The sequence below is a fragment of the Diaphorobacter oryzae DSM 22780 genome (genome assembly GCF_059568935.1).
Window position 1 is genome coordinate 1 of sequence record NZ_JCANUL010000004.1, and the last position, 56,327, is coordinate 56,327.

The following is a 56,327-nucleotide window of genomic DNA, read 5'->3' on the forward strand; positions in this document are numbered from 1 at the left end:
CCCCCCCCCGCAGGTCCGAGCCCCGGTTCCACCGGGGCTTGTTTTATCTCTCAAAGCGAGAGAACTTCACAAAAAAAAGCCGCAATGACTGCGGCTTTTTCATGCGGGATCTTCGACCCGGTCGCCGCCTGCACGGCGGCCGGGTGCACTGCGGGGCAGTGTTTAGATCTTCACGCTGTTCATGTACTGGTTGAACGGGAACTCGGAGAAGCGGTTCCACAGGATCTGGTCGCGCTGGAAGGCGCGCATGTCCTGGTGGATCTTCTTGAATTCAGGCGACTTGGCCTCGTGCTCGGCAAAGACTTCCATGGAGGCCTTGAAGCCGGCGTCCATGATGGCCTTGGGGAATGCCTTCAGCTGCGTCTTGTTGGCCACCAGGTTCTTGATGGCGCGCGGGTTGAAGACCTGGTACTTGCCCGTCATGTCGGCGGCGGCCACGCGGGTCGCTGCGTCCAGAATGGCCTTGTTCTCGGGCGACAGGGCGTTGTACTTCTTGACGTTGATGAAGAACTCCAGGTCTGCGGAGCCTTCCCACCAGCCGGGGTAGTAGTAGTACGGCGCCACCTTGTTGAAGCCCAGCTTCTCGTCGTCGTAGGGGCCCACGAACTCCACGGCGTCAAGCGTGCCCTTCTCAAGCGCCTGGTACACGTCACCTGCGGGCATGTTCTGCGCCACCACGCCCAGCTTGGCCATGGCTTCGCCGAACACGCCGCCGCCCAGGCGCATCTTCAGGCCCTTGAGGTCCGCCACGGTCTTGATTTCCTTGCGGTACCAGCCGCCCATCTGAGTGGTGGTGTTGCCGGCGCTGGCGGTCTTGAAGTTGTACTTCTCGAAGAACGCGTCCAGGTACTTGCGGCCGTTGCCGTGGTCCTTCCAGGCGTTCATCTGCAGCGTGGTCAGGCCGAAGGGAACGGCGCAGCTGAAGGCGAAGATGGGATCCTTGCCGGTGAAGTAATAGGCCGCCGTCTGGGCCATGTCGATGGTGTCGGCCTGCAGCGCGTCCACCACGCCGAAGGCGGGCATCAGCTCACCGGCGGGGTGCACCGAAATCTCGAACTTGCCGCCCGACATGGCCTTGACGGCCTGGGACAGTTTTTCTGCGCTGCCAAAGATCGTGTCAAGCGACTTGGGGAAGCTGGAGGCAAGACGCCAGCGGACTGCGGCCTGGGCATGCACCGCGGGTGCGACGCCGGCTGCGAGCACACCAGCCAAGCCGGCCTGCTTGATGATTGAACGACGATCCATGGACATATTTCTCCGAAGTAATAAGCAAAAAAAACGGCAACGCGTTCGAGTGTACGGCTGCTTGTCTCCACTTTATGGGTGGACGTAAATTGTAAAAACCCGGATTGGCAAGCCCGTTGCGGGTTTCCCCTGAAATGGGGACCCCAAAGAGCTCGGTCCATACTTTCGCGCCGACCGTGCGGGTGCAGCCAAGCCGGCCGCGGCGTGCACGGCCAGCCAAAGGATGGGAGGGTGGCAGGGCTTTCAGCCCGAGGATCAGGCCGCCGCCAGCGCCTGCGCGCCCGGCAGTGCGCCAAAGCGCTCGGCAATGGAGCGCCGCATGCCGGCGGCGTCCAGCCCCTGCAGCGCCAGCAGCTTGGCGGGGTCGCCATGCTCGATGAAGACGTCGGGCAGCCCCAGTTGCAGCAGCGGACGCTGCACGCCTGCGGCGTTCAAGGCCTCGCCCACCGCACTACCCGCGCCGCCCATGATGCAGCCTTCTTCCACGGTGACCAGGGCCTCGTGCTCGGCGGCGACGCGCAGCAACAGCTCGGTGTCGAGCGGCTTGGCCCAGCGCATGTTGACCACGGTAGCGTCCAGCGCCTCGGCCGCTTCGAGCGCCGGGTAGAGCAGCGTGCCGAACGCAAGGATGGCAATGCGCCGCCCCTTGCGGCGCACCTCGCCCTTGCCGAAGGGCAATCCCTCCAGGCCTTCCAGCGGCTGCACGCCCACGCCCGCACCGCGCGGGTAGCGCACGGCCACCGGGTTGTCCTGCTCGTAGGCTGTGCTCAGCAGCTGGCGGCACTCGCGCTCGTCGGCGGGGCAGGCCATGCTCATGTTGGGAATGCAGCGCACGAAGGCGATGTCGTAGGCCCCCGCGTGCGTGGCACCGTCGGCACCCACCAGGCCCGCGCGGTCCAGCGCGAAGACCATGGGCAGGTTCTGCAGCGCCACGTCGTGGATGAGCTGGTCGTAGGCGCGCTGCAGGAAGGTGGAGTAAATGGCCACCACGGGCTTCACGCCCTCGCAGGCCATGCCGGCGGCAAAGGTCACGGCATGCTGCTCGGCGATGCCCACGTCGTGGTAGCGGTCAGGAAAGCGCCGGTGGAACTCCACCATGCCCGAGCCCTCGCGCATCGCGGGCGTGATGCCCACCAGGCGCTCATCCTTCTCGGCCATGTCGCACAGCCACTGGCCGAAGACCTGGGTGAAGGTCTGCTTGGGCGGCGTGGCCGGCTTGACCAGGCCCACGCGCGGATCGAACTTGCCGGGGCCGTGGTAGGCCACGGGGTCGGCCTCGGCCAGCTTGTAGCCCTGGCCCTTCTTGGTGACCACGTGCAGGAACTGCGGGCCCTTGAGGCCCTTGATGTTCTCCAGCGTGGGGATCAGCGAATCGAGGTCGTGCCCGTCGATGGGCCCGATGTAGTTGAAGCCGAACTTCTCGAACAGCGTGGCCGGCACCACCATGCCCTTGGCCTGCTGCTCCAGGCGCTTGGCCAGTTCCAGCAGGGGCGGCGCGTTCTTGAGCACGCTCTTGCCCATGTCGCGCGCCTTGGCGTAGAACTGCCCGCTCATGAGCTGCGCCAGATAGCGGTTGAGCGCGCCCACGGGCGGGCTGATGCTCATGTCGTTGTCGTTGAGGATCACCAGCAGGTTGGCGTCGGCCACGCCCGCATTGTTCAGCGCCTCGAAGGCCATGCCGGCGGTCATCGCCCCGTCGCCAATGATGGCCACGCAGCGGCGGTCGTCGCCGCGCTGCTTGGCGGCCAGCGCCATGCCCAGCGCCGCGGAGATGCTGGTGGACGAGTGCGCGGTGCCAAAGGTGTCGTACTCGCTCTCGGCCCGCTGCGGAAAGCCCGACAGCCCGCCGAACTGGCGCAGCGTGGACATGCGCTCGCGCCGGCCGGTCAATATCTTGTGCGGGTAGGTCTGGTGGCCCACGTCCCACACCAGCCGGTCGTGCGGGGTGTCGAACACGGCATGCAGCGCCACGGTCAGCTCCACCGTGCCCAGGTTGGACGACAGGTGCCCGCCCGTCTTGGAGACGCTCTCCAGCACAAAGGCGCGCAGCTCCGTGGCCAGGCTCTTGAGCTCGGCGCGCGGCAGCCGGCGCAGTTCGGCCGGGTCGTTCACACGCTCAAGCAGCGGATAGGTAGTCGTGGACATAAGCTATACTTTTAGTAGCATTTAGCGCTTACTGCATAAGCGCCAACTGCCGATTCGGCTTCAAAAAAACAGACATGGGCACCCGCTCCGTGCAGCAACGGCCATCCCCTCAGTGCGAGCGGCGCACCACCATGTCGGCCAGCGCCGCCAGCGCGCGCGTGTCGCCCAGGCCGCTGGCGGCCAGCGCGGCGTGCGCGTCGGTCCGCAGCGCCTCGGCATGGGCCCTGGCGGGCTCCAGCCCCATCAGCGACACATAGGTGGGCTTGTCGCTCGCCGCGTCCTTGCCGGCGGTCTTGCCCAGCGTGGCCGAGTCCTGCGTCACGTCCAGCACATCGTCCACCACCTGGAAGGCCAGGCCGATGGCCGCACCATACTGCGCCAGCGCCTGCCGCGCCGCCGCACCGGGCTGGCCGCAGGCCGCGCCCATCGCCACGCTGGCCTGCAGCAAGGCCCCGGTCTTGAGGCGGTGCATGTGGCGCAGCTGCGCCTCGTCCAGTTGCAGGCCCACGCTGGCCAGGTCGATGGCCTGGCCGCCGGCCATGCCGTCGGCCCCCGCGGCCTGCGCCAGCAGGCGGCACAGCAGCGCCTGCATGGCGGGCGGCACCTCCTCATCGGGCGTGAGCAGCTCGAAGGCCAGGGCCTGCAGCGCGTCGCCCGCCAGCAGCGCACGGGCCTCGCCAAAGCGCACATGCACCGTGGGCTTGCCACGGCGCATCACGTCGTTGTCCATGCAGGGCATGTCGTCATGCACCAGCGAATAGGCGTGGATCAGTTCCACCGCGCAGGCGGCGCGCAGGGCGGCCTGCGCATGGCCGCCCACGGCCTCGCAGGCTGCCAGCACCAGCAAGGGGCGCAGGCGCTTGCCGCCGTCGAGCACCGCGTAGCGCATGGCTTCGCCCAGGCCCGCGGGCGCGTCGTGCCGCACCCAGAGCGACAGGCCCTGCTCCACGCGCTCCAGCTGCTGGCGCATCCATTCGGCGAAGTCGAAGGTCGACGTTGCGGGCATGGTGGGCATCACTCCTGCGTCCATGGCTGCAACGCCCCCTCGTCGAGCACCTTGATCTGGTCCTGCACGGCCTCCAGGCGCGCGCGGCAAAAGCCCAGCAGCACGGCACCGCGCTGGTAGCCCGCCAGCATCTGGTCCAGCGGCAGCTGGCCCGATTCGATGCGGCCCACGAGTTGCTCCAGCTCCTCCAGCGCGGCTTCGTAGCTGGCAGGATCGGGCGACGGTGGTGGAGCGGCGGGTGCCTTGGGCATGGGTGGTGAGGCGCCTGGCGCACTAGTGTGGAAACGGGCAATTTTAGGCGCAGGGCCCGCAGGCCCGCTGCCACAGCGCCCTGCGCCCCTGCGCGGCGGCGGGCCGCATGGGCGCAAGCCGCGCGCAGGCCACGCGTGGCGGCGTTCGCGGCGCGTTCAGCACGTTCGGGCAATACACGCACGCCAATCGCGGAAATAACCCCACCACCTATAATCCCATTCTTTCGTCACGAACCGGCTATGGAGTCTTTCCCTGGGCCGGTTTCGTTTTTTCTAATGTCCGTGCGCACGCGCACCCTCCCTGTGGGGAGTCTTTAGGTCAGGTCATCCATGTCTGATTTAAGTCTTCAACTGCAGCAGGCCGCAAGCCAACTACCAGTTTCCAGCTATTTCGACGAGGCGCTGCTGCGGCGCGAACTGGAGACCATCTTCCAGCCGGGGCCCCGCTACGTGGGGCACACCCTGAGCGTCCCCGAGATCGGTGACTACTTTGCGCTGCCGCAGGAGAACGAGGGCCGCGCGCTGGTGCGCAACGCCCAGGGCCAGGTCGAGCTGATCTCCAACATCTGCCGCCACCGCCAGGCGGTGATGCTCAAGGGCCGCGGCTCGCTGCAAGGCCAGGGCAAGGGCCATGCGGGCGGCAACATCGTGTGCCCGCTGCACCGCTGGACCTATTCGCCCCAGGGCGAACTGCTGGGCGCGCCGCACTTCGCGCACGACCCCTGCCTGAACCTCAACAACTACAAGCTGCGCGAGTGGAACGGCCTGCTGTTCGAGGACAACGGCCGCGACATCCTGGCCGACCTGGCCGGCATGGGCCCGCAGGGCGAGCTGTCGTTCGAGGGCTACGCCCTCGACCATGTGGAGCTGCACGAGTGCAACTACAACTGGAAGACCTTCATCGAGGTCTATCTGGAGGACTACCACGTCGGCCCCTTCCACCCCGGCCTGGGCAACTTCGTCACCTGCGACGACCTGCGTTGGGAGTTTGAGAAAGAGTATTCCGTGCAGACCGTGGGCGTGGCCTCCACGTTCGGCAAGCCGGGCTCGGACGTCTACAAGAAGTGGCACGAGGTGCTGCTGAAGTACCGCGAGGGCAAGATGCCCGAGCGCGGTGCCATCTGGCTCACCTACTACCCGCACATCATGGTGGAGTGGTACCCGCATGTGCTGACGGTCTCCACGCTGCACCCGATCAGCGTGGACAAGACGCTGAACATGGTGGAGTTCTACTACCCCGAGGAAATCGTGGCCTTCGAGCGCGAGTTCGTCGAGGCGCAGCGCGCCGCCTACATGGAGACCTGCATCGAGGACGACGAGATCGCCGAGCGCATGGACGCCGGCCGCAAGGCCCTGCTGGCGCGCGGCGACAACGAGGTCGGCCCCTACCAGAGCCCCATGGAGGACGGCATGCAGCATTTCCACGAGTGGTACCGCGCCCGCCTGGGCGACGCCCTGCCGCGCGGCTGAGGCGCCAACGCACACCCGGCCGCACGCTATCATTACAATAGCTGCTAGCGCTTATCCATAAAGCGCTGGCAGCTATTTTTACTTAAAACCACAAGTCTTCCCATGCAAGCGCTCTGGATGGTGTTGGCGGCGTTCCTGTTCGCCAGCATGGGGGTCTGCGTCAAGCTGGCGTCGGCGCATTTCAATGCGGCCGAACTGGTCTGCTACCGCGGCATCATCGGCATGGCCGTGCTCTGGGCCCTGGCGCGGTCGCAGAAGGTGGCGCTGGCCACGCGCTACCCCTGCATGCACGCCTGGCGCAGCCTGATCGGCGTGGCATCGCTGGGCGCCTGGTTCTATGCCATCGCCCACCTGCCCCTGCCCACGGCCATGACGCTGAACTACATGAGCAGCGTCTGGATCGCGGCCTTCCTCATCGGCGGAGCGCTGCTGGCCTGGCGCCCCTCCGGCAGCCAGCCCCGCCCGCCGCTGCAGGTGCCGCTGGTGCTCACCGTGCTGGCGGGCTTTGGCGGCGTGCTGATGATGCTGCGCCCCAGCATCGGCGACGACCAGGGCTTTGCCGGCCTGGTGGGCCTGTGCTCCGGCCTGGCGGCCGCCTTCGCCTACATGCAGGTCGTGGCGCTGTCGCGCCTGGGCGAGCCCGAGACGCGCACCGTGTTCTATTTCGCCACCGGCTCTGCCGTGGCCGGCGGCGCGGCCATGCTGGTGACGGGCCTGTCCGACTGGCCCGGCTGGCCCGCGCTGTGGCTGCTGCCGCTGGGCCTGCTGGCCGCGGGCGGCCAGCTGTGCATGACACGCGCCTACGCCCGCGCGCTCACGGCGCGCAGCACGCTGGTGGTGGCCAACCTGCAGTACTCGGGCATCGTCTTCGCCAGCATCTACGGCGTGGCGCTGTTCGGCGACCTGCTGCCGCCAATCGCCTGGGCCGGCATGGCCCTCATCGTGGCCAGCGGCATCGCCGCCACCGTGCTGCGCACACGCGCCGCGCCCGATGCGCCGGGGGAAGAGCGCTGAGGCCCATGCGCCGTGGCCTGGCCCGCAACGCGGCCACAATGGGGCCTGGTTGTTCCTCCCTTGCCGCACCCTGAGTCCAACGATGCCCTTCACCACGCTGATCTCCGTTCCCGAACTGCAATCCCTCCTACGCAGCGACCAGCCGCTGATGGTGTTCGACTGCAGCTTCGACCTGACCCAGCCCGCGCTGGGTGCCGCGCTGTACCGCGAGGCCCATATCCCCGGCGCCCTGCATGCCGACCTGGACCACCACCTGAGCGCCGGGCATGGCGTGGCGGATACGCCGGCCTCCGGCGGGCGCCACCCGCTGCCCAGCCGCGAGCGCTTCGCCGCCTGGCTGTCGCACATCGGCTTGGCCAACGGCATGCAGGCCGTGGTCTATGACCGCAACGGCGCCAACTACTGCGGCCGCCTGTGGTGGATGCTCAAGTGGGCGGGCCACGACGCCGTGGCGGTGCTCGACGGTGGCTTGCAGGCCTGGCAGGCCGCGGGCGGCGAAACCGCCGGCGGCGAGGAACCCGCGCGCGCCCCCTCCCACTTCGCGCTGCACGCGCCGCTGCGCCGCCTGGCGAGCGCCCAGGACGTGCTCGCCGGCCTGGGCCAGCCCGGCCAGACGGTGATCGACGCCCGCGCCGCGCCACGCTACCGCGGCGAGACCGAGCCCCTGGACCCCGTGGCCGGCCACATCCCGGGTGCGCTGAATCGGCCCTTTGGCCAGAACCTGGGGCCCGACGGCCGCTTCAAGCCCGTGGAGCAGCTGCGCGCCGAATTCCAGGATTTGCTGGGCGAGCGCCCGGCCGCCAGCGTCGTGCACCAGTGCGGCAGCGGCGTGAGCGCCCTGCCCAACCTGCTGGCCATGGAGATCGCCGGCCTGGGGCCCTCGGCGCTCTTCGCCGGCAGCTGGAGCGAATGGTGCAGCGACCCCAGCCGGCCCGTGGAGCGCGGCTGAACCCCACGCCCCGGCCCCGCACCTCCATCCCTTCCCCGCGCGCCACGGGGCGCTGTGGCACCCCGCACCGCCGACCTGTCCGAGTGCGGGGTTTTTCTATATACTCAAATACGAATCATTATCATGCAATACTGCATTCAATAAGTAACCAACTCCGATCCCCAACACCATGCCGCGCCACCCGGTTCCTCAGCACACGTCTCCTCGCGGCTCCGGCCGTTTTCCGCCCCAGTCCGCCTGGGACGCGCATGGACCGGGGAGCACTCCATGAAGGCCACCCAACCCCTGTGGCGCTACCGGCTGGCGGTGGCGTCGCGTACGCTGGCCGCGGCCGTGGGCGGCTATGCGCTGGCCGCCGCGTTCACCGCCGCCGCTGCCCATGCCCTGGCGCAGGCCATGCCGCGCGTGGAGGCGGTGCTGACCGCCACCATGCTGGCCTGGCTGGTCTATGCCGCCGGGGTGGCCTGGGTCTTCTTTGCGCGCAGCGCCTGGCAGGCCTGGTGCGGCATGCTGCTGCCCGCGCTCGCCCTGGGCCTGGCGGCGCAGCTGCCGCAATGGCTGGCGGGGGCCGCATGAAGGGCGCACCGGCCATGCCCGCGGCACCTGTGCGCGAGGGTTTTCGCCAGGCCATGGCCTGGCTGCACACCTGGTCCGGCCTGGTGCTGGGGTGGCTGCTGTTCGCCATCTTCCTGACCGGCACGCTGGCGTTCTTCCGCAGCGAATTCAACCTCTGGATGCAGCCCGAGCTGCACGGCCTGCCCCCCGCACAGGCCGACGTGGCCGAGCGCGCCCAGGCCGCCCTGCACCGCACCGCGCCCGGCGTGACCCAGTGGATCATGCACCTGCCCGACGAGCGCATGCCCTGGGTGGAAGTGCTGTGGCGCGACCCGGCCCACAACCGCTTCCAGGCCCTGCATGTCGATCCCCGCAGCGGCGCCACGCTGCACCCGCGCGACACCATGGGCGGGGACTTTTTCTACCGCTTCCACTTCGAGCTGCGCACCGCCAAGACCGGGCGCTGGGCCCTGCAGGGCCGCTGGATCGTGGGCGTGGCCACCATGCTGATGTTCGTCGCCCTGCTGACGGGCGTGGTCACGCACCGGCGCATCTTCAAGGACTTCTTCACCTTCCGCCCCGCCAAGGGCGGCCAGCGCGCCTGGCTGGACGCGCACAACGTCTCGGGCGTGCTGGTGCTGCCGTTCTACCTGATGATCACCGTGAGCGGGCTGATGCTGCTGCACTCCATGTACCTGCCGGCAGGCATCGCCGCGCTGTACCCCGGCCCCCAGGGCACCGACGCCCAGGCCTACTTCGCCGAACTGTCGGGCGACCCGTCTCCGCGCCGCAGCACGCCCGCCGCGCCGGGCCAGGCCGTGCAGGCGCTGCCGCCCCTGGCCCTGGACGCCGCGCTGGAACAGGCCCGCGCCGAGTGGCCCGGCGGGCGCATCGGCAGCCTCAGCGCCCGGCGCGACCAGGGCGCGGTGGTGCTCGAGGCCGCGCGCCATGACGGCGACCGCCTGCAGTACCGGCCCGAGCGCCTGCGCTTCGACGGCACCACCGGCGCGCGCCTGGGCCTGGCCGACGTGCAAAGCCCCGCCGTCCAAACCTACGGCGTGCTCTCCGGCCTGCACCTGGCGCGCTTTGCCGGCCCCGGCATGCGCTGGGCGCTGTTCGGCTTCGGCCTGCTGGGCAGCCTGATGATCGCCACCGGACTGGTGCTGTGGGTCGTCAAACGCAGCAGCGCCCCGCAGCGCCAGCGCCAGGTGGCGGCCGATCCCACGGCCCGCCCCCCCCGCGGAGAACGCCTGGTGGCCACGCTCAACCTGGCCGCGCTGGCGGGCCTGCCGCTGGCCATCGGCGCCTACCTTGCCGCCAACCGGCTGCTGCCGCTCAACCTGCCGGGCCGGGCCGACGCCGAACTGCACTGCTTCTTCAGTGCCTGGGCCCTGTCGCTGGCCGCCGCCGCCCTGTGGCCCGACCGGCGCGGCTGGACGCTGCTGCTGGCCCTGGCCGGCGCCCTGTTTGCCGCCCTGCCCCTGCTCAATGCCGCCACCACCGGCGCGCACCTGGGCGTCACCCTGCCCGCGGGCGAATGGGCCTGGGCGGGCATGGATCTGGGCTTTCTCGCCAGCGGCGCGCTGCTGGGCGGCCTGGCCTGGCGCCTGCGCCCCGGCCGCACCGCCCCCGCCCGGCGCACGCACCGGCCCGTGCCCGGCGACGGCGCCGCCGCCCGCCAAGCCCGAGGGGCCTGAACACCATGTTCGAACTGCTGCTGTGCTACGCCGGCTGGTCCGCCCTCGCCCTGGGCATGGACCGCCACCACGACGACGCCTGGGGCCGCGAGGGCTCGGCCACGCGCCTGCGCCTGCTGCGCCGCGCGGGCGCCGCCCTGCTCACGCTGTCGCTGCTGCTGGCCATTGCCCGGCCCGGCGCCCCCACGGCCGCGCTGGGCGTGACCTGGTGGTCGGTGGCCTTGTCGGTGGCGGCGCTGGCCGCCACGGCCACCGCCACCTGGCTGCCGCGCCGCCTGCCCGCATTGGGCCTGCTCGGCCTGGCCGGTGCCGCCCTGACCGGCCTGGCGCGCGGGATCTTATGAGCCAAAACAGCCCCTGACGCTTATCCATCAAGCGCCAATAGCTACATATTTAATAGCAAACCTTCCATTACCACCAAGGAGTCCACATGCCCTCTGTCCACCGCACAGCCGCCGCCCTGCTGCTCGCCGCCCTGGCCGGCGGCGCCCAGGCGCACCAGGTCTGGCTTGAAGCCGCCGGCGGCCAGGCCCGCCTGCACTTTGGCGAATACGCCGACAACCTGCGCGAAACCTCGCCCGGCCTGCTCGACAAGTTCCAGGGCGTGCCCGCGCTGGAGCAGCGCGCCGGCGGCAAGGCCCAGGCCGTGCAGGGCCAGCGCACCGCCAGCGCCTTCACCTACGCCACGGCCGGCGGCGCCGACACGCTGTTCGCCGAGGCCGCCTACCCGCTCATCGACCGCGCCAAGGCCGGCCTGCAGCCCCTGCTGTGGCGCCCCGCCGCGCGCTGGGTAGCCGGCCTGGACAAGCCCGTGGCCGCCACCGCGCCGTTCGACCTGGTGCCCACCGGCCAGGCGGGCGAGCTGCGCGTGGTCTACCAGGGCCAGCCGCTGCCCAAGGCCGAGGTGACGCTGGTGTCCCCCGCGGGCTGGGCGCGCGAGGCCACCACGGGCGAGGACGGCACCGTGCGCTTCGCGCTGCCGTGGAAGGGCCAGTACGTGGCCGAGGTCAAGCACAGCGACAAGACGCCGGGCGAACACCGCGGCGAGAAATACGGCGAGGTGAGCTACCTGACCACGCTGACCTTCGTGCAGGCCAGCGGCGCCACATCGCCCGCCCTGCCCGCGCCACCGGCGCCGATCCCGGGCCAGTGAAGGCCCCGCCCACCGCCCCGTCGCATCCCCTGCCTCCTGTCACCGACTCCATGAACGTCCTGTCCTTCCCGCCCTCGGCCCGCACGGCCATCGCCCATGCGGCCCTGTGCCTGCTGTGCACCAGCGCATTCGCCCAAACCAGCCAGCCCCCACCACCGCCGCCCGAGGCAGACGCCACGCCCACGCTGGGCCAGATGGATGTGGTGGAGTCCACCCCGGGCACCGCCGCCGCGCCCGGGCAGCGCGCGCAAAGCGCATCGCGCCTGGGCCTGTCGGTGCTGGAGACGCCGCGCTCCGTGAGCGTGATCGACAACGCCCTGCTGGAGCAGCAGCAGGCCACCACCGAGCGCGACGTGCTGCGCAACGCCTCGGGCATCTCCGCGCGCAGCGAGTACAGCGGCTCGTACTCGCAGTTCGCCATTCGGGGGCTGTGGGCCAACAACACCTACAACTACCTGCGCGACGGAGCCAAGTTCATGCACCTGCTCGATCCGCCGCTGTTCAACATCGAGCGGGTGGAGGTCATCAAGGGCCCGGCGGCGCTCGAATTCGGCCAGGTCGCGCCCGGCGGCCTGGTCAACTACGTGAGCAAGCGCCCCCAGGCCGACCCGCTGCGCAGCGTGCGGATCGGCGCGGGCAGCCATGGCTGGCGCCATGCGCAGTTCGACTTCACGGGCGCGCTCAATGCCGACGGCACGCTGCGCTACCGGCTCGACGGCGACGCCAGCCGTGGCGGCAGCTTCGTGGACGGCAACACGCCCCGCAAGCAGGGCCTGGCAGGCAGCCTGGAATGGCAGCTCACGCCCGACACGCTGTGGCGCGCCCAGACCGAGTACCAGAGCAGCGATGGCGTCTCGACGGCCGGCCTGCCCACGCCCGACCCCCACAACCCGCGCAGCGCCGACGCGCTGGCCGTGGGCAGGTTCTACGGCGAGCCCTGGCTGAAGACCGACGGGCACCTGCGCTTTCACTCCACCGAGCTGCAGCACCGCTTCACGCCAGACATCGAGGGCCGCGTGCACCTCTCGCGCAACGAGACCTTCCGCAACGTGCGGCACATCTACGACCTGGGCCCCGTGACGGGCGGCCAGGTGGCGCGCAGCTACCGGCTCGCGCCAAGGCAGACCTTCACGTCCGACACGGCGCTGGCCGAACTGCGCGCCACGCTGCAGACCGGCCCCGTGCAGCACCAGCTGCTGGGCGGGATCGACTGGCGCACCGTGGAGAGCAAGCTTGGCCCACGCAGCCTGGGCGACCTGGGCGCGGTCGATTTGCACAACCCCGCCACCGGCCTAGAGCCGCCCCGGTCCATCGGCGGCAAGACGGCCGTGACCTCGGACGCGCGCAACACCGGCGTGTTCGTGCAGGACCGCCTCACCCTGGGCCACTTCAGCCTGCTGCTGGGCCTGCGCCATGACCGCTTCAAGGACGCCTACACCAAGCCCGTCACCGACCTGAGCCAGACCCAGCCCAGCGCCGCGCTGAGCTGGCAGCCCACGCCGGCCAGCCTGTTCTACGTGAGCCACGCGCGCTCGTTCCAGGCCAACTCGGGCACGCTGCTGTGGGGCGACCGCGCGGCCGATCCGTCCGAGGGCAAGCAGCTGGAAGTGGGCTGGAAGCAGGAATGGCTGGGCCAGCGCCTGCTCACCACCGTGTCGGCCTTCGAGCTGGAGCTCACCAACGCGCCCGCCAACGACCCGCAGCACCCGGGCTACTCCGTGCTCACCGCGCGCCAGCGCGTCAAGGGGCTGGAGCTGGAGGCGCAAGGCCGCATCACCCCCGGCTGGAGCGTCACGGCCCAGGCCACCTTCCTGGACCCCAAGGTGCTGGCCGACACCGCCGCCGGCGCCAACGTGGGCCACCGCGTGGCCCTGGCCGCCAAGCGCACGGCCTCGCTGTGGACGCAGTACCGCGTGGCCCGGCTGCCGGGCCTGTGGGTGGGCGGCGGCCTGGCGCACCAGGGCGACAAGTTCACCGCCAACGACAACCGGTGGCGCCTGCCCAGCTACACCGTGGTCGACCTGGCGGCGGGCTACCAGTTCGCGGGCGGCGTGCGGCTGCAGGCCAACCTGAAGAACGCCACCAACCGGCGCTACTACCTCGATGGCTCCAGCGACGCCGCGGGCTTCACATCGGTCATGCCGGGCGAGCCCCGTTCGCTGTACGTGACGCTGGACTACGCCTTCTGATGCCTGCATTCATCATCAAAAAGACCTGCAGCGCTTATCTATAAAGCGCCAACAGCTCCTATTTTAATAGCATTACCATGAAACAACGTACCACCCCGGCCGCCCGCACGGCCGCCGCCCAGGCCGTGCTGGCGCTGCTGTGCGGCAGCCCCATGGCCCAGGCCCAGACCGGCGAGGCCGCCCTGCCCTCTGTCACCATCAGCGCGGGCACCGAGCAGGAAGGCGCCACCGGCCCGGTGCAGGGCTTCGTGGCCCAGCGCGCGCTTTCGGCCACCAAGACCGACACGCCGCTGATCGAAACCCCGCAGGCCATCAGCGTGGTCACACGCGACCAGATGGAGGCCCAGGGCGTGCAGACGCTGCGCGAGTCCACGCGCTACAGCGCGGGCGTGGTGTCGAGCTACTTCGACAGCCGAACCGACAGCTTCAAGGCGCGCGGCGGCAACGTGACGCAGTACCAGGACGGGCTGCTGCGCACCTACGGCACCTACAACAGCACCAAGGTGGAGCCCTACACGCTGGAGCGCGTGGAGTTCCTGCGCGGCCCCTCGTCGGTGCTGTACGGCCAGGGCAGCGTGGGCGGCGTGCTCAACCTGACCTCCAAGCGCCCGCAGGCCGAGCGCCTGCGCGAGGTGCAGGTGCAGATCGGCAGCCACGCGCGCAAGCAGATCGCCGCCGACCTCACCGGCCCGCTGGATGCCAAGGGCCGGTGGCTGTACCGCCTGGTGGCCGTGGGGCGCGACAGCGGCACGCAGGTGGACCATGTGGGCGACGACCGCCTGGTGCTTGCGCCCTCGCTCACCTGGCGGCCCAGCGCCGACACCTCGCTCACGCTGCAGGCCCACTACCAGAAAGACGAGAGCGGCTCGCTGATCGGCTTCTTCCCCTGGCAGGGCACGCGCCTGCCCAGCGCCTACGGGCGGATTCCCACCCACACCTTCATCAGCGAACCCGGCTGGGACGCCTACGACTCCGACACCACCTCCTGGGGCTACCTGTTCAGCCACCGCCTGAACGGCGACTGGACGCTGCGCCAGAACCTGCGCCGCACCACCAGCGACGTGGACTACCGCACGCTGTACACGGGCTTCACGGCCGACCGGGCCACGGGCCGGCCCGCGCGCCCCGTGTTCAACCCCGACAACCGCACCGTGACGCGCGACGCCGCGTGGCAGCGCAACGGCGGGCGCATGCTGCTGATCGACACCCAGGTGGAGGGCCATCTGCGCTGGGGCGGCGTGCAGCACACGCTGCTGGCCGGGCTGGACGCGCAGCGCAACGAAACCACGCAGTCCACCTGGAGCGGCCAGGCACCGTCGATCGACGTCTACAACCCGGTGTACGGCCAGTTCACGCCGCCCTCGGCCTCGGCGCTCAAGCGCCAGCCCGACGTGACGCAAAAGCAGCTGGGCCTGTACCTGCAGGACCAGCTGCGCTGGGGCGCCTGGACGGCCACCCTGGGCCTGCGCCATGACCGCGCCCAGACCGACACCGAGGGCCGGCCCGCCGCCGCCGTCGACGACAAGGCCTGGACCAAGCGCCTGGGCGTAACCTACCAGGCCGGCGGCGGCTGGGCGCCCTACCTGGGCTATTCCGAATCGTTCCAGCCCCTGGGCGGCGTGGACGCCTACGGCACGCCCTACAAGCCCCAGCGCGGCGAGCAGTGGGAGGCCGGCGTGAAGTGGATGCCCGAGGGGCGCGGCATCTCGGCCTTCGCGGCCGTGTACCAGCTGCGCGAGAAGAACCGCAAGACCAGCGACCCGTCCAACCCGCTCAACAACCTGCAGACCGGCGAGGTGAAGATCCGCGGCTTCGAGGCCGAGATGACCGCCAGCCTGGCGCGCAACTGGGACTGGACGGTGGGCTACGCCTACACCGACGCCAAGATCACGCGCAGCAACACGAGCGACCAGGGCCAGCGCGTGGCGGGCGTGCCCGAGCACACCGCCTCGTCATGGCTGATGCACCGCTTCGCGGCCCAGGGGCGCGGCGGCTGGACGGTGGGCGCGGGCCTGCGCTACACGGGCTCGCAATGGACCGGCACCACGGCCATCGACACGCCCTCGGTGCTGCTGGCCGACGCCATGGTGGCCTACGACGCGGGCGACTGGCGCGTGGCCCTCAACCTCAACAACCTGACCGACAAGGTGAACATCACCCAATGCCTGGCGCGCGGCGACTGCTTCTACGGCGAGCGGCGCAACGTGGTGCTGACGGGCACCTACCGCTTCTGAGGCCCACGCACAAAAGCCCCGGTGCCGGGCGAGCACCGGGGCTTTTTTTCGGGTGCGCCCCGGCACGGGGCAGGTACGCGGGTCAGACGTGGGTGATGGAGATCGCGCGCGTGTTCAGGCAGGCCTCCACCGCCTCGGGCCCGCCCTCGGAGCCATAGCCCGAATCCTTGATGCCGCCGAACGGCAGCTCGGCCGAGGGCGTGGCCGGCTGGTTGATCCACAGCATGCCCACCTCCACGCGCTGGCTCAGCAGGTGCGCGTTCTTGAGCGAACGCGTGAACGCATAGCCCGCCAGGCCGTAGGGCAGGCGGTTGGATTCGGCGATGGCGTCCTCCAGTTGCGTGAAGCCGCGCACGGCCGCCACGGGGCCGAAGGGCTCCTCGTTGAAGATACGCGCGGACTGCGGCACGTTGTCGATCACCGTGGGCGCAAAGAAGTTGCCCACCGCGCCGATGCGCTCGCCGCCGGCATGCACCGTGGCGCCCTGCTGCAGCGCATCGCCCAGCAGCTCGGCCATGGCCGCCACGCGGCGCGGGTTGGCCAGCGGGCCCATCTGCGTACCCTCGGCCAGGCCGTCGCCCACCTTCAGGCCCTGGGCGTGGCGCGCCAGCGCCGCCACGAAGTCGGCGCGCACGCTCTCGTGCACCAGAAAGCGCGTGGGCGAGATGCAGACCTGGCCGGCGTTACGGAACTTGGCGCCGCCCGCGGCCTTGACGGCCAGCTCAATGTCAGCGTCCTCGCACACGATCACGGGCGCATGACCGCCCAGCTCCATGGTCACGCGCTTCATGTGCAGGCCGGCCAGCCCCGCCAGCTGCTTGCCCACCGGCGTGGAACCCGTGAACGTGACCTTGCGCACGATGGGGTGCGGGATCAGGTAGCCGGAGATTTCGGCCGGGTTGCCGTACACCAGCCCCACCACGCCGGCGGGCACGCCCGCATCGGCGAACGCACGGATCAGCTCGGCCGGGCTGGCGGGCGTCTCCTCGGGCGCCTTGACCAGCACCGAGCAGCCCGCCGCCAGCGCGGCGCCCAGCTTGCGCACCACCTGGTTGATGGGAAAGTTCCAGGGCGTGAATGCGGCCACCACGCCCACCGGGTCCTTCACCACCAGCTGGCGCACGGCCAGGTTGCGCGAGGGCACGATGCGGCCGTACACGCGCATGCCCTCGTCGGCGAACCACTCGATGATGTCGGCCGCGGCCATGGCCTCGACACGCGCCTCGGCCAGCGGCTTGCCCTGCTCCTGCGTGAGGATTGCGGCAATGGCGTCGGCACGCTCGCGCATCAGCGCGGCGGCGCGGCGCATGGTGCGTGCGCGCTCAATAGCGGGCATGTCGCGCCAGGTCTCAAAACCCTTTTGCGCGGCCTCCAGGGCCCGGTCCAGGTCGGCGATGCCCGCATGCGCCACCCGCCCGATCGGCTGGCCCGTGGCCGGGTTGTGCACGGCAATGGTCTTGCCGTCGGCGGCGTCCTGCCATTGGCCGGCGATGAAAAGGCGGGTGTCGGGATAGCTCATGCAAATGCTCCTGGTCGGTTTGTCTGGGAAGTTGCCGGCCGGCCATGCGCGCAGCGCACCGCACCTGCCCGGCACTGCAACGACTATAGGCCCGCCGCCCGCGGCACGCCGCCACGCGCCGGCTCTACCCGACCGCCGCAACGGGCATTGCCTGTGGCCATGCAGGGGCCGGCCGCCGCGCTTCACGCCACTGCAGCGCGGCTGCCGCTGGCCAGACCGCCATTCGTCGCACCGCGCTGGGCAAGCGCTGCGCGTGCGGCCACAGTGCGCGCTGGGTGGCGCCAGGCCTGCCCCTCACAACTTCCAACAATCCCTTGGCTTGCCGCTCCCTGTCAGGAGCCCCTCATGAACGACACACGACACATCCCCCGCACCCGCCTTGCCGCCCGCGCGGCGCAGGGCGCCCTCTTGGCCCTGGCCTGCGCCGCGGGCCTTGCCCACGCCCAGCCCGCCGCCGGCACCGCGCCACCTGTGCAGCCCGCACAGCAGACGGGGCAGAGCCAGCCGATGGTGGCCGCCACCGCCGAGCCCGCACCCGGCGCCAGCGGCCGCACGCGGGCCGAGGTGATTGCAGAGCTGCAATGCGCACGCGAATCGGGCGAGCTGGATGCCATCATGCTGCGCAGCCATGGCCTGCCGCCCGACCAGTGGCGGGGCACGCACGCGCCCTGCACGACGGCGGAAGGCCAGCGGCGGTAGAGGCCGCCGGCACGTCGCCGACGTCGCCGGTCAGTCCCCCCCGGGCACCAGGAAGTCGCGGCTGATGCAGCCGCCCAGTTCGTTCACGCGGTCGAGAAACTGCGTGAGATAGGCGTGCAGGCCGGTGGCCAGGATCTCGTCGATGCGGCCGTAGCGCAGGTCGGCCAGCAGGCGGCCGGCCTTGCGCTGGGTCTCGGCGGACTGGTCGTTGGCCACCACGGCCAGGTTGTCCACCACCTCGTGCAGGCTGGCGTGCAGCGAGCGCGGCATGTCCCGGCGCAGCATGAGCAGCTCGGCCACGCGCTCGGGCGTGATCACGTCGCGGTACACCTTGCGGTAGACCTCGAAGGCCGAAACGCTGCGCAGGATGGCGCTCCAGTGGTAGAAGTCGGCCTCCGGCGTGGAGCGCCGGGCATCGCCCGCCGTGCCGTGGAAGTCGCTCTGCACGGCGTGGAACTTCACGTCCAGCAGCCGGGCAGTGTTGTCGGCGCGCTCCAGAAAGGTGCCCAGCCGCAGGAAGTGGAAGGCCTCGTCCTGCAGCATGGTGCCCAGCGTGACGCCGCGCGACAGGTGCGAGCGGTACTTGACCCACTCGAAGAACTGGCCCGGATCGCGCTCGAAGTTGCCGTGGCGCAGTTGCCGGCTCAGTTCCAGCCAGGTCTGGTTCTGCGTCTCCCAGACCTCGGTGGTCAGCGCGCCGCGCACGGCGCGCGCGTTCTCGCGCGCGGCGCGCAGGCACGAAACGATGGACGAGGGGTTGTCCTCGTCGCATACCATGAACTGCAGCACGCCCCGGGCGGTGATCTCGCCATGGCGTGCCGTGTAGGCCGGAATCAGCTCGCTGATCGACAGCAGCCCGCGCCAGCCCTCCTGCGCCTGCGCGGCGGACTGCGGCAGCATCGAGGTGTCGTAGCTCACGTTGAGCATGCGGGCGGTGTTTTCCGCCCGCTCCGTGTATCGGGACATCCAGAACAGATGGTCGGCGGTGCGGCTCAGCATGCGGTCTCCTTGATCGTGCAGGGCGGAAAACCCCACGCGCGCTGCGCGCGCACGCGGCGCTTTGGCGAAAGTCCGCCTGCGGCGGCCTTTTCCGCCCGCTCCGTGTATCGGGACATCCAGAACAGATGGTCGGCAGTGCGGCTCTGCATGTCAGTTCCCCCCTTCCTCATCCCCCAGCACCCAGGTGTCTTTGGTGCCGCCGCCCTGCGACGAGTTGACCACCAGCGAGCCCCCCTTGAGCGCCACGCGCGTGAGGCCGCCGGCCACCATCTGCACCTTCTGGCCGCTGAGCACGAAGGGTCGCAGGTCGATGTGGCGCGGCGCGATGCCGGCGTCCACGAAGGTCGGGCAGCTCGACAGGGACAGTGTGGGCTGGGCGATGTAGCCCGCCGGGTTGGCCAGCAGCGCCGCGCGGAAGGCCTCGATCTCGGCGCGCGTGGCCGCCGGGCCGATGAGCATGCCGTAGCCACCCGCGCCGTGCACCTCCTTGACCACCAGCTCGTCCAGGTGGTCCAGCACGTACTTCAGGTCGTCGGGCTTGCGGCACATCCAGGTCGGCACGTTGGCCAGGATGGGCTCCTCGCCCAGGTAGAAACGGATCATCTCGGGCACGTAGGGGTACACGGACTTGTCGTCCGCGATGCCCGTGCCCACCGCGTTGCAGATGCTCACGTTGCCCGCGCGGTAGGCCTGCATGAGGCCCGCGCAGCCCAGCGTGGAGCCGGGGCGGAACACCTGCGGGTCGAGGAAATCGTCGTCCACCCGGCGGTAGATCACATGCACGCGCTGCAGGCCGCGCGTGGTGCGCTTGTAGACGAAGTTGTCCCGCACCACCAGGTCCTGCCCCTCGACCAGCTCCACGCCCATCTGCTGCGCGAGGAAGGCATGCTCGAAATAGGCGCTGTTGTGCATGCCCGGCGTGAGCACCACCACCGTGGGGTCGGCGCTGCTCCAGGCCGGCGCGCTGGCCCGCAGCGTGTCGAGCAGCAGGTCCGGGTAATGTGCCACGGGGGCCACCTTGTGCAGGGCGAACAGCTCGGGGAACAGCCGCATCATCATCTTGCGGTTTTCCAGCATGTACGACACGCCCGAGGGCACGCGCAGGTTGTCCTCCAGCACGTAGTAGATGCCCTGGCCGTCGTCGCCGGGCGCCCGCACGATGTCGATGCCCGCGATGTGCGCGTACACGCCCTGCGGCACGTCCACCCCCGCCATCTCGGGGCGGAACTGCGCGTTGGTCAGGATCAGGTCGGCCGGCACGATGCCCGCGCGCAGGATCTCCTGGCCGTGGTAGATGTCGTGGATGAAGCGGTTGAGCGCCGTCACGCGCTGCACCAGGCCCTGGCGCATGCGCCGCCATTCGTGCGCCGGGATGATGCGCGGGATCAGGTCGAACGGGATCAGCCGCTCGGTGCCCGCGCCCTCCTCGTCCTTGGCGCCGTAGACGGCAAAGGTGATGCCCACGCGGCGGAAGATCATTTCCGCCTGGGCGCGCCGGGCCTGCATGGCCTCGGCCGACTGCTGCGCCAGCCACTGGCCGTAGCGCCGGTAATGCGCACGCACGTCGCTGCCATCGAAGGGCAGCATGGTGTACATCTCATCGAACTGCTGCATACAGCGTGCCTCCTGAGGCCAGGATAGCAAGTTGCAGGCCACGGGGTCTATCCCCCTGCGCCAGGCGGCCGGTGGTGCCAGTAGCGGCGCGCCGCCTCGCGCTCGCAGTGCACGGCCTGCGGCGTGCTGGAGGCCCAGCGCGCCGCGCCGCATTGCGGCGTCTGCGCCAGAGCGATGCCGCGCTGCCCGTAGCGCGCGGCCACCTCGGGCGCAGGATGGCCGAAGCGGTTGCGGTAGCCCGCCTGCACCAAGGCGGTGCGCGGCCGCACGGCATCCAGAAAGCCCTCGGACGACGAGGTCTTGCTGCCATGGTGCGGCACCAGCAGCACATCGGCCGCCAGCGGCGCGCCATCGGCCACCAGGGCCTGCTCCTGCGCGCGCTCGATGTCGCCCGCCAGCAGGGCCGCGGCCCCGCGGGCACCATCCGCACCCTCGGCCTCGATGCGCAGCACGCAGCTGAAGGCGTTCGGCGTGGGCGCACGCGCGCCGGGCGCGGCCACGGCGTCACCCAGCGCGTGCGCCGGGTGCAGCACCTCGAAGCGCACGCCATCCCAGACCCACCGCTGCCCCGCCACGCAGGGCGTGACCGGGCGCAGCGCCTGCAGCGCATGGCCGTCCTCGATCGAGCCCAGCAGCCGCGCCTGCGGGTGCTGCGCCAGCACGGCCGCGGCGCCGCCGGTGTGGTCGGTGTCGCGGTGGCTCAGCACCAGCAGATCCAGCCGCTCGCCCAGCGCGCGCAGCAGCGGCACCAGCACGCGGTCGCCGGCATCGCTGTCCTGGTGGTAGCGCGGCCCGGCGTCGTACAGCAGCGCATGGCGCGCCGTGCGCACCAGCACGGCCTGGCCCTGGCCCACGTCGGCGGCCAGCAGCTCGAACTGGCCCGGCGGCGGGCGCGGCGGCTGCCACCACAGCGCGGGCAGCAGCAGCGGCAGCCCCAGGACCCGCACGCCCCACGGCAGGCGCAGCGCCAGCAGCGTGCCGCCGGCCACGGCCGCCACGCCCGCCCACAGCGGCGCCATGGGCAGGGCCACCTGCGCCCAGGGCCAGGCGGCCAGCCATTGCAGCGGCACCGACAGGCCCTGCACGCACCAGGCCGCCGCCTGCCACAGCGGCGCCCACAGCACGCCCGCCAGCGCCAGCGGCGTGACCACCAGCGTGGTCCACGGGATGGCCACCAGATTGGCCAGCAGGCCCACCAGCGAGACCTGGCCGAACAGCAGCAGCGTGAGCGGCGTGAGGGCCAGCGTCACCACCCACTGCTCGCGCAACAATGCATAAAAATGGCCTGTAGCGCGCACTGGATAATCGCGAACAGCTCCCGAATCAGTAGCAAACAACACCCCCACGGCCACGAAGCTCAGCCAGAACCCCGGCTGCAGCAGGGCCCAGGGGTCCGCCACCAGCACCACGGCGCAGGCCAGCAGCCACACATGGGGCCAGGGCCAGCGGTGCCCCGACAGGCGCAGGCCGGCCACCGTGGCCAACATGCACACCGTGCGCTGCGCGGGCACGCCCCAGCCGCTGAAGAGCGCGTAGGCACCGGCCAGCAGCACCCCGCCCACCAGCGCCGCCGTGGGCGCGGGCACGGCCAGGCACAGCCGGCCGCTGCGGCGCCAGGCCCACCCCAGCACGGCGGCCGCCAGCCAGGCGAACAGCGTGATGTGCAGGCCCGAGATGCTCATGAGGTGGGCCACGCCCGTGGCGCGGAACACATCCCAGTCCGCGCGTTCGATGGCGCGCTGGTCGCCCGTGACCAGGGCCACCACCACGCCCGCCGCGCGCTGCCGGGCCGCCGCCTGCGCGGCGAAAGCCTCGCCCCCATCCGCGGCAAGCCGGCGCACGATGGCATCGCGCACATGCTGGCGCAACTGTTCCACGGGGTAGTGCCAGGTGGCCGCCAGCCGCTGCGGCGGGCCATGCAGCGCATCCAGCCGCGCGCTGGTGCGCACATAGCCCGTGGCCTGCACGCCCTGCTCCCAGAGCCACAGCTCATAGTCGAACCCATGCGGATTGCGCCCGCCATGCGGCGCCTTGAGCCGCACCGTGAGGCGCCAGCGCTCGCCCGCCCGCACCGGGGGCACGGGGGTCGCATCGGCCTGCGCATCCGCGCCCAGGCCGGCGGCGTACCAGGCCAGGTCGATCCGCGCGGGCAGCTGCACCGGGGCGCCGCCAAGCCGCGCGGACTCCACCGCCAGCCGCAGGCGCAGCCCCGTCTCGCGCTGCTGCGGCATGGCGGCGACCACACCCGTGACCTGCAGGTCGCGCCCCTCCAGCCCGGGCGCCAGGGCACCCGCCAGGAACGCGGTGGCGCGCAGGCCGCACAGGCCCCACAGCAGCAGCATGCCCGCCAGCAGCGCGGCGGCGCCGCGCCCGCGCCGCGCCCGGCGGCTGCCGCCCCAGGACATGGCCAGCCAGGCGCCCATCAGCAGGGACATGAGCAGCGCCGCCGCATAAGCGGGCCAGGGCCACAGCGCAGCCTGCTGCAGCTGCAGCGCCACCCCCAGCAGGCCGCCGGCCAGCGCGGCGGGCAGATGCCAATGGCCGGCCCCGCGCGCGGGCGCCGGCGCGGCCCCGGCGCACGGATCCTGCGGCAACACGGACGCCGGGTGGTTCATGGCCGCATGCTACGGCATGGCCCGCGGCACGGACGGCCGCCCCGGCACCCTCTGGCGCCCGCGCTTCTATGTAACACTCGCACGGGCCCGTGCCGCCAGCACCGCGCCCGGCCGCGCAACCACGGCGCAGGCCCTCATCCGGGCCGCACCGCGCCCTTCATACATGTTTTCAAGGACTGCCATGAGCGTTTACGACAAGCTGAAAGAACTCGACATCACCCTGCCGCCGGTGGCCGCTCCCGCCGCCGCCTATGTGCCCTATGCACAGACCGGCAACCTGCTGTTCCTGAGCGGCCACATCGCGCGCAAGGACGGCAAGCCCTGGGTGGCACAGTTCGGCAAGAACATCACCACCGAAGAAGGCCAGGCCGCCGCGCGCGCCGTGGCCATCGACCTGCTGGGCACGCTGCACGCCGCCACCGGTGGCGACCTCAACCGCATCCAGCGCATCGTGAAGGTGATGAGCCTGGTGAATTCCACCGGCGACTACACCGAGCAGCATCTGGTGACCAACGGCGCCAGCGAGCTGCTGGGCCAGGTGTTCGGCGACAAGGGCAAGCATGCGCGCAGCGCCTTCGGCGTGGCGCAGATCCCCATGGGCGCCTGCGTCGAGATCGAGCTGATCGCCGAGATCGCCTGAGGCACGCCGCCGGGCGCGGCATGCCCGGCACGGGGGGCGGTTCGGCATTGCCCTAAACTTCCCTCCCCTTTTTCCCCTTTCGCCGCCCCATGACGTACTGCGTCGCCATCAAACTCAACGCCGGCCTGGTGTTCCTGTCCGACTCCCGCACCAACGCCGGCCTGGACCAGATCAGCTCGTTTCGCAAGATGATGGTCTACGAGAAGGCCGGCGACCGCTTCATGGTGATGCTGTCCGCCGGCAACCTGAGCATCTCGCAGTCGGTGCGCGAAATCCTGCAGGTGGAGCAGATCCAGGACCCGGGCGACGGCCCGCCCATCACGATCTGGAACGCCACCAGCATGTTCGACGTAGCGCGCGTGCTGGGCGCGGCCGTGCGGCGCGTGCATGAGCGCGACGGCGCGGCGCTCAAGCGCGCGGGCGTGGACTTCAACGTGTCGCTGGTGCTGGGCGGGCAGATCCGGGGCGAGGGCATGCGCCTGTTCCAGGTGTATTCGGCCGGCAACTTCATCGAGGCCACCGCCGAGACGCCGTACTTCCAGGTGGGCGAGTCCAAGTACGGCAAGCCCGTGCTCGACCGCGTGCTCACGCCCGACACGCCCCTGAACGAGGCGGCCAAATGCGCGCTGGTGTCCATGGACAGCACGCTCAAGTCCAACCTGTCGGTCGGCCTGCCGCTGGACCTGGTGGTGTACGAGCAGGGGCGGCTGACCTGCGACAACATCGTCTGCATCGACGAAAACAATCCCTACTTCCGCATGCTGCACGACAACTGGGGCCACAAGCTGCGCCAGGTCTTCGACAGCATCGAAGACCCGGCCTGGAACGGCGGCGCCACCGAGGTGCCGATCCGCGTGGAGTCGGCGCGCAGCCGGCCGCTCCAGAAGATCACCACCCCGCGCGACAAGCTCGTCTGAACCGCCTGAGCGACCATGCCCTCCATCGTCTTCTCGCACGCCAACAGCTTCCCGGCCGGCACCTACCGCGTGCTGTTCGAGCAGTTGCGCGACCGGGGCTTTCAGGTCAGCGCCGTGGAGCGCTACGGCCATGACGAAAAGTACCCCGTCAGCAACAACTGGCCGCATCTGGTGCAGCACCTGGCCGACTTCGCCGCCGAGCAGCAGCAGCGCACGGGCGAGCAGGCCTTTCTGGTGGGCCACTCGCTGGGCGGCTTCCTGAGTGTCATGGCCGCCGCCCGGCACCCCGATCTGGCCCGCGGCGTGGTGCTGATCGACTCGCCGCTCATCGGCGGCTGGCGCGCCAGCGCGCTGGGCGTGGCCAAGCAGACCCAGGTGGTGGGCGCCGTCTCTCCGGGCCGCGTGAGCCGCGCGCGCCGCAACAGCTGGACCAGCGCCGACGAGGCGCTGGAGCACTTTCGCCGCAAGAAGGCCTTTGCGCGCTGGGACCCGCGCGTGCTGCAGGACTACGTGATGCACGGCCTGCACGAACAGGACGGCAAGCGCGTGCTGTCCTTCGACCGCGCCGTGGAGACCCAGATCTACAACACCCTGCCGCACAACCTGGCGCGGCTGCTGCACACGCATCCGCTGCGCTGCCCGGCCGCCTTCATCGGCGGGCTCGAATCGGCGGAAATGCGCCAGGTGGGCATGGGCATGACACGGCGCATCACCCAGGGCCGGGTGATGATGCTGGACGGCAGCCACCTCTTTCCCATGGAGCAGCCCCTGGCCACGGCCGCGGCGATCGAGGCAGCACTGCAGAACCTGGAAGGGGCCGCCCGGCGCTGAACGCGGGGCCCGGACGCGCCCCACGCTGTCACCCGTGCGCCATCCATGGCGTGCGATAGATCAAGAAATAGTTACGCAGTGATACATTCGCACATCCTCTGGAGGAGCGATGCGACTGTTGGCGTTGCTTTGGAACGGTTTCCTGCCTCCCGGCGCCCGCTGCCGTGCGCTGGCAGCGCTGCTGTGGCTGCTGGGCAGCCTGCATGGCGGCGTGGCGCAGGCCTGCGCACCGCTGGAGCTGACGCCGGGCACGGCGCCCGTGAACCTCTGGAAGCACCTGTGCCTGCAGGCCGATGCCACGCTGGCACGCACCGCGCAGGACATGCTGGCCAGCCGGACAGACTTTGCGGCGCCCCCCACGCAGGGCGGCTCCCTGGGCGTGCGCCAGGACGCCGTCTGGCTGCATGCCAGCCTGCGCGTCCAGACGGGCTCCACGCCACCCACGGGCAACCCGTGGGTTCTCAACATCGACTACCCGCTGCTGCATGAGCTGGATGTGTATCTGGCCGCCGACGGCCAGATCATCGAACACCATGCCCTGGGTAGCCTGCAGGAGCGCAGCCCCCTCGCCCTGGACTGGCGCACGCCGGCACTGGCCCTGCCGCTGGAGCCGGGCCGCAGCTACGACCTGCTGATCCGCGTGCACACGCTGGGCGGCATGATTCTGCCCATGCGGGTGGGCGAATGGCAGGCCATGGTCCCACCGGCGCTGCGCGAGCAGACGCTGCAAGGCCTGTTCGCGGGCCTGGCCGCCTGCCTGCTGGTCTACGGCATGGCACAGGCCATCGTGCTGCGGGAACAGGTCTTCGCCTACTACGTGCTGCTGGTGCTGGGCAGCGCGGGGTTTTCCTTTCAGTTCTTCGGTCTGGGCTCGCAGATCGTCTGGGGCGGCATGCCCTGGCTGGAGCTGCATGCAGGCACCACGCTGGCCTTCCTGTCCGTGATCGGCGCCTTCCTGTTCATGGGACACGCGCTGGTGCGCAGCACCGGGCTGTTCCTGCGCATCATGCAAGGCGGCGCCGCCATCGCCGGCCTGCTGTGCGCAGCCTTCCTGCTGGACCTGCTGTCCACCCCCGCGGCCATGACGGTGCTGACCGTCCTGGGCCCCCTGCCGTCGCTGATCAGCGTGCCCATGGCCATCCGGCGCATGCGCGAGGGCGACCCCATCGGCCGCACGCTGATCCTGGCCTGGGCCGTCTATGTCACCACCGCCATGACGCTGGCGCTGCTGGTGCAGGGGGTGCTGCCGGCCACGTTCTGGCCCATGCACACCTTCCAGTTCGGCGCCGTGATGGACATGCTGCTGTTCATGCGCATGCTGGACCTGCGCAACACCTGGCTGCGCGACGAGGTGCGGCACACCAGCCGCGAGCGCGACGCCCTGCATTCGCTGGCCCACACCGACCCCCTCACCGGCCTGCCCAACCGCCGCGGGCTGGACGCGGCGCTGGGCGCCGCCCTGCCCCATGCGCGGGCAGACAGGCTGCTGGCCGTCTATGTGCTGGACCTGGATGGCTTCAAGCCCGTAAATGACCTGCACGGCCACGATGTCGGCGACCGGCTGCTGGTGGCCGTGGCCCAGCGCCTGCGCCAGCGGCTGCGCGCCGCCGACCTCGTCGCCCGGGTGGGCGGCGACGAGTTCGTGGTCATGGCGCACCGCCTGCCCAGCACCATGCAGGCCCACGACCTGGGCATCAAGCTGCTCGAATCCTTCCTGGAGCCCTTCCAGATCCGGGGCCAGGACGTCCATGTGGGCCTGACCATCGGCTACGCGCTGGCCCCTGTGGACGCGACCGACGCCGCCGCCCTCATCCGCCTGGCGGACGCCGCCATGTACAGCGGCAAGCAGCAGGGCAAGTTCTGCGTGCGCCGCAACACGGGCGACCTGGCGCTGGCCTCCAGCTGAGCCGCGCCCGGCCGCCGCCGGCCCGTGCCTATTCCACCCAGCTCACCACGCCCGTCCAGGCCGTGACCAGCACCACCAGCCCGAAGGCGATGCGGTACCAGGCGAACGGCACGAAGCTGTGGGTGCTGATGTAGCGCAGCAGCCAGCGCACGCACAGCCAGGCGCTGATGAAGGAAAACAGCAGCCCCACGGCGAACAGCGGCACGTCGCTCATCTGCAGCAGCGCGCGCTCCTTGTACAGGCTGTACACCCCGGCACCGATCAGCGTGGGGATGGCCAGGAAGAACGAATAGTCCGTCGCCGCCTTGCGCGACAGGCCCAGCAGCATGCCGCCGATGATGGTGGCGCCGCTGCGGCTGGTGCCCGGAACCATGGCCAGGCACTGCACCAGGCCCACCTTCAGCGCGTCCAGCGCCGTCATGTCGTCTACCGCGTGGATGCGCACGGCCACCTGCTGGCGCCGCTCGGCCCACAAAATGATCAGCCCGCCCAGGATGAAGGTGCTGGCCACCACCACCGGCGTGAACAGATGGGCCTTGATGGCCTTGCCCAGCAGCAGCCCCAGCACCACGGCGGGCAGGAAGCCGATCAGCACGTTGAGCGCGAAGCGCTGCGCCTGCCGCTGGCTGGGCAGCGCCAGCAGCGTGGCGCGGATACGCTGCCAGTACACGAGGATGACCGCGAAGATGGCGCCGGTCTGGATGGCGATGTCGAAGACCTTGGCCTTGGCATCATCGAAGCCGAGCAGGGAGCCCGCAAGAATCAGGTGGCCAGTGGAGGAGATGGGAAGGAATTCGGTCAGCCCCTCGACCACGCCCATGATGGCGGCCTTGAGCAGCAAAAGAGTATCCACGCGAGCGTCCTGACGGAAAAAACCAAAGCCCGGATTATCCGCGCCGCGTTGCGGCGGGCCGATGCCGACGGGTCCGTGGGGGCTTGCCGCGCCCGCCGCAGGCACCGCTCGCGCCCGCCCGCTGCCGCCCGCGCCGCCCAGGCGCCGCCCGTCGCACCGGCGATGCGGTCCGCCGCAGGCCGCACGGCGCCTGCCGCACAATGGTGCCGCCCGCGCCACCGCCATGCATGTCAACCACCCCCTTGCCTTCACCTGCCGCCTGCTGACCACGGCGGCCTTCTGCTGCCTGGTGGCCCTGGGCATCACGCTGACCGGCCACGACACCTGGGACGTGAACCTGGTCTACGCCATGGCCATCGGCCTGGTGAGCTGGTTCACCGTGGACATGGGGCGCATGGTGCTCACGCGCCGCAGCGCCATTCCCTGGCCGCCCGCGCCCTGGGGAGCGCTGCTCGTCCTGACCGGCACGGTGACGGGCTTCGTGGCGGGCTCGGTGATCGGGCACCTGTACATGGGAGGGCGGCTGGGCGACCGGTCCTGGCTGCGCGGGCACGAAGCCCTGTCCTCGCTGCTCATCACCCTCGCAGCCGGCGCGGCGATCTCGTTCTTTTTCCACAGCCGGAGCAAGGCGCGCTTCCTGCAGGCCAAGATGGCCCGCGCCCAGCGCGACGCGGTCGAGGCGCGCCTGAAGCTGCTGGAGGCGCAGCTCGAGCCGCACATGATGTTCAACACCCTGGCCAACCTGCGCGTGCTGGTGGCCACCGACCCGCCGCGCGCCCAGGCCATGCTGGACCACTTCATCGCCTACCTGCGCGCCACGCTGGGCGCCTCGCGCGCCACGCTGCACCCGCTGGCCGACGAGTTCGCGCGGCTGGCGGACTACCTGGAGCTCATGACCGTGCGCATGGGGCCGCGGCTGGCGTTCTCGCTGGACCTGCCCGCGCCGCTGCGCGACGTGCCCGTGCCGCCGCTGCTGCTGCAGCCGCTGGTGGAAAACGCCATCCGCCACGGGCTGGAGCCCCGGGTGGAAGGCGGCCGCATCAGCGTGCAGGCCTGCCTGCTGCGGGACGAGGGACAGGCACCGCGCGTGCGGCTCAGCGTGCGCGACACCGGCGTCGGCCTGGCCGCGGCCGATGCGGCGCAGCCCCAGCCCTCGCCCCAGTCCTCGCGCTTCGGCCTGCAACAGGTGCGCGAGCGCCTGGGCACGCTGTACGGTGCGGCAGGCGCTCTTGAATTGATAGCTGATGACGCAGAAGGCACGGCCGCAATCATCACTTTTCCCTTGGAAAACCATGCACTCGACCTCCCCGCAGGCCCTGATTGCCGAGGATGAACCCCTGCTGGCCGCGGCCCTGCGCCACGAGCTGAAGCAGGCCTGGCCCGAGCTGCACATCGCCGCCAGCGTGGGCGACGGCCTGTCCGCCGTGCGCGAGGCGCTGGCGCTGCGGCCCGACGTGTTGCTGTTCGACATCCGCATGCCGGGCCAGAGCGGCCTGGAGGCCGCGGTGGAGCTGGCCGACGCCTGGCCCGACGCCACGCCCTTTCCCGCGCTGGTCTTCGTCACCGCCTACGACCAGTACGCCGTGCAGGCCTTCGAGGCCCAGGCCGTGGACTACCTGCTCAAGCCGGTGCAGGCAGCCCGCCTGCACAAGACCGTGCACAAGCTGCGGCAGGTGCTGGCGCAGCGTGCCGCGCCGGCCGCCCTGCCGGCTAGCCTGCCCGCGCTGGAGCAGACCCTGGCCCAGCTGCGCGAGCTGGTGCAGGCGCCGGGCCTGGGCATGACGCACCCGCCGCCCGCGGCGCCGCTCAGCATGATCCAGGCCAGCAGCGGCAGCCAGATCCACATGGTGCCGGTGCAGGAGGTGCTGTACTTCGAGGCCGCCGACAAGTACGTGCGCGTGCTCACGGCCCAGCGCGAATACCTGATCCGCACGCCGCTCAAGGAGCTGGCCGCGCAGTTGGACCCCACCATCTTCTGGCAGGTGCACCGGGGCACGCTGGTGCGCTCCACCGCCATCGCCAGCGCCACGCGCGACGAGGCCGGGCGGCTGCACCTGCACCTGCGCGAGCGGCCCGAGCGGCTCGCCGTGAGCCGGCTCTACGCGCCGCTGTTCAAGGCCATGTAGCGCCGGCGCCGCCGGCAAGCAGGCCGCATCCGGTGTAGCCTTGCGCCCATGCCCGACGCCGCCTCTTCCGTCCCCGCCACTTCCGCGCACGCACCCACCCCGTCCCCCCACGCCGCCCTGCTAATGCTGGTGGCGCTGACCTCGGGCTTCGCGCTGAGCCAGGCCTTTCGCACCGTGGCCGCCATCATGGCCGCGCCGCTGCAGGCCGACTTCGGGCTGTCGCCGCAGGCGCTGGGCCTGTTCGCCGGCACGTTTCACTTCGCCTTCGGCGCCATGCAGCTGTTCATGGGCATCGGCATCGACCTGTACGGCGTGCGCCGCACGGTGCTGGCGGCCTTTCCGCTGGGCATTGCGGGCGCCCTGCTCTCGGCGCTGGCGCCGGGCTATGGCACGCTGCTGCTGGGCCAGGTGCTGATCGGCGTGGGCTGCGCGCCGGCCTTTCTGGTGTGCACGGTGTTCATCGCGCGGCATTTCGCGCCCCAGCGCTTCGCGGCCATGTCCGGCACCGCCATGGCGCTGGGCACGCTGGGCATGCTGTTCACGGGCACGCCGCTGGCCTGGCTGGTGCAGCAGTGGTCGTGGCGCGCGGGCTTCGGCGTGCTGGCGCTGCTGGCGCTGCTGGCCTGGCTGTGGATCTGGCGCAGCGTGCACGAGCCCGCACCGGCCGCGGCGGGCCATGCGCCGCGCGAGTCGGTGCGCGAGGCGGTGGCGCGCTTCGGCGCGCTGTTCATGCTGCCGCACACCTGGGGCATCGTGGTGCTGGGCGCCGTGACCTATGCGGCCTTCATCTCGCTGCGCGGGCTGTGGCTGGGGCCGCTGCTCATCGAGCGGCACGGCTTTTCGCTGGTGCAAAGCGGCAACGTGGCGCTGGTGGTGTCGGTGGTGTCGCTGCTGGGGCCACTGCTGTTCGGCCGCATGGACCCGGGGGCTGCCACGCGGCGGCGCTGGCTGGTGGCCTGCACGCTGCTCATGGCCGCTCTGTTCCTGGCGCTGGCGCTGGTGCAGCACGCGGCGCTGGACGTGGCTGCGGCGCTGGCCGTGGGCCTGCTGTCAGGCTACATCGTGCTGCAGTACGCCGATGTGCGCGCGGCCTACCCGTCGGCGCTCACGGGGCGGGCCATGGCGGTGTTCACCATGGCCATGTTCCTGGGCGTGGCGGCGATGCAGTGGTTCACGGGGCTGGTGGCCTCGCTGGCCAAGGCCGGCGCGCAAGACCCCTTCGTCGCGGTGATGGGCTGCATCGCAGCGCTGCTGGCGCTGGCGGCCCTGGCCTTTCGGCTGCTGCCGCACCCGCCGCGCGACGGGGTTTGAAGCCAAATAGGCCTCCAGCGCTTACCCATCAAGCGCAAATAGCTACAAATACTATAGCAAACTGGCGCTAGAGCCATCGCCCCGGTAGAGCCAGGGCACGTCCAGCAGGCGCTCGCCCAGCAGGCGCAGGCCCAGGTCGCGCCCCCAGCGCAGGGGGCCGGTGGCGTGGAAGATGCGCCCATTGCGGCGCGCGCGCTCTTGCACGCGCGCATTGCGCTGCCAGCGGTTGAGCGCGTAGCGGCGCAGGCGCAGGGGCACCTCCAGGTCGTGCATGGCCAGGGCCCGCTGCAGCTCGGCCGCATCCTCGATGGCCATGCCCGCGCCCTGCGCCAGATAGGGCCGCATGGGGTGGGCCGCGTCGCCCAGCAGCGCCACCAGGCCCTGGGCCATCTCCTGCGGGCCGGCGACGGGCGGGCGGTCCAGCAGCGGCCACAGGCGCCAGCCGCTGCCGGCCTGGGGCACGGCGCGCACCAGGTCCTGCAGCGGGGTGCAGGTCTGCGTCAGGGCGGCCTCCAGGTCGGCGGCGTTGGCGCCATGGTCCCAGGAATCCAGATCGGCCGGCGGCTGGCCGTGGCGTATGGCCACCACGTTCATCAGCTCGCCACGGCGCAGCGGGTACTGCACCACGTGCAGGCGCGGGCCCAGCCAGGCCGTGACCTGTTGGCTGCGCAACGCCTGCGGCAGCGCGTCCTGGCGCACCACGGCGCGGTAGGCCAGGTGGCCCGAGACGCGCGTGGGCGCCTCGCCCAGCAGGCGCGCGCGCGTGCCGCTGCGCAGGCCGTCGGCGCCGAGCAGGGCGTCGCCCTCCACCAGCACGGCCTGGGCGCCATCGGCGCCGGCGTCCTGGCGCACCACGCGCACGGTGACGACGCCGCCCTCCTCGGCATGGTGCTCTATGGCCTGGCCCAGGTTCAGGTGGACCAGGGGCCGGTCGCTCACCGCGTCCAGCAGCAGGCCGTGCAGGTCGGCCCGGTGGATGGTGGCGTAGGCCGCGCCGTAGCGCTCGATGACCGTGGCGCCCAGGCGCAGCGCGCCCAGCTCGGCGCCGGAGAGTGCGCTGCGCACCTGCAGCCGCTCGGGAAAGGCCGCCACCGCCTGCAGCGCGCCCTGCAGGCCCCAGGCCTGCAGCCGGCGCACCACGTTCGGGCCGATCTGCACGCCCGCGCCCACCTCGGTGAACGCGGCGGCGCGCTCGAACAGGCGCACCTCCCAGCCCGCGCGCGAGCAACCCAGAGCGGCGGCCAGCCCCCCGATGCCGCCGCCGGCAATCAAGATCTGTTTTTGCATGCCGCGATTGTCGGCCCACCGCGCGGCCGTGCAAGCAACGCGCGCGGGCCCGGTTTGCGCACTGTCAGGCCGTGCGCCATCAGGCCGTGAGCAACTGGCGCAGCACGTAGGGCAGGATGCCGCCGGCGCGGTAGTAGTCCACCTCGATGGGGGTGTCGATACGCAGCGTGACCGGCACCTCGCGCCGCGAGCCGTCGGCGCGGTGGATGACCAGCCGCGCCTCGCTCTGCGGCGTGAGGGCGGGGTCGGGCAGCACGTCGATCCGCTCGTCGCCCTTCAGGCCCAGGCTCTGCCAGGAGTCACCGCCGCGCAGCTGCAGCGGCAGCACGCCCATGCCGACGAGGTTGGAGCGGTGGATGCGCTCGAAGCTCCGGGCCACCACCGCCTTGATGCCCAGCAGCTGCGTGCCCTTGGCCGCCCAGTCGCGGCTGGAACCCGTGCCGTATTCCTCGCCGGCAAAGATCACCGTGGGCGTCTTGCGCTCCATGTACTGCATGGCCGCATCGAAGATGGACATCTTCGTGCCGCGCAGGGGGCCGTCGCCCTGGTAGAGGGTCACGCCGCCCTCCTCGCGCGAGCCGTCCGCCAGCGGCGGGATCATCAGGTTCTTAATGCGCACGTTGGCGAAGGTGCCGCGCATCATCACGTCGTGGTTGCCGCGGCGCGCGCCGTAGCTGTTGAAGTCGGGCTTGGCCACGCCATGCTGCAGCAACCACTGGCCGGCGGGCGAGCTTTCCTTGATCGAGCCCGCGGGCGAGATGTGGTCCGTGGTGATCGAGTCGCCAAACAGCGCCATGATGTGCGCGCCCTGCACGGATTCAGAGTATTTTTGCCCTCCAGCGCCCGCCCCATCTGCGCTAGCAGCTATGGTATCAAGAGCAAAATCGGCAAAGAACGGCGGTTCGGCAATATAGGTGCTGGCGGGCCACACATAGGCGTCGCCGGTCACGCCCTTGATCTTGGTCCACAGCGCGCCCGGCTCCGTCTTGACCTTGGCATAGTTGTCCTTGAAGGCCTGGCCGTTCATGGCATGCCGCATCAGCGCATGAATCTCCTCGCTGCGGGGCCAGATGTCGCCCAGGTACACGTCGCGCCCGCCCTTGCCCCGGCCCACGGGCTCGGTCATCAGATCCTTGAGCACGGTGCCCGCGATGGCATAGGCCACCACCAGCGGCGGGCTGGCCAGGAAGTTGGCCTTGAGGTTGGGGTGAATGCGCGCCTCGAAGTTGCGGTTGCCCGACAGCACGGCCGCGCACACCAGGTCGTTGCGGGTGATGGCCTCGTTGAGCTCGGGCGCCAGGTCGCCGGCGTTGCCGATGCAGGTGGTGCAGCCATAGCCCGCCACCGCGAAGCCCAGCTTTTCCAGGTAGGGCAGCAGCCCGGTCTGCGTGAGGTATTCGGTCACGATGCGCGAGCCCGGCGCCAGCGAGGTCTTGATGTGCGGCTGCACCTTGAGCCCCGCCTCCACCGCCTTCTTGGCCAGCAGGCCCGCGGCCAGCAGCACGCTGGGGTTGGAGGTGTTGGTGCAGCTGGTGATGGCGGCGATGAGCACGTCGCCATTGCCGATCCGCAGCGCCTTGTCCTCCTGTGCGGGCAGCTCGCACACCGAGGTTGCCGGCGCGCGGGCATGGGCGGTCTCCAGCGTCGGGCGGTTGCTCACCATCTCCACCACGGGCCGCGCGGCGCCCAGATGGGGCTGCGGCGCCTCGGCCGCCGGCCCGCCCTCGCCGCAGCCGACGCGGTAGCGCAGCGCCAGCCGCTCGGCCGGCTGGTTGAAGCCGTTCTCGGCCACGGGCTGACTGAACAGGCGGGCGAACTGCGTCTTCACCTGGCCGATCTCGATGCGGTCCTGCGGGCGCTTGGGGCCGGCCAGGCTGGGCGTGACGTCGCCCAGGTTCAGCCGCACCACCTGCGAGTAGTCGATGTCCCCCGCGCGCGGCACGCCGAACAGGCCCTGGGCGCGGAAGTAGGCCTCGAAGGCCTCGATCTCGCCCGGGGTGCGGCCCGTGCCGCGGAAGTAGTCGATGGTCTTCTCATCCACCGGAAAGAAACCCATGGTGGCACCGTACTCGGGCGCCATGTTGCCGATGGTGGCGCGGTCGGGCAGCGACAGCGTGCGCGTGCCCTCGCCGAAGAACTCCACGAACTTGCCCACCACCTTGTGCCGGCGCAGCAGCTCGGTCACTGTGAGCACCAGGTCGGTGGCCGTGACGCCCTCGCGCAGCTGGCCCGTAAGCTCCAGGCCCACCACGTCGGGCGTGAGGAAGTACACCGGCTGGCCCAGCATGGCGGCCTCGGCCTCGATGCCGCCCACGCCCCAGCCCACCACGCCGATGCCGTTGATCATGGTCGTGTGGCTGTCGGTGCCCACCAGGGTGTCGGGGTAGTACACGCCGTCCGCGCCCCGGTGCACGCCGCGCGCGAGGTATTCCAGGTTCACCTGGTGCACGATGCCGAAGCCCGGCGGCACGACGCCGAAGGTGTCAAAGGCTTGCATGCCCCACTTCATGAACTCGTAGCGCTCGCGGTTGCGCTGGAATTCGAGCTTCATGTTCAGGTCCAGCGCCTTCTTGCTGCCGTAGTGGTCCACCATGATGGAGTGGTCCACCACCAGATCCACGGGTACCAGCGGCTCGATCTTCTTGGGGTTCATGCCCAGGCGCTGCGCCACGCTGCGCATGGCCGCCAGATCGGCCAGCAGCGGCACGCCCGTGAAGTCCTGCAGCACCACGCGCGCGACCACGAAGGGAATCTCATCCTTGCGCGGCGCGGTGGCACCCCAATTGGCGAGCTGCCGCACATGCTCGGGCGTGATCTTGCGTCCGTCGCAGTTGCGCAGCACCGATTCGAGCACGATGCGGATCGACACCGGCAGCCGGCCCACGCCCGGGAACTGGCGCGCGAGCGCCGGCAGCGAATAGAACCTGCCGCCCTTGCCCGACGCCATGGTGAAGGTCTTGAGCGTGTCTGCGAAGGCGTGGCCTTGGGGAATGGAAGCAGCCATGTAGTGACTCCATGAGGGGGACGACAGTGCCCCCATTCTGGCAGCGCCCCGCCGCGGCGCCAATGCGGGGGGCGAATACCTTCGCCCCGCACTGTGGTCAAACGGTTGCGCAATCCACGGCCATCCGCCATTCATGCCAGGCGTCAGCCCGGCGCCGCCGCCGCATATTGCCGGCCGAGCTTGGCGGATATGCCGACCGCCGAATCCACCGCACACCGCATGCGCCATCACCGGGCGGGGCGAACGCATATTGCCGCCCGGCCGGCGCAGTATCCACAGTCGATTTACATGCGCCAATGGAAAAGCCCGCCGAAGGCGGGCCTTTCATGACCGGGTGCGGGCAATCGCCCCGGTGGTGATTTGCCAATGGCCCCGCTGCGCGGGCCATTAATGCAATGGCTCAAATAGCGAACTTCTCGCGGTCCATGTTCTGGATCCACTTCGGGGCCTTGCCGCGGCCCGTCCAGGTCTGGCCGGTGGCGGGGTCGCGGTATTTGGGCGCCACCTTGGTACCGCTGGTCGACGAGGTGCGGCCGCCGCGTCCCGTGGGGAATACATCCTGCTGGGTCAACCCGTATTCCGACACCAGATCGCGCACCTGCGAAATGGCTGCCGTCAACTCGCGGCGTCGGGCCTCGCCGATTTGCAGCTCAAGGGCCTCACGCTGTTTCAACAGTTCTTTGTAGCTGACGGTCATAGTGAATATGGGGTGTTAAAGATTAATGGGCCGCTTGATTATAAAGAGAGAAACCAAAAACCGTTACATGCGTATGGCAATTCCATGCAGCCATCATGCAACACATCGAAACCGCCGCATCCCGGCATCAGCACCGTTTTGGTGCGCTTTGCATATCACCGCCCCCCAAAGTCACCCGTCTTTTTTTGAAAACACCCGCCCTTTCACCGAAGCGCTCACCCCTGATCCGCCAGTTACTAACAGATACCAGTGCAGGGATACCGAGGCGCGCGAGACAATCAGGGCTTCCACCACCAACCTTGACGACAAGAAACATGGCCATTTACTGCGTGGGCGACATCCAGGGCTGCGACGATGCATTCGAGCGCCTGCTCTCGCTGATCGGTTTTTCCCCCAGCCGCGACACCGTTTATCTGCTGGGCGACCTGGTCAACCGCGGCCCCGGCTCCGCCGCGGTGCTGCGCCGCTGCATGGCCCTGGGCGACAGCGTGCGGGCGCTGCTCGGCAACCATGATCTGCATCTGCTGGCCACGGCGTACGGCGTGCGCAAGCCCTCGCGCCGCGACACGCTGGAGGGCATATTGCAGGCACCCGATCGCGACGCGCTGCTCGACTGGATATGCCACCAGCCCCTGGCGCGGCGCGTGGAGCATGGCGGGCAGAGCCTGCTCATGGTGCATGCCGGCGTGCTGCCGCAGTGGTCGGCGGACGATGTGCTGCGCCATGCGGCCGAGGTTCAGGCCATGCTGCAGGGCCCGGGGCTGCCGGGCTTTCTGCAGCAGATGTACGGCAACAGCCCGGACCACTGGGACGCAGGCCTGCAGGGCATGGAACGGCTGCGCATCATCGTGAACGCGCTGACACGGCTGCGCTTTTGCACGCCCGAGGGCCGCATGGATTTCGAGAGCACCGAAAGCGCCGACCACCCGCCCGCCGGCCTGGTGCCCTGGTTCGACGCGCCGGACCGGCGCACGCGGGGCACACTGATCGCGTTCGGCCACTGGTCCACGCTGGGGTGGATGAGCCGGCCCGACCTGCTGGGACTGGACACGGGCTGCGTCTGGGGCGGCTGCCTGAGCGCCGTGCGCTTTGGCGCCACGCTGGCCGAGCGCGAGCACTGCCACGTGACCTGCCCCCAGGCACAAGCGCCGGGCGTCTGAACACCGAACGCTATTAAAACAGTAGCTATCAGCGCTTGATAGAAAAGGGCTGACGGCCAAAAAGACTTCAAACCCGCCCGCGGGCCGGCGGGCCCGCAAGGTGGGAAGGTCAGCCCACGGGGGCGGGCGCGGGCTGGAGTGCCGCCGTCATGCCGGGCGAGCACCAGCGCGTGCCGTCGACGCCGGCCACCATGGCCTCCACGCCCGGATGGCGTGCGCACCAGGCGGGCGCCCCGCCCGGGCCGCGCACCATGAGTGCCGTGCCCCAGCCGTTCACCGCGTCCACGCTGCGGGCCAGCAGGGCCACGCCGTGCACGCCCTCGGTGGGCCAGCCGGTGCGCGGGTCCAGCACATGGTGCAGGCGGCGCCCGTTGCGCACGAAGCCGCGCTCGTAATCGCCCGAAGAGGCCACCACGCCGCTGCCCTGCAGTTCCAGCACGCCCAGCAGCCGCGCGGGCGCGGCGGGATCGCGCACGCCCACGCGCCAGGGGCGCCCGTGCAGGCTGCCCGTCACCAGCACGTCACCGCCGCCGTTGACGAGGGCGTTGGCCACGCCCGCGCTCTCCAGCACCTGCAGGCCGGCCTGCAGGATGGGCAGCTTGGCCACGCCTCCCAGGTCCAGCGCCATGCCCGGCCGCTCCAGATAGGCCGTGCCGGCCCGGGCGTCGAGCACGAGGCCCCGCGCGCCCACCAGGCGCAGCGCGCGGGCGATCTCCGCCGGCTGTGGCACGGCCTCGCTGCCCGGCGTGAAGTGCCAGCCGCGCAAGGCGCCCACGGTGGCGTCGAACGCGCCGCCGCTGTCCTGGTGCAGCCGCTGCGCGCTGCGCAGCACGGCCATGACCTCGGGCGCCACGGACACCGCATGGCGGCCCGCCGCGGCGCCGATGCGGGCCACGTCGCTGCCCTCACGGTAGCGGCTCATGAGCGCCTCCAGGCGCTCCATTTCCGCGAACGCCTGCGCCATCGCCGCGCGCAGGGCGCGCGCGTCGCCCGCACTGCCCGCGGCGGCGGCGATGTCCACGCGCGTTCCCATGAGGACGCGGCTCGCCCGCTCCAGCGGCGGCGCGGCCTCGCCCGCGGACGCCGGGGCGCCGCCGCGTGCCAGATGCGGCAACGCGCCCAGCAGCGGCAGGGCCAGGGCGAAGCGCCGCCGCGACAACCGTCCGGCGGCTGGCTGCATGGCCGACATGCGCCGATCTGCGTTCATCGCGCGCTCCCGGTCGTCAGATCGACTTCTCGACCATGAAGTCCACCGCGGCCTTCACGTCGTCATCGCTGAGCGTGGTGGAGCCGCCGCGCGCCGGCATGGCGCCCTTGGCGCCGTTGAAGCCTTCGATGGCGTGCTTGTAGAGCGTGTCCTTGCCCTGGGCGATGCGGGGAGCCCAGTCCGCCTTGTCGCCGGGCTTGGGAGCACCGGCCACGCCAGCCGCGTGGCACATGGCGCAGGTCTTGCCGTACACGCTCTTGCCGGCGGTGTTTTCCGCCTCCGGCGCGGGGGCTGGGGCAGGAGCCGGTGCGGGAGCAGCCGCTGCCGGTGCGGGCGCAGGGGCCGCGGCGGGCGCGGGGGCCTCGCTCTTGCCGCAGGCGGCAAGCAGCAGGGTGGCGGCGGCCAGCGCCATCGTGAGGGATGTCTTGTTCATGAAAGCCTTTCTTGTGCAGTGCGTCAAAACGGACCAGAGGGCCATGCGCACAGCGCCCGCCGTCTGATGGGCATCAGTGTGGGTATTTTCCACAATGATTCATTTGATATGAATCAATATCAAAAGAAACATTCAAGGTGAACATTTGCCTGCCGTCGCCACGGCGGCGATCCGCAGACCCATGACACCTTCACCCCACACCACCGCCATGCACACCCTGCGCTCCCTGAGCGGCTTGCGCCGGTGGGTGGTAGCGTGGTTCTTCCTCGGCCTGGGGGTGGCGATGGCCTCGCCGCTCGTCCAGCCCCGCACCCTGGAACTGATCTGCTCCGGCAGCGGAAGCGCCAGCCTGGTGGTGCACGACAGCGGCGGCAAGGCCGCCCCCGACACCCTGGGCATGGACTGCGCGCTGTGCCTCGTCGGCGCCGCGCCACCGCAATCGTCCCCCCGCAAGCCGCCGGCCCTGCAGGCCAGCACCCATTCACCCGCTGCGCCGCCCCGCGTGCGTGCCGTCGAGCCATCGGCCGCGCCACCACCGGCGCGAGCGCCCCCGTTTCCCGTTTGCACAACCTGAAAGAGGACATCATGAGCGACAAGAAAGAGAACCTGAGCACCGAAACCGCCGGCATGGGTCGCCGACGGTTCATCAACACCGCCGCTCTGGCGGGCCTGACCGTGGGCGTTGCCGCGTGCAACGACAAGCCCGCGGCGGCCCCGGCGGCATCCGGCACACCCGCGCCGGCCTCGGCACCGGCCGCCCATGCAGGCGCCAGCGTGCACCTCAAGCCCGGCGAACTCGACACCTACTACGGTCTGTGGAGCGGCGGCCATACCGGAGACATGCGCGTGCTGGGCCTGCCCTCGGGCCGCGAGATCCACCGCATCCCCTGCTTCGTGCCCGACGCGCTGGTGGGCTGGGGCATCACCAACGAATCCAAGAAGGTGATGGGCACCAAGGCCGACGGCAGCCTGAAGTACACCGTCGCCGACACGCACCACACGCACGCCTCGTACAAGGACGGCAACTACGACGGCCGCTACGCCTGGATCAACGACAAGATCAACGCCCGCATCGCCCGCATCCGCCTTGATTACTTCGTCTGCGACAAGATCACCGAGCTACCCAACGTGCAGGGCTTCCACGGCATCTTCCCGGACAAGGCCGACCCGGTCGATCCTGCGATCAACTACACCACGCGCGTGTTCTGCGGCGGCGAGTTCGCCATCCCCCTGCCCAATGACGGCAAGGGCGTGAACGATCCGACCAAGTACCGCTCGATGTTCACCTGCGTGGACGCCGAGACCATGGAAGTGCGCTGGCAGGTGCTGATCGACGGCAACTGCGACCTGGTAGCCACCTCGTTCGACGGCAAGCTCGCAGCCACCAACCAGTACAACGTCGAGAACGGCATCCACTACGAGGACATGATGTCCGCCGAGCGCGACGCCTGCCTGTTCTTCAACGTGGCGCGCATCGAAGAAGCCGTGAAGGCCGGCAAGTTCAAGACCGTCGGCAGCTCCAAGGTGCCCGTGGTGGACGGCACGCACGAGGCCAACAAGGACGCCAAGACCGCCCTGGTGGCCTACGTGAGCGTGCCGAAGAACCCGCACGGCGTGAACGCCTCGCCCGACGGCAAGTACTTCATCTGCGCCGGCAAGCTCTCGCCCACCACCACCACCATCGAGCTGGCCAAGGTGCTGGAGTGGTTCGACGGCAAGCTGGAAAAGCTCGACGACGCCATCGTGGCCGAGGTCGAAGTGGGCCTGGGCCCGCTGCACACCGCCTTCGACGGCCGCGGCAACGCCTACACCACGCTGTTCCTGGACAGCCAGATCGTCAAGTGGAACATCGAGAAGGCCATCGCCTTCCACAAGGGCGACAAGAACGCCAAGTACGTGGTGGACCGCCTGGACGTGCACTACCAGCCCGGCCACATCAACGCCTCGCAGTCCGAGACGCGCGCCGCCGACGGCAAGTTCCTGGCCGTGGGCTGCAAGTTCTCCAAGGACCGCTTCCTGCCCGTGGGCCCGCTGCACCCCGAGAACGAGCAGCTGATCGACATCTCGGGCGAGAAGATGGTGCTGCTGGCCGACCACCCGGTGCGCGGCGAGCCGCACGACTTCATCATCTTCAAGCGCGACCTGGTCAAGCCCAAGCAGGTGTATGACCTGGACGAGTCGCCGCTGGCCATCAAGGACCCGAAGGAGTCGGGCGTGACGCGCAACGGCAAGAAGGTCACGGTGAAGATCACCTCGCAGGCGCCGGCCTTCAGCCTGCGCGAGTTCACGGTGAAGAAGGGCGACGAGGTCACGCTGATCCTGACCAACCTGGACAAGATCGAGGACCTGACGCACGGCTTCGCCATCCCGCACTACAACGTCAACTTCATCGTGAACCCGCTGGAGACCAAGTCGGTGACCTTCATCGCCGACAAGCCCGGCGTTTTCTGGTGCTACTGCACGCACTTCTGCCATGCGCTGCACCTGGAGATGCGCACGCGCATGATCGTCGAAGGCTGACGCCGCTTCACCCCCCTGGGTCCCCGCGCCCAGGGTATTTGAATGGAAATCGGCCACCAACGCAGACACAGCAAGCGCTGACTGCTATCAAATAAATAGTCCAATGCTCACCCACGGTCCACGTTTCGCCGCTTTCCTTCTTGCTGCGCTGCTGGCGCTTGCGACGCTGCTGGCGCCCCGCGCCCATGCCGGCGCCTACGAGGCCGAGCTGCCGGCCAACCTGGCCACCGCGCCCGACCTGTGCGCGCTGCTGCCCTGCGCCGAGGTGTTCCCCGGCGCCACCCATTTCTCGCCGCGCAAGGGCCAGCCGCCCTATGTCGAGGCGTACGACAACGACAGCGCCCAGAAGAAGCTGCTGGGCTACGTCATGCTCTCCACCGACATCACCGACACGCCCGCCTATTCGGGCAAGCCGGTGGTCACGCTCATCGGCATGGACAAGGATGGCCGCTTCGTCGGCATCAAGGTGCTCAAGCATTCCGAGCCCATCCTGCTGCTGGGCATTCCCGAATCGGCGCTGATCAACTTCAACAACCAGTACCTGGGCAAGTCGGTCACCGACACCATCGAGGTCGGTCCCTCGCGCCCCGACGAGAACGTCATCGGCGTCGATGCGATCTCGGGCGCCACCGTCACCGTGGTGGCGCAAAACCAGGTGGTCATGGCCTCGGGCGCGGCCGTGGCGCGCCAGACCAGCATCATCGCCCCCACGGTGCGCGAGCAGGCGCGCTTCACCAGCACCGGCCAGGCCTACGACTGGGCCCAGCTCGTCAAGATGGGCGCCGTGCAGCAACTGCTGGTGAAGCCCGAACAGGTGGGCCTGCCGCGCGGCCCCGCGCCGTTCATCGAGCTGTGGTTCGGCGACCTGAACCAGCCCGACGTGGGCCGCAGCCTGCTGGGCCCCAACGGCTTCGACAACCTGCGCTCGCGCCTCAAGGAGGGCGAGAACGCGCTGTTCGTCATCAAGACCGCGGGCGACGAATCCTTCAAGGGCTCGGGTTTCGTGCGCGGCGGCATCTTCGACCGCGTGCAGGTCAAGCAGGGGGCGGACTCGTTCACCTTCCGCGACCTCGACTCGCTCAACCTCTACGGCCTGGAGGCGGCCGGCTCGCCGCGCTACACCGAGTCGGCCATCTTCATCATCCGCTCGCACGCCTTCTCCGCCGCCTATCCGTGGAAGTTCGCCTTCCTGGGCAACCGTGTGGACCGCGCCACGGGCCACCGCAGCTTCGCCGTCTTTGAATCCAAGTACTGGCTGCCGGCCAGCTTGCTGGAGGGCGGGCGCCCCCAGGTGGTGGAGCCCGACGCGCCCTGGGTGCGCATCTGGAAGTCGCAGGCGCTGCCCATCAGCCTGTTCGCGCTGCTGCTGGTGGCCGTCACGGTGGTCTATGTGCTGCGCGAAAGGCTCACCCGCCTGTCCACGCACAAGAACAAGTGGCCGGTGAACGCCTTCAAGTACAGCTTCTGGGCCATCAGCATCTTCTGGATCGGCTTCGGCTACATGGCCCAGCCCTCCATCACGCAGGTGCTGACCTGGTTCCACGCGCTGCTGTTCCAGTGGACCTGGTCGCTGTTCCTGTCCGATCCGTTCATCTTCCTGTTCTGGATCTTCATCATCGTCACCGTATTCCTGTTCGGGCGCGGGCTGTTCTGCGGCTGGATGTGCCCGTTCGGCTCGCTGCAGGAAGCGATTTTCAAGATCGCCAAGGCCGTCGGCCTCAAGCGCTTCCAGACGCAGCTGCCGCAGAAGTGGCATGACCGGCTGAAGTGGATCAAGTACGCCGTGTTCTTCGGGCTGCTGGCGGTGTCCATGTTCTCCATGGGCCTGGCGGAGAAGCTGGCCGAGGTCGAGCCGTTCAAGACCACCTTCCTGGTCGGTGTGCTCAACCGCGCCTGGCCCTACGGGCTGTTCGTGGCCGCCATCCTGGGCGTGTCGATCTTCATCGAGCGGCCCTATTGCAAGTACATCTGCCCGCTGGGCGCATCGCTGGCCATGCCCAGCACGTTCCGCTGGTTTGGCCTCAAGCGCAAGCAGGACTGCAACAGCTGCAAGGCCTGCGCCGTGGGCTGCGGCGCGCAGGCCATCGACGCCGACGGCCGCATCGACCACCGCGAGTGCCTGCACTGCCTGGACTGCATGATCCTGTACACCGACGTGAAGGGCTGCCCGCCCCTGGCCAAGGAGCGCAAGCGCCGCGAGAAGGACGGCCTGGAGATCACGCCCATCGGCAAGAACGGCTACTTCATTCCCATCCACCCGGCCACCAGCCATGCGGAGCAGATCAGCGCCAAGGCGGCCCAGGGGCCGGACCCGCGCATGCCCACCGACCCCATGCTGCCGGAGCACAAGCGCGGCGCGGGCTTCGTGCGCTGGCTGCTGCTGGAGCTGCGCGACCACCTGTGGCCCTGGAGTGCCGAGGGCTGGCGCAGCCAGCGCGCGCTGCAGATCGCCGGCCTGTCGCTGGCCGTGGCGGCCAGCGTGGCCTGGGTGATGGCGGCCATGGGCCACCTGTCCGCGGGCGCCATCATCGGCTGGTGGTTCGGCTGGAGCGTGTACGAGGTGCTGATCCGCCTGTCGGGCCGCCGCTACGTGAAGGACGGCCCCTGGTGGCGCGACCGCTACCGCGTCGCTGGCATCATGGACATGATGAGTTACGTAGGCTTCAAAAACCTGATGATCGGCGCGGCGCTGTTCCTGCTGCTGCAGGCCCTGGGATGGTTCACCCCATGAAGGGCGCCATCACCCACTTAAGCTGGGCCCTGGCGCTGTGGATCGCCGGGGCCTGCCAGGCGGCCACCCTCACCGTGCGCCCGGGCGAGGACCTGGCCGCCGCCGTGCGCGCGGCCCAGCCGGGCGACACGGTGGAGGTGCAGCGCGGCCGGTACCGCGCCAACCTGCTGATCGACAAGCCCCTGACGCTGCGCGGCATCGACCGCCCCACCATCAGCGGCGGCAACGAGGGCGACACCATCCGCGTCACGGCGCCGGACGTGGTGATCGAGGGCCTGATCGTGCGCGACTCGGGCGACAGCCTCAAGCACCAGAACGCGGGCATCTACCTCTACCCCGGCGCCCACCGCGCCGTGGTGCGCCGCTGCGACCTGACCTACAACCTGTTCGGCCTGTGGATCGAGAAGGCCAACGACGTGCTCATCGAGCACAACACCATCACCGGCAAGCGCGAGTACGCCTCCCCCCAGCGCGGCAACGGCGTGCAGCTGTACAACACCAAGGGCGCGCGCATCCTGAACAACGACATCAGCTTCGTGCGCGATGCGCTGTACGTGGACGTGTCGCACCACGCGGTGTTCCGGGGCAACAAGCTGCACCACAGCCGCTACGGCACGCACTACATGAACTCCTACTACAACCTGTGGGAGGACAACGACACCTACTACAACCGCGGCGGCCTGGCCCTGATGGAGGTGCGCAACCAGGAGGTGCGCAACAACCGCGCCTGGGGCAACTCGGACCACGGCATCATGCTGCGCACGCTGCAGGACTCTGTGATCGAAGGCAACGTGGTGGCCGGCAACAACCGGGGCTTCTTCATCTACGACGTGGAGTACATCCAGCTCAACAACAACCTGGTGGTGGACAACGTGGTCGGCATGCACCTGTCCGCCGGCTCCACGCGCAACGAGGTGGAGGGCAACGACTTCATCGGCAACCGCGAACAGGTGCGCTACGTGGGCGCGCGCGACGAGCGCTGGGGCGCCAAGAGCGGCAACCACTGGAGCAACTACCTGGGCTGGGACCGCAACGGCGACGGCGTGGGCGACGTGCCCTACGAGGCCAACGACATGGTGGACCGCCTGACCTGGCGCCACCCCAGCATCAAGCTGCTGCTGGCCAGCCCGGCCGTGCAGGCACTGCGCCTGGTGGGCCAGCAATTTCCGGTGCTGCGCGTGCCTTCGGTCGTGGACCCGAAGCCGCGCATGCAGCCCGGCAACCAACAATGGAGTGAATGGCGTGGCAAGCATTTCCCCGGCCAGTGACAACGTGGCCATCTCGCTGCGCGGCGTGAGCAAGCACTATGGCGCGCTGCATGCCGTCGACGGCGTTCATCTCGACATCCCCAAGGGCGAGATCTTCGGCCTGATCGGACACAACGGCGCGGGCAAGAGCACGCTGTTCAAGATGATGCTCGGCCTGGTGCCCGCCACGCGCGGCGAGATCCTCGTCGGCGGCGCGCAGGTCGGCGGCCGCGGCTTTCGCGCCGCACGCCGCCACCTGGGCTACCTGCCCGAGAACGTGGTGCTCTACGACAACCTGGACGGCCTGGAGACGCTGCGCTTTTTCGCGCGGCTCAAGGGTGCGCCCCTGGCGCAGTGCCCCGCCATCCTGGAACGCGTGGGACTGGCGCATGCCGGCCAGCGGCCGGTGCGCGAATACTCCAAGGGCATGCGCCAGCGCCTGGGCTTTGCGCAGGCGCTGCTGGGCAGCCCGCGCGTGCTGTTCCTCGACGAGCCCACCAACGGCCTGGACCCGCAGGCCATCCGCGACTTCTACGCCACCCTGCGCGGCCTGCAGGCCGAGGGCGTGACCATGGTCATCACCTCGCACATCCTGGCCGAGCTGCAGGAACGCGTGGACCGGCTGGCCATCCTGGCGTCCGGCAAGGTGCAGGCCGTGGGCAGCGTGCAGGCGCTGCGCGAGCAGATGCGCATGCCCCTGACCATCACCCTGGCGCTGGCCGGGGGCGACGCACACCCCGCCCTGCAGGCGCTGGCCGCGCTGCCGGGCATCACCACCGTCGCCACCGAAGGCGGGCTGCGGCTGGACTGCCCGCGCGAACAGAAGATGGCCGTGCTTGGCGCAGTGGCGCCGCTGGGCACGAAGCTGCTGGACGTGCACATCCAGGAACCCTCGCTCGAAGACGTGTACTTCGGCCTGCGCGAAAGCTGATCCATGGAACTCACCCAAATCCTCACCATCGCGGCCAAGGAATTCCGCGACCGCATGCGCAACCGCTGGGTACTGGCGGTGGCGCTGGTGTTCACCGTGTTCTCGCTCGTCATCGCCTACTTCGGCGGAGCCCAGCAGGGCCAGGTGGGCTTTCGCTCCATCGAGTTCACCATTGCCAGCCTGGTCAGCCTGGTGATCTACCTGATCCCGCTGATCGCGCTGCTGCTGGGCTTCGACGCCATCGTGGGCGAGCGCGAGCGCGGCTCGCTCGACCTGCTGCTGGCGCTGCCCATCACGCGGCTGGAGTTGCTGCTGGGCAAGTACCTGGGCCTGGCGGCGGCGCTCACGCTGTCCACGCTGGCCGGCTTCGGCCTGGTGGCCGTGCTGCTGGGCCGGCACATGAGCGGCGCGGGGCTCTACCACTACGCTGGCTTCATGCTCAGCTCCGTGCTGCTGGGCCTGGCGTTCCTGAGCCTGGCGGTCCTGCTGTCGGTGCTGGCGCGCGACCGCACGCGGGCCTCGGGCCTGGCCATCGCCACCTGGTTCTTCTTCGTGCTGGTGTTCGACCTGCTGCTGCTGGGCGTGCTGGTGACCTCGGGCGGCAACTTCGGCGGCGACGCCTTCGCCTGGCTGCTGCTGCTCAACCCGGCAGACGTGTTCCGCATCCTGAATGTGTTCTCGCTCGAAGACGTGCGCACCCTCTACGGGCTGGCCAGCGTCGTGCCGCCGTCGCTGGGCAGCCCAGCGGTCATGGGCGGCGTGATGCTGGTGTGGATCGCACTGCCACTCATTCTTGCCAATTGGAGATTCAAGCCATGACCCTCTACACCTGCTCCTGCCGCCGGCGCCACGCCAGCGGTACCGCGCCCGACGCCTGCGGCGAGCGCCGCGCCCTGCTGGGCATGGCGGCCCTGGTGGCATTGGGTGCCGTGGGCCTCACCGGCTGCGGCGACAAGGCGGCCGAGGCCCAGTCGCTGGCCCCGGTGGAGATCGACCGCTCCACGAGCTGCGAGCTCGACGGCATGCTGCTGGCCGACTACCCCGGCCCCAAGGCCCAGGTGCACTATGCGGGCCAGGCGCAGCCCAGCTTCTTCTGCGATACGGTGGAACTGTTCAACACCCTGCTGGCCGGCGAACAGGTGCGCGCCGCACGCGCCATCTATGTGCAGGACATGGGCCAGGCCAGTTGGGACGAGCCCAAGGGCCACTGGATCGACGCCAAGGGTGCCGTCTACGTGCTGGGCAGCAAGCGCCACGGCTCCATGGGCCCGACGATTGCCAGCTTCGCGCAGGAGGCCGACGCCACGAAGTTCGCCGGGGAATACGGCGGCAAGGTGCTGCGCTTTGCCGACATCAAGCTCGACATGGTCGACCTGAGCGGCGGAGCGCTGCACGACACACGCATGTGAGGCCCCCCATGCCTGCCGCCACGCCCTTCCCGCCACAGCTGCAGCGCCGCGGCCGCAGGCGCGCCGTCGGCGCGCTGGCTGCGCTCACGGCGCTGGCGGCCGCGGGGCTGTGGGGCATTCCGGCCATGCGCGACGCGCTGCGCCCCGCCGCGGCGCCGATGGCCGAGGCCGACGTGTGCATCGTCGCCCCGCCCACGCCGTACGACCCGGCATCGGGCCTGGCGCCCACGGCGGCACGCGCCATACCGGCGGCCGCGCGCTGCCCCGTCTGCGGCATGTTCCCGGCGCGCTCGCCGGACTGGGCCGCGCAGGTCATCTTCGCCGACGGCGATGCGCATTTTTTCGACTCGCCGCTGTCGCTGTTCATGTACCTGCAGGACGTGGCGCGCTACAGCCCAGGCCGCGGCGCCGAGCAGATCGTGGCGCACTACGTCACCGATGCCGCCAGCCGTCCCGACGGCGCCCGGCCCCGGTGGACCGACGCGCTGGCCGCCTTCTACGTGCACGGTTCCAGCGCCAGGGGCCCCATGCGCGCGGGCAATCTGCCGGCCTTCGCCTCGCGCGAGGCCGCGCAGGCCTTCGCCGCCCAGCGCGGCGGCACGGTGCTGCCCTTCGGCGCCATCGACGCCGCGCTGATCGCCGAACTGGGCGGGCACGCGGGCCATGGCCCGCACTGAGCCTCAGTCGATCGTCAGGCGCTGCGTCTTGTTGCCCTGCTTCTTGGGCAGGGTGAGCGTGAGCACGCCGTTGTCGTAGCGGGCCTTGGCCTGGGCGGCATCCACGTCCACGGGCAGCTGGAAGCTGCGCGCCACCGAGCCGAAGTAGCGCTCGCTGCGCAGCACCTTCTCGCCGTCCTTCTTCTCGTCGAGCTGGCACACCTCGGCGCGCAGGCTCACCACGTTGCCGTCGATGGAGACGTTGATGTCCTCCTTGGGCACGCCGGGCACCTCGGCATGCACGGTGTAGCAGGCGTCGTCCTCCTTCACGTCGATGCGGATCTGTGAGGGCTCGGGCAGCGCATCGCCATGCAGCGGGCGCACATAGAAGCCGGGCGCGAAGTCCTTGAAGAAATCGTCGAACAAACCGCCGCGGCTGACCAGTGAATTCATGATGAAACTCCTTCTTGAGAACACGTGAGGTGAAAAGGCCCCCACGAACCATGGGGCAGGCAGTGGCTGCCTGCTGTGGCATATATAGACCTCCGCCCCGATTGCTTCAAGAGCCATGGCTTTAGCGGCTTGACCTGGCTCAAATGCACCGCCGCCGGCCGGCGCCCGCGGGCGGCCGTGCGGCATCGCACAATCGCCCCATGCTGCTTGCTCTGCTGCGCACCTTCTCCTGGCGCGAGCTGCGCCACCACCCCTGGCGCAGCGCGGCCGCCGTGGCCGCCGTCATGCTGGGCGTGGCGCTGGGCTTCGCGGTGCACGTAATCAACGCCTCGGCGCTCGACGAGTTCGCCCAGGCCGTGCGCTCGGTCAACGGCCAGCCCGACCTGGAGCTGCGCTCCGCCCAGGGCACGCTGCCCGAGTCGCTCTACGGCCTGGTCGCGGCCCAGCCCCAGGTGGCGCTGGCCAGCCCCTGGCTGGAGCTGCCCGCGCGCGCGACGGCGGCCAGCGCGCCCGCACCCGTGCCGCTGCGCGTGGTGGGCGCCGACGCCCTGCTGCTGGCCGCCATGGCGCCCATGCTGGCGCCGCGCGCCTTCGACGGCGCCGACCGGCTGGCCATGCTGGCGCCGGCCACGGTGTTCCTGAACGCCGCGGCGCAGCAGGCGCTGGGCCTGGACGCCATCGACGCGCACACCCCGGCGCTCACGCTGCAGGCGGGGCTGTCCGCGCACCGCGTGCGCGTGGCGGGCACGGTGGCCGCCGGCGGCCCGCCCCTGGCGGTGATGGACATCGGCGCGGCGCAGGACCTGTTCGGCCGCGCGGGCCAGCTCACGCGCATCGACCTGCAGCTGCGCGCGGGCGCCACGCGCGCCGCGCTGCAGCAGGCGCTGGCCGCCCTGCCCGGCTGGCCCGCGGGCGTGCAGTTCGCCGAGCCGGCGGATGCCGTGCAGCGCGTGAGCAACCTCTCGCGCGCCTACCGCGTCAACCTCACGGTGCTGGCGCTGGTGGCGCTGTTCACCGGGGCCTTCCTGGTGTTTTCGGTGCTGGCGCTCAGCGTGGCGCAGCGCGCGCCGCAGCTGGCGCTGCTGGCCGTGCTGGGCGCCACGCCGCGCGAGCGGCTGGCGCTGGTGCTGATGGAGTCCGCCGCGCTGGGCGTGGCGGGCAGCGTGGCCGGCATCGCCCTGGGCACGGGCCTGGCGGCGCTGGCGCTCTCGTTGCTGGGTGGCGACCTGGGCGGCGGCTACTTCACGGGCGTGCAGCCGGCGCTGCAGTGGAGCGGGCCGGCCGCGCTGGTCTATGGCCTGCTGGGCGTGGCCGCGGCCCTGGTGGGCGGCTGGTGGCCCGCGCGCCAGGCGCAGCAGTTGCCGCCGGCGCAAACCCTCAAGGGCCTGGGCGCCCTGGACGGGCGCGCGGCCCAGGCCTGGATTGCCATACTTTTGATAGCTGCCAGCGCTTTACTGGCGGGCGCTCCACCCGTTTTTGGCATACCGCTGGCGGCCTATGTCGCGGTGGGCCTGCTGCTGATCGGCGGCATTGCGCTGCTGCCCTGGCTGGTGCAGGCCCTGCTCGCGCGGCTGCGGCCACTGGCCGCGCGCGGCCCGCTGCTGCTGCTGGCGCTGGAGCGCGCGCGCCGCATGCACGGCGCGGCCGCCGTGGCCGTGGGCGGCGTGGTCGCGTCCCTGAGCCTGGCCGTGGCGCTCACCGTGATGGTGGGCAGCTTTCGCGGTTCGGTCAGCCAGTGGCTGGACAGTGTGCTGCCCGCGCCCCTGTACCTGCGCGCCGCCGGCAACGCCACGGGCGACGAGGCCGCCGTGTTCCCGCCCGGTTTTGCCGACGCCGTGGCCGCGCTGCCCAGCGTGGCGCGCGTGCAGGCGCAGCGCGGCAGCAGCGTGCAGCTGGAGCCAGCGCGCGCGGCCGTGGCCCTGCTGGCGCGGCCGCTGGGCAGCGACCCGGCCGCGGCCCTGCCGCTGGTGGGCGCGGCCCTGCCCGTGCCGCCCGGCCGCGTGGGCGTGTACGTGAGCGAGGCGGTGGTGGACCTCTACGGCGTGCGGCCCGGCGCGGACTGGCCCGCGCTTTCGGAATCGTTCAGGCCTTCAGCGCAAGAGGGACAAGCGCAGTCAGCTACATTTTTCATAGCAGGCATCTGGCGCGACTATGTGCGCCAGCACGGCGCCATCGCCCTCGACGGCCGGGACTTCGCGCGCCTGACCGGCGACGCGCGCGCCAGCGACCTGGCGCTGTGGCCCGCGCCGGGCACCGACGCCGCGGCGCTGCGCGCCCAGGTGCTGGAACAGGCCCGCCGCAGCCTGGGCGCGCCCGCGGCGGCGGCGCTGGAATTCACCTCGGCCGAGGCGATACGCGCGCGCTCGCTGGCCATCTTCGACCGCAGCTTCGCCGTCACCTACTGGCTGCAGGCCGTGGCCATCGGCATCGGGCTGTTCGGCGTGGCCGCCAGCTTCAGCGCCCAGGTGCTGGCGCGGCGCAAGGAATTCGGCCTGCTGGCCCACCTGGGGCTGACGCGCCGGCAGATCCTGGCCGTGGTGGCCGGCGAAGGCGCGGCCTGGACCAGCGTGGGCGCCCTGGCCGGCACGCTGCTGGGCCTGGCCGTGGCGGTGGTGCTGGTGCATGTGGTAAACCCGCAGAGCTTTCACTGGACCATGGATCTGGCCGTGCCCTGGCTGCGCCTGGCGGCCCTGGCCGCCACCGTGGTGGCCGTGGGCACGCTCACGGCCTGGCTGGCGGGCCGCATGGCCGCGGGGCAGGACGCGGTGATGGCGGTCAAGGAGGACTGGTAGTCTCCCGCCATGCGCCCTGTGTCCGCCCTTTCCCGTTGCACCACCGGTCCCCTGCTGGCGCGCAGGCATTGGCTGCTGGCCCTGGGCGCGCTGGCCTGGGGCGGGCCCGCGGCGGCGCTGGCGCCGCGGGCGCTGGTCTTTCCGCGCGACCACGGCAGCCACCCCGACCTGCGCACCGAATGGTGGTACATCACCGGCCACGCACGCGCCGAGGGGCGGCTGTGGGGCTTTCAGATCACCTTCTTTCGCTCGCGCGTGGACGCCGCCCAGCAGCTGCGGTCGGCCTTCGCGGCGCGCCAGCTCGTCTTTGCGCATGCCGCGCTCACCGACGTGCAGGGCGGGCGGCAGGTGCACGACCAGCGCATCGCGCGCGCGGGCTTTGGCATTGCCGAGGCGGCCGAGGGCGACACCCTGGTGCGCCTGCGCGACTGGTCGCTGACGCGCCAGGCCACGCCGGCGCCCGGCGCCAGCCGCTACGCCATCCGCGCCCATGCCGAGGGCTTCGCGCTGGAGCTGGACTGCGCCAGCACCCAGCCGGTGCTGCTGCAGGGCGACGCCGGCCTGTCACGCAAGGGGCCCGAGGCCGCGCAGGCCAGCCACTACTACAGCCAGCCGCAGCTGGCGGTGACGGGCGCCATCACGCTCGCGGGCCGGCGCATGCCGCTGCAGGCCCTGCCCGCGCCCGACAACCGCGCCTGGATGGACCATGAGTGGAGCGAGGCGCTGATGCACCCCGAGGCCGTGGGCTGGGACTGGATCGGCATGAACCTGCACGACGGTACGGCGCTCACCGCCTTTCGGCTGCGGCGCGCCGACGGCAGCGCGCTGTGGGCGGGCGGATCCTGGCGGCGCGGGGGCGAGTCCCGCGCGCGGGTGTTCGCACCGGGCGAGGTGGTGTTCACGGCGCAGCGGCACTGGCTCAGCCCCAGCAGCGGCGCGCGCTACCCCGTCGAATGGCGGGTGGACACGCCCGCGGGCGCCTTCGGCGTGCAGGCGCTGCTGGACGCGCAGGAGCTGGACAGCCGCGGCTCCACGGGCGCGATCTACTGGGAGGGCCTGTGCCTGCTGCGCGACACCGCCGCAAACGCCATGGGGCGCGAGGTGGGGCGCGGCTACCTGGAGATGACGGGCTATGCGCAGCGGCTGCGCCTGGGCTGATCTGCTATTCATTGAATAGCTGGCAGCGCTTGCCGTTCAAGCATTGCAGGCCATAAAGACTCCGAAACCTTGACGCAGCAAGCGCTGTCAGCTATCAAAAGCAAAGCAGCCATGCGAGGCCCGGGGCCGTGCATGGCTGCTGGTGCGGTCCGGGCGCGGGGCCCGGGCCTGCGGGGTGCGTCAGTGCGCGCCACCGTTGCCGGCGCGGCGACGCTCCAGCCAGGCGATGATCTCGCCCATGATGCCGCGGCGGAAGGCCAGCACGCAGACCACGAAGATCAGGCCGGTGACGATGGTCACCGATTCGCCCAGGGTGTTGAACCAGTCGATCGTCGTCAGCTTGGCCAGCAGCGTGCCCAGCTCGCCGATCTTGTTCTCCAGCAGCACCACCACGGCAGAGCCGACCAGCGGGCCGCTCAAGGTGCCCAGGCCGCCCACCAGCGTCATCAGCACCACGTGGCCGGAGGCGCTCCAGTGCACGTCGGACAGCGTGGCGAAGCCCAGCACCAGGGTCTTGAGCGCGCCCGCCAGGCCGGCGATGGCGGCCGAGATCACGAAGACCAGCAGCTTGAAGCGGTTGGTGTCGTAGCCCAGGGAGATGGCGCGCGGCTCGTTCTCCTTGATGCCCTTGAGCACCTGGCCGAACGGCGAGTGGATGGTGCGCACGATCAGCAGGAACGCCGCCACCACCACCACCAGGACCACGTAGTACATCGTCAGGTCGCTTTGCAGGTCGATCAGGCCGAAGAGCTTGCCGCGCGGCACGCCCTGCAGGCCGTCCTCGCCGCCGGTGAAGGGCGCCTGCAGGCAGGCGAAGAACAGCATCTGCGCCAGCGCCAGCGTGATCATGGTGGCGTAGATGCCCTGGCGGCGGATGGCAAAGAAACCCATCACCAGCCCCAGCAGCGCGCCGGACACCAGGCCCGCCAGCAGGCCCAGCTCGGGCGTGGCGCCCCAGGCCTTGACGGCGTGGCCCGTCACATAGGCCGCGCCACCGAGGAAGGCGGCATGGCCGAACGACAGCAGGCCCGTGTAGCCCAGCAGCAGGTTGAAGGCCGAGGCGAACAGCGCGAAGCACAGCAGCTTCATCACGAAGACCGGGTAGGCGCCCAGGAACGGAGCGGCGATCAGGCCCAGCAACAGGAGGCCGTAGCCAATGGGGGCGAATTTTTTCGAGTTCATGCGGTGCGGCCCCTTGCTTACTTCTCTTTGCCGAACAGGCCGGCGGGGCGGATGAGGAGAACGATTGCCATGATGACGAACACGACGGTGGACGAGGCCTCGGGGTAGAACACCTTGGTGAAGCCTTCGACCACGCCCAGGCCCAGCCCCGTGAGGATGGAGCCCATGATGGAGCCCATGCCGCCGATCACCACCACCGCGAACACGACGATGATGAGGTTCTGGCCCATGAGCGGCGTGACCTGGTACACCGGTGCGGCCAGCACGCCCGCGAAGGCCGCCAGTGCCGCGCCGAACGCGTAGGTCAGCGTGATCATCACCGGCACGTTGACACCGAAGGCCTCGACCAGGCGGGGGTTCTCGGTGCCGGCGCGCAGGTAGGCGCCCAGCTTGGTCTTTTCGATCACGTACCAGGTGGCGATGCAGACCACGATGGAGGCCACCACCACCCAGGCGCGGTAGTTGGGCATGATCATGAAGCCCAGGTTGGTCGCGCCCTCCAGCAGTTCGGGCGTGTCATAGCCCAGGCCCGAGACGCCGTAGATGGAGCGGAAGACGCCCTCGATCATCAGCGTCAGGCCCAGCGTGAGCAGCAGGCCGTACAGGTGGTCGAGCTTGTAGATCCAGCGCAGCAGCAGCCGCTCTATGACCACGCCGATCACCCCCACCAGCAGCGGCGCGGCGATCAGCATCACCCAGTAGTTGACGCCGAAATAGCTCATGGCCATCCAGGTGATCAACGCCCCCAGCATGAACAGTGCACCGTGTGCGAAATTGATCACGTTGAGCAGGCCGAAGATGACGGCCAACCCCAAACTGAGGATCGCGTAGAACGAGCCATTGACCAGCCCCAGAAGGAGCTGGCTCAGCATGGCCGGCAATGAAACACCAAAGATTTCCATGGGAACTGAACGCAGAAATGAAGAAGTCGGATCGGGTCAGCGCGGCATCATTTCCAGAGCGCGCACTTGCTTTCGGCCTTGGTGGTGAACACCTGTTCGCCGGGCAGTTTCTTGACCAGTTTGTAATAGTCCCAAGCGCCCTTGGATTCCGCGGGCGACTTGACCTGCATGAGGTACATGTCATGCACGTAGCGGCCATCGGCACGCAGGTAGCCGGAGCCGAAGAAGTCGTTCATCTTCATGCCGCGCCAGGCTTCCATCACCTTGTCGGCGTCAGTGCTCTTGGCGGCTGCCACGGCCTTCAGGTAGTTCATGGTGGCCGAGTAGTCGGCGGCCTGGATCTCCGTCGGGCGGCGCTTGGTCTTGGCCATGAACTTGTCGGCGAACGTGCGCGTCTCGTCGTTCATGTCCCAGTACCAGCTCGTGGTGAACTGCAGTCCCTCGGTGTTCTTAAGGCCCAGGCTGTGGACGTCGCTGAAGAAGATCAGCAGGCCAGCCAGCTTCATGCTCTTGCCGATGCCGAACTCCTTGGCGGCCTTGATCGCGTTGATGGTGTCGCCACCCGCGTTGGCCAGGCCCAGGATCTGGGCCTTGGAGTTCTGCGCCTGCAGCAGGAAGGA

47 protein-coding genes are annotated in these 56,327 nt (G+C 70.1%); 28 read left to right on the forward strand and 19 right to left on the reverse strand.

Annotation, left to right across the window (positions count from 1 at the left end):
- Positions 1-162: 162 nt before the first annotated feature.
- From BP68_RS07905 to xseB, 4 genes are all read right to left on the reverse strand, one after another.
- The gene (locus BP68_RS07905; RefSeq protein WP_496370412.1) at positions 163-1,245 is read right to left on the reverse strand and encodes a TRAP transporter substrate-binding protein; all 1,083 of its coding nucleotides are present in this window, start codon (positions 1,243-1,245) and stop codon (positions 163-165) included.
- Positions 1,246-1,500: 255 nt separating this feature from the next.
- Positions 1,501-3,390 (reverse strand): 1-deoxy-D-xylulose-5-phosphate synthase, encoded by a 1,890-nt coding sequence (dxs, locus tag BP68_RS07910; RefSeq protein WP_496370414.1) that lies wholly within the window; start codon positions 3,388-3,390, stop codon positions 1,501-1,503.
- 109 nt (positions 3,391-3,499) lie between these two features.
- Positions 3,500-4,405 carry a polyprenyl synthetase family protein gene (locus BP68_RS07915; protein ID WP_496371064.1) on the reverse strand — a complete coding sequence of 302 codons (906 nt, stop codon included), beginning with the start codon at positions 4,403-4,405 and terminating at the stop codon, positions 3,500-3,502.
- Entirely contained in the window at positions 4,405-4,647 is a 243-nt protein-coding gene (gene xseB / locus BP68_RS07920; protein WP_496370416.1) for an exodeoxyribonuclease VII small subunit, read from the reverse strand. The genes BP68_RS07915 and xseB overlap by 1 nt, the downstream gene beginning before the upstream one ends.
- A gap of 330 nt (positions 4,648-4,977) precedes the next feature.
- Here xseB and BP68_RS07925 point away from each other — a divergent pair, with 330 nt between their 5' ends.
- The 9 genes from BP68_RS07925 (at position 4,978) to BP68_RS07965 (ending at position 15,908) form a co-directional block, all read left to right on the forward strand.
- Positions 4,978-6,117: an aromatic ring-hydroxylating oxygenase subunit alpha gene (locus BP68_RS07925; protein WP_496370418.1), complete on the forward strand. Its 1,140-nt coding sequence runs from the start codon at positions 4,978-4,980 to the stop codon at positions 6,115-6,117.
- Positions 6,118-6,219: 102 nt separating this feature from the next.
- On the forward strand, positions 6,220-7,131 hold the full coding sequence (locus BP68_RS07930; RefSeq protein WP_496370420.1) for a DMT family transporter: 912 nt from the start codon (positions 6,220-6,222) through the stop codon (positions 7,129-7,131).
- Between the two features lie 82 nt (positions 7,132-7,213).
- Complete coding sequence (locus BP68_RS07935; RefSeq protein ID WP_496370422.1) at positions 7,214-8,080, forward strand: sulfurtransferase; 867 nt, start codon at positions 7,214-7,216, stop codon at positions 8,078-8,080.
- A gap of 267 nt (positions 8,081-8,347) precedes the next feature.
- Positions 8,348-8,656: a DUF3649 domain-containing protein gene (locus BP68_RS07940; protein ID WP_496370424.1), complete on the forward strand. Its 309-nt coding sequence runs from the start codon at positions 8,348-8,350 to the stop codon at positions 8,654-8,656.
- Positions 8,657-8,670: 14 nt separating this feature from the next.
- A complete protein-coding gene (locus BP68_RS07945) occupies positions 8,671-10,332 on the forward strand; it encodes a PepSY-associated TM helix domain-containing protein (RefSeq protein WP_496370426.1) in 1,662 nt (553 codons plus the stop codon).
- 5 nt (positions 10,333-10,337) lie between these two features.
- Entirely contained in the window at positions 10,338-10,676 is a 339-nt protein-coding gene (locus tag BP68_RS07950; RefSeq protein WP_496370428.1) for a DUF3325 domain-containing protein, read from the forward strand.
- 86 nt (positions 10,677-10,762) lie between these two features.
- Positions 10,763-11,485, forward strand: a complete 723-nt coding sequence (locus tag BP68_RS07955; protein WP_496370430.1) for a DUF4198 domain-containing protein — start codon at positions 10,763-10,765, stop codon at positions 11,483-11,485.
- 50 nt (positions 11,486-11,535) lie between these two features.
- Positions 11,536-13,674: a TonB-dependent siderophore receptor gene (locus tag BP68_RS07960; protein ID WP_496370432.1), complete on the forward strand. Its 2,139-nt coding sequence runs from the start codon at positions 11,536-11,538 to the stop codon at positions 13,672-13,674.
- 77 nt (positions 13,675-13,751) lie between these two features.
- Positions 13,752-15,908: a TonB-dependent siderophore receptor gene (locus BP68_RS07965; RefSeq protein ID WP_496370434.1), complete on the forward strand. Its 2,157-nt coding sequence runs from the start codon at positions 13,752-13,754 to the stop codon at positions 15,906-15,908.
- Between the two features lie 82 nt (positions 15,909-15,990).
- Here the strand turns inward: BP68_RS07965 and BP68_RS07970 are convergent, their stop codons facing one another.
- On the reverse strand, positions 15,991-17,427 hold the full coding sequence (locus BP68_RS07970) for an NAD-dependent succinate-semialdehyde dehydrogenase (RefSeq protein WP_496370436.1): 1,437 nt from the start codon (positions 17,425-17,427) through the stop codon (positions 15,991-15,993).
- Positions 17,428-17,772: 345 nt separating this feature from the next.
- Between BP68_RS07970 and BP68_RS07975 the strand changes: the two genes are divergently transcribed.
- Positions 17,773-18,126 carry a hypothetical protein gene (locus tag BP68_RS07975; protein ID WP_496370438.1) on the forward strand — a complete coding sequence of 118 codons (354 nt, stop codon included), beginning with the start codon at positions 17,773-17,775 and terminating at the stop codon, positions 18,124-18,126.
- Between the two features lie 30 nt (positions 18,127-18,156).
- On the opposite strand, the gene BP68_RS07980 is transcribed toward BP68_RS07975, so the two are convergent.
- The 4 genes from BP68_RS07980 to BP68_RS07995 are packed head-to-tail and all read right to left on the reverse strand — an operon-like array spanning position 18,157 to position 23,354.
- Positions 18,157-19,125 (reverse strand): alpha-E domain-containing protein, encoded by a 969-nt coding sequence (locus BP68_RS07980; protein WP_496370440.1) that lies wholly within the window; start codon positions 19,123-19,125, stop codon positions 18,157-18,159.
- Complete coding sequence (locus tag BP68_RS07985) at positions 19,119-19,274, reverse strand: alpha-E domain-containing protein (protein WP_496370442.1); 156 nt, start codon at positions 19,272-19,274, stop codon at positions 19,119-19,121. Before BP68_RS07985 ends, BP68_RS07980 begins: the two co-directional genes overlap by 7 nt.
- A 1-nt stretch (position 19,275) precedes the next feature.
- Positions 19,276-20,739, reverse strand: coding sequence for a circularly permuted type 2 ATP-grasp protein (locus tag BP68_RS07990; RefSeq protein ID WP_496370445.1), 1,464 nt, complete (start codon positions 20,737-20,739; stop codon positions 19,276-19,278).
- Positions 20,740-20,786: 47 nt separating this feature from the next.
- Positions 20,787-23,354, reverse strand: coding sequence for a DNA internalization-related competence protein ComEC/Rec2 (locus tag BP68_RS07995; RefSeq protein ID WP_496370447.1), 2,568 nt, complete (start codon positions 23,352-23,354; stop codon positions 20,787-20,789).
- 181 nt (positions 23,355-23,535) lie between these two features.
- Between BP68_RS07995 and BP68_RS08000 the strand changes: the two genes are divergently transcribed.
- From BP68_RS08000 to BP68_RS08015, 4 genes are all read left to right on the forward strand, one after another.
- Entirely contained in the window at positions 23,536-23,994 is a 459-nt protein-coding gene (locus BP68_RS08000) for a RidA family protein (protein ID WP_496370449.1), read from the forward strand.
- Positions 23,995-24,083: 89 nt separating this feature from the next.
- Complete coding sequence (locus BP68_RS08005; RefSeq protein WP_496370451.1) at positions 24,084-24,911, forward strand: proteasome-type protease; 828 nt, start codon at positions 24,084-24,086, stop codon at positions 24,909-24,911.
- Positions 24,912-24,926: 15 nt separating this feature from the next.
- Positions 24,927-25,742 (forward strand): alpha/beta fold hydrolase, encoded by an 816-nt coding sequence (locus tag BP68_RS08010; protein ID WP_496370453.1) that lies wholly within the window; start codon positions 24,927-24,929, stop codon positions 25,740-25,742.
- A gap of 109 nt (positions 25,743-25,851) precedes the next feature.
- On the forward strand, positions 25,852-27,648 hold the full coding sequence (locus BP68_RS08015) for a diguanylate cyclase domain-containing protein (RefSeq protein WP_496370455.1): 1,797 nt from the start codon (positions 25,852-25,854) through the stop codon (positions 27,646-27,648).
- Positions 27,649-27,676: 28 nt separating this feature from the next.
- On the opposite strand, the gene BP68_RS08020 is transcribed toward BP68_RS08015, so the two are convergent.
- Entirely contained in the window at positions 27,677-28,501 is an 825-nt protein-coding gene (locus BP68_RS08020) for an undecaprenyl-diphosphate phosphatase (protein WP_496370457.1), read from the reverse strand.
- A gap of 223 nt (positions 28,502-28,724) precedes the next feature.
- Between BP68_RS08020 and BP68_RS08025 the strand changes: the two genes are divergently transcribed.
- The 3 genes from BP68_RS08025 to BP68_RS08035 are packed head-to-tail and all read left to right on the forward strand — an operon-like array spanning position 28,725 to position 31,938.
- Positions 28,725-29,834, forward strand: a complete 1,110-nt coding sequence (locus tag BP68_RS08025; RefSeq protein ID WP_496370459.1) for a sensor histidine kinase — start codon at positions 28,725-28,727, stop codon at positions 29,832-29,834.
- On the forward strand, positions 29,794-30,627 hold the full coding sequence (locus BP68_RS08030; protein ID WP_496370461.1) for a LytR/AlgR family response regulator transcription factor: 834 nt from the start codon (positions 29,794-29,796) through the stop codon (positions 30,625-30,627). Before BP68_RS08025 ends, BP68_RS08030 begins: the two co-directional genes overlap by 41 nt.
- A gap of 48 nt (positions 30,628-30,675) precedes the next feature.
- The gene (locus BP68_RS08035; protein WP_496370463.1) at positions 30,676-31,938 is read left to right on the forward strand and encodes an MFS transporter; all 1,263 of its coding nucleotides are present in this window, start codon (positions 30,676-30,678) and stop codon (positions 31,936-31,938) included.
- 51 nt (positions 31,939-31,989) lie between these two features.
- Here the strand turns inward: BP68_RS08035 and BP68_RS08040 are convergent, their stop codons facing one another.
- From BP68_RS08040 to BP68_RS08050, 3 genes are all read right to left on the reverse strand, one after another.
- Entirely contained in the window at positions 31,990-33,225 is a 1,236-nt protein-coding gene (locus BP68_RS08040; RefSeq protein WP_496370465.1) for an FAD-dependent monooxygenase, read from the reverse strand.
- Positions 33,226-33,304: 79 nt separating this feature from the next.
- A complete protein-coding gene (locus tag BP68_RS08045) occupies positions 33,305-36,229 on the reverse strand; it encodes an aconitate hydratase (RefSeq protein WP_496370467.1) in 2,925 nt (974 codons plus the stop codon).
- A 400-nt stretch (positions 36,230-36,629) separates the two neighbouring features.
- Complete coding sequence (locus BP68_RS08050; RefSeq protein ID WP_496370469.1) at positions 36,630-36,926, reverse strand: H-NS histone family protein; 297 nt, start codon at positions 36,924-36,926, stop codon at positions 36,630-36,632.
- A 314-nt stretch (positions 36,927-37,240) separates the two neighbouring features.
- On the opposite strand from BP68_RS08050, the gene BP68_RS08055 reads away from it, so the two are divergent.
- Positions 37,241-38,086: a symmetrical bis(5'-nucleosyl)-tetraphosphatase gene (locus BP68_RS08055; RefSeq protein WP_496370471.1), complete on the forward strand. Its 846-nt coding sequence runs from the start codon at positions 37,241-37,243 to the stop codon at positions 38,084-38,086.
- A gap of 109 nt (positions 38,087-38,195) precedes the next feature.
- Here BP68_RS08055 and BP68_RS08060 read toward each other — a convergent pair whose 3' ends face one another.
- A complete protein-coding gene (locus tag BP68_RS08060; protein ID WP_496370473.1) occupies positions 38,196-39,293 on the reverse strand; it encodes an FAD:protein FMN transferase in 1,098 nt (365 codons plus the stop codon).
- 16 nt (positions 39,294-39,309) lie between these two features.
- Positions 39,310-39,726: a c-type cytochrome gene (locus tag BP68_RS08065; protein ID WP_496370475.1), complete on the reverse strand. Its 417-nt coding sequence runs from the start codon at positions 39,724-39,726 to the stop codon at positions 39,310-39,312.
- Between the two features lie 181 nt (positions 39,727-39,907).
- On the opposite strand from BP68_RS08065, the gene BP68_RS08070 reads away from it, so the two are divergent.
- The 8 genes from BP68_RS08070 (at position 39,908) to BP68_RS08105 (ending at position 49,241) form a co-directional block, all read left to right on the forward strand.
- The gene (locus tag BP68_RS08070; protein WP_496370477.1) at positions 39,908-40,300 is read left to right on the forward strand and encodes a DUF2946 family protein; all 393 of its coding nucleotides are present in this window, start codon (positions 39,908-39,910) and stop codon (positions 40,298-40,300) included.
- Positions 40,301-40,311: 11 nt separating this feature from the next.
- The gene (gene nosZ / locus BP68_RS08075) at positions 40,312-42,246 is read left to right on the forward strand and encodes a TAT-dependent nitrous-oxide reductase (protein WP_496370479.1); all 1,935 of its coding nucleotides are present in this window, start codon (positions 40,312-40,314) and stop codon (positions 42,244-42,246) included.
- 103 nt (positions 42,247-42,349) lie between these two features.
- Positions 42,350-44,977 (forward strand): 4Fe-4S binding protein, encoded by a 2,628-nt coding sequence (locus BP68_RS08080; protein ID WP_496370481.1) that lies wholly within the window; start codon positions 42,350-42,352, stop codon positions 44,975-44,977.
- A complete protein-coding gene (locus BP68_RS08085) occupies positions 44,974-46,245 on the forward strand; it encodes a nitrous oxide reductase family maturation protein NosD (RefSeq protein WP_496370483.1) in 1,272 nt (423 codons plus the stop codon). The genes BP68_RS08080 and BP68_RS08085 overlap by 4 nt, the downstream gene beginning before the upstream one ends.
- A complete protein-coding gene (locus BP68_RS08090; RefSeq protein ID WP_496370485.1) occupies positions 46,220-47,155 on the forward strand; it encodes an ABC transporter ATP-binding protein in 936 nt (311 codons plus the stop codon). The genes BP68_RS08085 and BP68_RS08090 overlap by 26 nt, the downstream gene beginning before the upstream one ends.
- A gap of 3 nt (positions 47,156-47,158) precedes the next feature.
- Positions 47,159-47,974, forward strand: a complete 816-nt coding sequence (locus tag BP68_RS08095) for an ABC transporter permease (RefSeq protein ID WP_496370487.1) — start codon at positions 47,159-47,161, stop codon at positions 47,972-47,974.
- On the forward strand, positions 47,971-48,564 hold the full coding sequence (locus BP68_RS08100) for a nitrous oxide reductase accessory protein NosL (protein WP_496370489.1): 594 nt from the start codon (positions 47,971-47,973) through the stop codon (positions 48,562-48,564). Before BP68_RS08095 ends, BP68_RS08100 begins: the two co-directional genes overlap by 4 nt.
- A gap of 125 nt (positions 48,565-48,689) precedes the next feature.
- A complete protein-coding gene (locus tag BP68_RS08105; protein WP_496371066.1) occupies positions 48,690-49,241 on the forward strand; it encodes a nitrous oxide reductase accessory protein NosL in 552 nt (183 codons plus the stop codon).
- Positions 49,242-49,244: 3 nt separating this feature from the next.
- Here BP68_RS08105 and BP68_RS08110 read toward each other — a convergent pair whose 3' ends face one another.
- Entirely contained in the window at positions 49,245-49,673 is a 429-nt protein-coding gene (locus BP68_RS08110; protein WP_496370491.1) for an Hsp20/alpha crystallin family protein, read from the reverse strand.
- Between the two features lie 200 nt (positions 49,674-49,873).
- Here BP68_RS08110 and BP68_RS08115 point away from each other — a divergent pair, with 200 nt between their 5' ends.
- Positions 49,874-52,465 carry an ABC transporter permease gene (locus tag BP68_RS08115; protein ID WP_496370493.1) on the forward strand — a complete coding sequence of 864 codons (2,592 nt, stop codon included), beginning with the start codon at positions 49,874-49,876 and terminating at the stop codon, positions 52,463-52,465.
- A gap of 9 nt (positions 52,466-52,474) precedes the next feature.
- Entirely contained in the window at positions 52,475-53,623 is a 1,149-nt protein-coding gene (locus BP68_RS08120) for a lipocalin-like domain-containing protein (RefSeq protein ID WP_496370494.1), read from the forward strand.
- A 180-nt stretch (positions 53,624-53,803) separates the two neighbouring features.
- Here the strand turns inward: BP68_RS08120 and BP68_RS08125 are convergent, their stop codons facing one another.
- From BP68_RS08125 to BP68_RS08135, 3 genes are all read right to left on the reverse strand, one after another.
- Positions 53,804-54,805 carry a branched-chain amino acid ABC transporter permease gene (locus tag BP68_RS08125; RefSeq protein WP_496370495.1) on the reverse strand — a complete coding sequence of 334 codons (1,002 nt, stop codon included), beginning with the start codon at positions 54,803-54,805 and terminating at the stop codon, positions 53,804-53,806.
- Positions 54,806-54,822: 17 nt separating this feature from the next.
- Positions 54,823-55,707 (reverse strand): branched-chain amino acid ABC transporter permease, encoded by an 885-nt coding sequence (locus BP68_RS08130; RefSeq protein WP_496370496.1) that lies wholly within the window; start codon positions 55,705-55,707, stop codon positions 54,823-54,825.
- Between the two features lie 47 nt (positions 55,708-55,754).
- Positions 55,755-56,327: ABC transporter substrate-binding protein (locus BP68_RS08135; protein WP_496370497.1), on the reverse strand; the 573-nt coding region annotated here is incomplete at its 5' end.

What these genes read in the sequence shown, in the direction of transcription:
- BP68_RS07995 (WP_496370447.1), bottom strand. Translation starts at nt 23,354, where the DNA reads ATGAACCACCCGGCGTCCGTGTTGCCGCAGGATCCGTGCGCCGGGGCC.
- BP68_RS08065 (WP_496370475.1), bottom strand. Translation starts at nt 39,726, where the DNA reads ATGAACAAGACATCCCTCACGATGGCGCTGGCCGCCGCCACCCTGCTG.
- BP68_RS08030 (WP_496370461.1), top strand. Translation starts at nt 29,794, where the DNA reads ATGCACTCGACCTCCCCGCAGGCCCTGATTGCCGAGGATGAACCCCTG.
- BP68_RS08010 (WP_496370453.1), top strand. Translation starts at nt 24,927, where the DNA reads ATGCCCTCCATCGTCTTCTCGCACGCCAACAGCTTCCCGGCCGGCACC.
- BP68_RS08115 (WP_496370493.1), top strand. Translation starts at nt 49,874, where the DNA reads ATGCTGCTTGCTCTGCTGCGCACCTTCTCCTGGCGCGAGCTGCGCCAC.
- BP68_RS08050 (WP_496370469.1), bottom strand. Translation starts at nt 36,926, where the DNA reads ATGACCGTCAGCTACAAAGAACTGTTGAAACAGCGTGAGGCCCTTGAG.
- BP68_RS07970 (WP_496370436.1), bottom strand. Translation starts at nt 17,427, where the DNA reads ATGAGCTATCCCGACACCCGCCTTTTCATCGCCGGCCAATGGCAGGAC.
- BP68_RS07950 (WP_496370428.1), top strand. Translation starts at nt 10,338, where the DNA reads ATGTTCGAACTGCTGCTGTGCTACGCCGGCTGGTCCGCCCTCGCCCTG.
- BP68_RS08035 (WP_496370463.1), top strand. Translation starts at nt 30,676, where the DNA reads ATGCCCGACGCCGCCTCTTCCGTCCCCGCCACTTCCGCGCACGCACCC.
- BP68_RS07945 (WP_496370426.1), top strand. Translation starts at nt 8,671, where the DNA reads ATGCCCGCGGCACCTGTGCGCGAGGGTTTTCGCCAGGCCATGGCCTGG.
- BP68_RS07960 (WP_496370432.1), top strand. Translation starts at nt 11,536, where the DNA reads ATGAACGTCCTGTCCTTCCCGCCCTCGGCCCGCACGGCCATCGCCCAT.
- nosZ (WP_496370479.1), top strand. Translation starts at nt 40,312, where the DNA reads ATGAGCGACAAGAAAGAGAACCTGAGCACCGAAACCGCCGGCATGGGT.
- BP68_RS08040 (WP_496370465.1), bottom strand. Translation starts at nt 33,225, where the DNA reads ATGCAAAAACAGATCTTGATTGCCGGCGGCGGCATCGGGGGGCTGGCC.
- BP68_RS07975 (WP_496370438.1), top strand. Translation starts at nt 17,773, where the DNA reads ATGAACGACACACGACACATCCCCCGCACCCGCCTTGCCGCCCGCGCG.
- dxs (WP_496370414.1), bottom strand. Translation starts at nt 3,390, where the DNA reads ATGTCCACGACTACCTATCCGCTGCTTGAGCGTGTGAACGACCCGGCC.
- BP68_RS08085 (WP_496370483.1), top strand. Translation starts at nt 44,974, where the DNA reads ATGAAGGGCGCCATCACCCACTTAAGCTGGGCCCTGGCGCTGTGGATC.
- BP68_RS08110 (WP_496370491.1), bottom strand. Translation starts at nt 49,673, where the DNA reads ATGAATTCACTGGTCAGCCGCGGCGGTTTGTTCGACGATTTCTTCAAG.
- BP68_RS08055 (WP_496370471.1), top strand. Translation starts at nt 37,241, where the DNA reads ATGGCCATTTACTGCGTGGGCGACATCCAGGGCTGCGACGATGCATTC.
- BP68_RS07905 (WP_496370412.1), bottom strand. Translation starts at nt 1,245, where the DNA reads ATGGATCGTCGTTCAATCATCAAGCAGGCCGGCTTGGCTGGTGTGCTC.
- BP68_RS07940 (WP_496370424.1), top strand. Translation starts at nt 8,348, where the DNA reads ATGAAGGCCACCCAACCCCTGTGGCGCTACCGGCTGGCGGTGGCGTCG.
- BP68_RS08080 (WP_496370481.1), top strand. Translation starts at nt 42,350, where the DNA reads ATGCTCACCCACGGTCCACGTTTCGCCGCTTTCCTTCTTGCTGCGCTG.
- BP68_RS08130 (WP_496370496.1), bottom strand. Translation starts at nt 55,707, where the DNA reads ATGGAAATCTTTGGTGTTTCATTGCCGGCCATGCTGAGCCAGCTCCTT.
- BP68_RS07955 (WP_496370430.1), top strand. Translation starts at nt 10,763, where the DNA reads ATGCCCTCTGTCCACCGCACAGCCGCCGCCCTGCTGCTCGCCGCCCTG.
- BP68_RS08045 (WP_496370467.1), bottom strand. Translation starts at nt 36,229, where the DNA reads ATGGCTGCTTCCATTCCCCAAGGCCACGCCTTCGCAGACACGCTCAAG.
- BP68_RS07965 (WP_496370434.1), top strand. Translation starts at nt 13,752, where the DNA reads ATGAAACAACGTACCACCCCGGCCGCCCGCACGGCCGCCGCCCAGGCC.
- BP68_RS07980 (WP_496370440.1), bottom strand. Translation starts at nt 19,125, where the DNA reads ATGCTGAGCCGCACCGCCGACCATCTGTTCTGGATGTCCCGATACACG.
- BP68_RS07985 (WP_496370442.1), bottom strand. Translation starts at nt 19,274, where the DNA reads ATGCAGAGCCGCACTGCCGACCATCTGTTCTGGATGTCCCGATACACG.
- BP68_RS08100 (WP_496370489.1), top strand. Translation starts at nt 47,971, where the DNA reads ATGACCCTCTACACCTGCTCCTGCCGCCGGCGCCACGCCAGCGGTACC.
- BP68_RS08095 (WP_496370487.1), top strand. Translation starts at nt 47,159, where the DNA reads ATGGAACTCACCCAAATCCTCACCATCGCGGCCAAGGAATTCCGCGAC.
- BP68_RS08015 (WP_496370455.1), top strand. Translation starts at nt 25,852, where the DNA reads ATGCGACTGTTGGCGTTGCTTTGGAACGGTTTCCTGCCTCCCGGCGCC.
- BP68_RS08005 (WP_496370451.1), top strand. Translation starts at nt 24,084, where the DNA reads ATGACGTACTGCGTCGCCATCAAACTCAACGCCGGCCTGGTGTTCCTG.
- BP68_RS08000 (WP_496370449.1), top strand. Translation starts at nt 23,536, where the DNA reads ATGAGCGTTTACGACAAGCTGAAAGAACTCGACATCACCCTGCCGCCG.
- BP68_RS08125 (WP_496370495.1), bottom strand. Translation starts at nt 54,805, where the DNA reads ATGAACTCGAAAAAATTCGCCCCCATTGGCTACGGCCTCCTGTTGCTG.
- BP68_RS08070 (WP_496370477.1), top strand. Translation starts at nt 39,908, where the DNA reads ATGACACCTTCACCCCACACCACCGCCATGCACACCCTGCGCTCCCTG.
- BP68_RS07930 (WP_496370420.1), top strand. Translation starts at nt 6,220, where the DNA reads ATGCAAGCGCTCTGGATGGTGTTGGCGGCGTTCCTGTTCGCCAGCATG.
- xseB (WP_496370416.1), bottom strand. Translation starts at nt 4,647, where the DNA reads ATGCCCAAGGCACCCGCCGCTCCACCACCGTCGCCCGATCCTGCCAGC.
- BP68_RS08105 (WP_496371066.1), top strand. Translation starts at nt 48,690, where the DNA reads ATGCGCGACGCGCTGCGCCCCGCCGCGGCGCCGATGGCCGAGGCCGAC.
- BP68_RS07935 (WP_496370422.1), top strand. Translation starts at nt 7,214, where the DNA reads ATGCCCTTCACCACGCTGATCTCCGTTCCCGAACTGCAATCCCTCCTA.
- BP68_RS08120 (WP_496370494.1), top strand. Translation starts at nt 52,475, where the DNA reads ATGCGCCCTGTGTCCGCCCTTTCCCGTTGCACCACCGGTCCCCTGCTG.
- BP68_RS07915 (WP_496371064.1), bottom strand. Translation starts at nt 4,405, where the DNA reads ATGCCCACCATGCCCGCAACGTCGACCTTCGACTTCGCCGAATGGATG.
- BP68_RS07925 (WP_496370418.1), top strand. Translation starts at nt 4,978, where the DNA reads ATGTCTGATTTAAGTCTTCAACTGCAGCAGGCCGCAAGCCAACTACCA.
- BP68_RS08025 (WP_496370459.1), top strand. Translation starts at nt 28,725, where the DNA reads ATGCATGTCAACCACCCCCTTGCCTTCACCTGCCGCCTGCTGACCACG.
- BP68_RS08060 (WP_496370473.1), bottom strand. Translation starts at nt 39,293, where the DNA reads ATGAACGCAGATCGGCGCATGTCGGCCATGCAGCCAGCCGCCGGACGG.
- BP68_RS07990 (WP_496370445.1), bottom strand. Translation starts at nt 20,739, where the DNA reads ATGCAGCAGTTCGATGAGATGTACACCATGCTGCCCTTCGATGGCAGC.